Origin of the sequence: Streptomyces sp. NPDC004266 (assembly GCF_042874095.1) — a bacterium.
Lineage (GTDB): Bacteria > Actinomycetota > Actinomycetes > Streptomycetales > Streptomycetaceae > Streptomyces.
On sequence record NZ_JBIAMM010000011.1, the window covers coordinates 165,435 to 221,245 of the forward strand.

A 55,811-nucleotide genomic window follows, 5' to 3' on the forward strand; every position below is an offset into this window, starting at 1 on the left:
CACCGTCCGATCCCAGCCGGTCCTCCCGCTCCTGGCGCTCCAGGCGGATCAGCATGAGGCGGTCCTGCAGATCCTGCTTCGCCTGGCGTCGACGAGCACACCCGTAGGTGTAAAGCACGTTCGGCCAGAGGGTGTAGCCCTCCAGCACGCGGTAGAGAGGGTTCTGCAGGGCGCAGAGCGCCAGCCCGAGGAGCACCGAGACACCCAGCACTCCGGCAGACAGATGTGCGACACCCTCCGACCACAACTTCACGGTTCCCTCGCCGCGTCGCAAGCTCGGCCAGACCGCCAAAGCAAAGAGGCTCACGTTCAGAGCCGTCGGCAAGAGCCATCCCACCAGCACCGTCCACGCGCCGCCGAGAGCGCTCCTGGCGATGTCACCCACGCGTCACCACTCGTCGTCATCGTCACCGAAGGGCGGTCCCGGTGGGGTGCTCCCAGCTGCATCGCCAGGCGCGGGTGGGGATGGCGGGGAGGCCGTAGGCACCTCTGGTCGCTCTGCCGCTCGCATCCTTGACGGCGCTCCGACTCCGCTGGAGGCGGCAGTGCGCAAATGGGCCACGAATTCCTGGCATGAGGAGTAACGGTCTTCAGGAGCCTTGGCTAGTGCCTTTGCCATGACGGCATCGGCGGCACGTGCGATCTCGGGACGTGCTTGGGAAAGAGCGGGTGGCGGATCGTACTGGTGCACCCACCCCAGCTCGAGGGCGCTATTGCCCTCGAACGGCGGTCTCCCGGCAAGGGCTTCGTAGACGACGCAGGCCAGGCTGTACTGATCGCTCCGGCCGTCTACGGAGCGCGCGGAGATCTGCTCAGGGGCCATGTAATCGAGCGTGCCGACGATTGTGCCGGCGGTGGTGAACCCGCTGAGCGCCAGCGACGTCTCCGAGATCCCGAAGTTCGTGAGGTAGACGTGCTCGGAATGGTCGCTGTCGGTTCCCGCGGCGACCAGGATGTTGCTGGGCTCGACGCCCCGGTGCACCAGGTCGTGCTCATGGGCGGCGTCGAGCCCTGAGGCCACCTGGGCGGCGATACGCAGGGCAGTCGGTACCGGGAGAGAGCCTTCCCGGTCCAGCAACGCCCGCAAATCGAGGCCGGGGACGTACTGCATAGCGAGGTACAAGACACCGTCGGTCTCGTCCACTTCGAAGATCGGCACGATGTGCGGATGATCGATCGCAGTCGCCGTACGTGAGTCATGGGCGAGACGCCGGCGAAAGCCCTCATTCTGCGTCAAAGCGGGCGCGAACAACTTCAGGGCGACAACACGGCCCTGTCGTAGATCCTTCGCGCGGTAGACGACGGACATCTCTCCACGGCCGATTTCGCGCTCCACCCGATAATGCGCGACCCTTGCCCCGATCAATCAGCCACCACCCTTGCACCGGAGGCCGCTTCAGGATCGCCTCGGAAGTCGTCGTCACCGCAGCACCGAAACGCTAGCTCAGGGGAGGCGGCCGGCCCAGTGAGACACTCCTCAACGCCTGAATCCAGTCAAATGGCCTTACATCTTGTTGCTTGAGCATGGGAGGCGTGCAGAGCTTCGGCTAGGAGCTGTCCGGCCGATCATGTGACTGCCGCCTGAGCGGAAGACGCTCTACGAGCGGCATCCGCTCTGGTCGGCGGACGGCCACCGGGGTGCGACGGGGAGCGGTACAAGAAACGCGACACCGTCGAGAGGGCCGTGAACAGGCTGAAGGACTTCCGTGCCGTCGCGACCCGTCACGACCAGCGCGGCTACGTCTTCCCCCGCACTGTCACCGCGCCAGCTGTCCTCGTGGGGCTCCGCTCATGACCGGGCACTCGTGTTCAAATCGAGTGCGGCAGCCTGACCGACCGCGGCAAACAGGATGAGCGGCAGCTCCTTGTCTGCCTGGCCGATCGCCAGCGCGAGCCAACGACCGCTGTCGGGGAGCGGCCACACCTGCATGCTCACGGCCTGTTGGCTGAGGTAGTCGAGAGGCTCGGGCACCGCCTCTCCCTCGCAGCAGGCACTGAGAGACGGCCCGAGGTCCACGACGAACGCGTCGCCCCACCGATTCGTCAGACGTGCTGCCAGGTCGTCGAGGCAGGCCTGCAGTTCGGCTTCGGCCTCGACCCAGGCCTGCCCGTCCTCGTCATCCCAGAAGTCCCGGCTGACCTGCAGTTCGCGCACATGATGCTCTGGTCCCCCTCCCCCGGAGGCATCGGCATAGGTCGCCTCCGGGAACGGCTGCACGGCCAACGACTCAATCGTCGAGAGGTACTTCTCGGTGGTCATGGGCGCAGGTTAGGGGACCGCGCAGACAACCACCGCCGACCATGCGCACCGACCAATGATCGTCCGGACAGGTTCTAGGCGGCACTCGGGCGGCACTCCGTGCGGTCCGGTGCGTCCCGGCCGGTCCGTGCGGGTGGGTCGGCCGGTGGGGAGGGGGTGCCGCTCCCCCGGCCGGGCCGGCCGAGCAGCGCGGTGAGGAGGACCGCCGTCAGGGTGCCCGCGACGACACCGCTGCCGAGGATCGTGCGGGCCCAGCCGGGGAACCCCGCGTACAGGTCGGGGCTGAGCAGCGGCAGCAGTCCCGCGGCGAGCGCGAGCGCGGCCGTCAGCGAGCCCGTCCCCGTCCCGGACAGGTCGGCCCGGCGGAGCATCTCGACGCCCATGACGGCGATCACCGCGTAGACGACGAGGGCGGAGCCGCCCACGACGGCCTCGGGGATGCCGGCCAGCGCCCGGGAGACGGGCGCGGCCAGGCCGAGGACGACCAGGAGCGCTCCGGCTCCCGCGGTCACGAAGCGGCTGCGGACCCCGGTGAGCCGGCCGATGCCGATGTTCTCGGCGCTGGTGACCATGAGGGAGGTGCCGAAGAGCGCGCCGGCCAGGGACACCAGGGCGTCGGCGCGGGCGACGCGGGGGACGTCGCGCCCGGGAGCCGGCTTCCGGCCGACGGTCTCGCTGTTGAGCACGGTCTGCCCGGTGATCTCGGCGAGCGTGGTGAGGCTGAAGACGAGCAGCGGAAGCGCGGCGACCAGGTCGAACCTCGGTGTGCCGAAGGGCAGGAACACGGGCAGCGCGAAGCCGCTGCCGGCCGCGGGGGCGAAGGAGCCGAGGCCCGTCCCCACGCCGAGGAGGGTCCCCGCCGCCATGCCGATGAGGACGGACGTCTGTCGCCAGACGCCGCGCAGGAAGACGTACGCGGCGACGGTCGCCGCCACGGTGAGGGCGGCGAGGAGCACCGCGCGCGGCTCCCCCGTGCCGTCCGGACCGGTGACGAGCCGGGCGGCGACCCGGATCATCGCGATGCCGATGAGCAGCACGGTCACGCCCATGACCAGTGGGGGGAAGAGCCGTACGACACGGGCGTACACGGGAAGCACGGCGAGCAGCAGGGCGGCCGCGAGGAGGACGGCCCCGGTGGCGGTGGCCGGCCCGTGCTCCTGGGCGATCTGGAGGAACAGCGCGGTCGCGGCGCCGCCGGGCAGCATGACGAACGGCAGGCGGCCGCCGATCCGCCACACCCCGAGGGACTGGAGCAGGGCGCCGGCGCCGCACAGCAGCAGGACGGTGCTGAGCAGCGAGGCCGTCGCGCCGGGCGGCATCCTCAGGGTGCCGGCGACGAGGAAGACGGTGGAGACGGGGGCGGCGATCATCGCGAGGACGTGCTGGGCCGCGAGGGGTGCGAGGCGCCGCAACGGGACGCGCGCGTCGACGGGTTCCACCGCGTGGACGGAGGCGGGCGCGGTCGTCATGCCGTCGCCTCCAGCCACGGGATCTCCGCCGCGGTGTAGCGGTAGGCGCGGAAGACGGCGTTCGGCTGCGACGGGAAGAGGCTGCGGACGTCGCTCTCGTCGTAGCCGGCGAAGTACGGGACGACGTACTCCCAGCACAGGTAGCCGTCCTTCGTCACCTCGAACAGGCGGCCCGACGGGGAGTCGGTGACGAGCGTGTTGCCGTTCGGCAGGCGCTGCGCGGAGCCCATGAAGGGGGCGAAGAAGAACTCGCGGGCGGGGTCGTGGTACTCCCACGCGATGTCGCCGGACTCCCGGTCGATCTCGATGACGCGGGAGTGGGGGACGTCGTGGCCGGGCCGGAAGACGCCGTTGTCGAAGACGAGGAACCGGCCGTCGTCGAGTTCGGTGGGGGCGTGCTGCTGGCTGACGGTGCCGGGGCGGCTCCGCCAGAGGATCTCGCCGGTGTCGCGGCTGATGACGACGACGGCCGAGACGCTGCGCAGGCTGGCCAGGATGTTGCCGTCCCGCAGGGGCGTGACGCTGTTGATCAGCGGCCAGTGTTCGCGGGCGTAGGCCTCGTGCAGCGGGTAGGCGTCGCGGTCGAGGTGGTCGGCGGCGCGCCAGGACCACAGGAGTTCGCCGTCCGGGCCGACCTCCTTGATGGTGTCGGCCCAGACGAGGCCGCCTTCGGCTTCGGAGCCGGGCACTCCGCCCTGCACCGCGGCGGCGTCGGCCCCGGCGAGGGGTTCGAGGGCGGTGTAGAGGATGCGGCCGTCGTCGAGGTGGTGGGCGTCGTGGTGCTGGAGGGGGTCGCGGTGCTCCCGCAGCACGGTCCCGTCGGGTGCCGCGTGGAGCATGACGCCGCCCCGGTACTTGTGCCACATCGGGAAGAGGGCCCGCTCTCCCGGGAGTACGCCGTTGTACGCGAGGGTTCCGTCGGTGAGGAGCCGGGCGTGGCGGCCGGGGCGGTGGGGGAGGTCCCAGCGGTGGACGGTGCGGCCCCGGAGGTCGACGAGGTACACCTCCCCGGTGCCGGTGAGCGGCGCGTAGAGGGTGTAGCCCTCGGACGCGGCCGTCTCGTCGAGGGCGATGAGGCCGGTGGGACGTCGGCGGCGTGAGTTCTGGTCGACCGTGGGCATGTCGGAGCTCCTTGCTTCAAACTTTCTTTGATCAGAACAACCGACTTTGACGTTAGGCGCGTTGTGTGACGGGCGTGTGTCGGGAGTACGAAACCGTCTCCGGGGTTCGGCCTACCTGCGCGTAGGGTGCGGTCATGCGCCGTGGAAGAGGGCGGACGGCGGCGCGGGGCGGGAAAGGACGGGACCACCGATGGAGACCGCGAACACACCGCGGGTGGGCGCCGCCGTGCGCCGCCGGCGACGGGCGCTCGACCTGACGCTCGCCGACGTGGCGCGGAGCAGCGGGCTCTCCTCGCCGTTCCTCAGCCAGATCGAGAACGACCGGGCGCGCCCCAGCATGCGGTCGCTGCAGCGGATCGCCGACGCCCTCGGGACCACGGCGGTGCAGCTGCTCGCGGCCTCCGACGAGACCCGGACGGTCGACGTGGTGCGGGCGGACGACGACAGCGGCCTCGACCGGGAGGCGCGCGTCCGGCCGGTGGTGCGCGGCCGCCACCAGCTGCACGCGCTCGAGTTCGTCGGCGCGCACGAGGCGGACCGCGAGTTCCGGCACCGGAACGACGAGCTGCTGTACGTGGCGGACGGCTCGGTGGAGGTGGAGGCCGACGGCCGCGTCCACCGGCTGGGCCGCGGGGACACGCTGCTCCTGTCCGGCGGCGTCCGGCACCGCTGGCGCACCACCGAACCCGGTTCGCGGGTCCTGGTCGTCGCGGTCGGCGACCACGTGGAGGTGCTGGAGACCTGAGGGGACGGACGGCACCACAGGTGGAGCGCTCCCGGCGACCGGCCGGGCGCGGCACGGCGGGCGAACGTCGGATGCCGGAGGGACGGCTGACGTCCGGTACGGCCGTGGGGTCGCCGTACCGGACGGGCGGTCGGCCGGGCCTCAGGCTTCGCGGGCGCCCTCGTACATCGCCTCGACGAGCTCGGCGTACTCCCGCTCCACGACGGGCCGCTTCACCTTGAGGCTCGGGGTGAGCTCGCCGTGCTCGACGTCGAGGTCGCGCGGCAGGACCGAGAACTTCTTGATCGTCTGCCATCTCTGCAGGTCGCCGTTGACGCGCTGGACGAAGCCGTCGATCAGCGCGTGCGCCTCCGGGGAGGAGACGACCTCGGCATAGGGGCGGCCGCCGAGGCCGTTCGTCGCCGCCCAGGGCATGATCGCGCTCTCGTCGAGCGCGATCAGGGCGGTGCAGTAGTTGCGGCCGTTGCCGATGACCAGGATGTTGCTGACGAACGGGCAGACGGCCTTGAAGCGGCCCTCGATCTCCGTGGGGGCCACGTACTTGCCGCCCGACGTCTTGAACAGGTCCTTCTTGCGGTCGGTGATCCGGACGAAGCCCTCCTTGTCGATCTCGCCGATGTCACCGGTGCGGAACCAGCCGTCGCTCTCCAGGACTTCGGCGGTCTTCTCCGGAAGGTTGTGGTAGCCGCGCATGATGCCGGGCCCCCTCAGGAGGATCTCCCCGTCCTCGGCGATGCGGACCTCGGTGCCGGGCAGGGGCCGGCCGACGGTGCCCACCCGGTAGTCGTCGACCGGGTTGACGGTGCAGGCCGCGCTGGTCTCCGTCAGGCCGTAGCCCTCCAGGACGGGCACGCCCGCGCCGGCGAAGAAGTAGCCGATGTCGGGGGCGAGCGCGGCACTGCCCGAGGCGCTGCCGCGGAGCTCTCCCCCGAACGCCGCCCGGATCTTGCCGTAGACCAGCTTGTCGGCGAGGGCGTGCTGGACGCCGAGCCAGAGGGGCACCTTGCGGCTTCCCGTCGCCACCAGGCTCTCCTGGCCGGTCCTGGCGTGGTCGCGGGCGACCTTCGCCGCCCACCGGAAGATCCTGTACGTGGCTCCGCCCTCGGCCCGCGCCTTCGCGGCGATGCCGTTGTAGACCTTCTCGAAGACCCTCGGCGCGGAGGCCATGACGGTGGGACGGACGACGGGCAGGTTGGTGACGATGCGGTCGACGCGGCCGTCGATCGCGATCACGTGTCCGGTCTGCACCTGACCGGAGATCAGGGCCTTGCCGAAGACGTGGGAGAGCGGCAGCCAGAGGAACTGCACGTCGTCGGGGCGCAGCAGGCCGCTGGCCTCCTGTGCGGCGCCCTGGTAGGACCAGCAGTCGTGCACCAGGCGCACGCCCTTCGGGCGGCCGGTCGTCCCGGAGGTGTAGATCAGGGTGGCGAGCTGGTCGCGCTCGATGGCCCCCACCGCCGTGTCGATCGCGTCCGGGTGCTTCTGGAGGTACGCCCTGCCGCGCTCCTCCAGCTCGGCGAGGCTCAGTACGTCCAGCCCCTCGACCCGGGGGAGGTCCGCCTCCGGGTCGAAGAGGATCGCGTGGCCGAGGCCGGGCAGGCGGTCCACGTGCTCGGCGACCTTGGCCAGTTGGGCGGCGTCCTCGACGAAGACGGCCCGGCTGCCGGAGTCGGCGAGGATGTACGCCGTCTCGTCGGCGTCGGTGCTCGGGTAGACGGCGGTCGCGGCGGCGCCCGCGCACATCACGCCCAGGTCGGCGAAGATCCACTCCACCCGGGTCGAGGAGGAGATGGCCACGCGCTCCTCGGTCCGCAGCCCGAGGGCGAGCAGACCGGCGGCGATCGCCGTCACGCGCTCGGCGGCCTGGGCCCAGGTCAGCGAGTGCCACTCCTCGGCGCCGGGGGTGCCCTGTCCGGCCGGCGCGGGGTAACGGTAGGCCTCCCGGTCGGGTGTGGCCTCGACCCGTGAGAGGAAGAGGTGCGCCACCGAGTGCGGCCGGTTCTCGAGCAGGTCCTGTGCGGAACTCATGGCGACCTCCGAGGCCTGTGCGCCCGTCAACGTTGTTGACCGGCAGGTAACTTGCGAGCAGTGGTGTGAGGCTAAGGGGAAACCCACCGCCGCGTAAGGGGGAGCCGGGGAGGAAAGCGTCCGGTGGCCACCACGTCCGGCGCCCACCACGTCCGGCACCCGCCACGATCGGCGCGCCACGTCCGGCACCCGCCACGATCGGCACCCGCCGCGTCCGGCGCCCGCCTCGGCACGCAGCGAGGCGCCCGGTGGTGACGTACCTGGGGTACGCCGTCCACCGGGCGCCGGCCGGGCCTGCCGCCCGCGCCCTACGGCGTGTGCCCCCAGGGGCCCGGGCCCCGGTCGTCGAGCAGGGCGCAGACGAACCGCTCCTCGGTCGCGCGCAGTCGGGCCAGCAGGGCCGGGTCCGTCGTGACCTGGCTGGTGACGGAGACCGTCACCGTGCGTCGGCCGTCCCGCGTGGCGGCGGCGAACTGCGTGTAGCCGGGGGTGTTGCCGGTGTGGCCGAGGACCGTGCCGCAGCGGGTGGTGTACCGGAAGAGGCCCAGGCCCGCCGCGTTGGCGCCGGGGCCGGCCGGTTCGGAGGCGCCCCCGGGGAGGAAGTCCTGCTGGGCGTGGCGGGTCATGGGGGTCAGCAGCTCCGGTCCGGCGTAGCCGCCGATGAACCTGCTCAGGTCCGCCGGGGTGGAGACGATGCCGCCCGACGCCCAGGCGCCGGAGGCGCTGACCGCCTCGCTCACGTCCTCGGGCGGCTCGCCGGGGGCGGTGAGGTAGCCGTGCAGGAAGGGGCGGGGCAGCAGGTAGCCCTGCGGGAGGCTGGTCTCCGTCAGGTCGAGCGGGCGGTACACGAGCTGTCGCAGCAGCGACTCGTACGGGCGGCCGGTGGCCCGCTCGGCCATCAGGGCGACCGCGATGTTGTCCGAGTTGGAGTAGGCGTAGCGGCTGCCCGGCGGGAAGCCCAGGGGCAGGTCGGCCACGAAGTCGAGAAGGCGGCGGGAGTCGAAGTGGTGGCGGGGGTCCGCGCGGACGATGTTCTGGAACGCCTCGCTCTTGCTGTAGTCCGGAAGTCCGCTGGTGTGCTGGAGCAGTTGACGGAGCGTCACCGCGTGCCAGGCCTCGGGGAGGTGGGGCAGGAGCCTGCCGATCGTGTCGTCCAGGCGCAGGGCCTGCCGGTCCACGAGGCTCAGCGCGACCGCCCCGCTGAAGGCCTTGGCCACGCTGGCGATGCGCATGTGGTCGTCGGGCCGGGGTGGTCGCCGCGTGCCCACCTCGGCCGTGCCGACCCGGTAGACCTGCCGTACGCCGTCCCGGGTCAGGATCGCGATGGCCCCGGGCGGGCCGCCGGGCGCCGCCACCAGGTCGGCGAGGGCCCGCTGGAGCGCCGGGTCGCCGTGACCGGGTCCGTGCGGCGCCGTCGCCGTCGGGGCGGCCGCGACCGGTGCGGTCGCGGCGCCGCCCAGGACGGCGGCCGCCACCACAGCCCCGACGGCGGCCGCCCCGAATCCGCGCCTCGGGCGGGGTCCGGTACGGGCACGGGCGGAGCTCGTGGAATTCCGGCCGTCGTACGCGGCGGGGACACGTCGGGGCATGCGCTACCTCCTCGGCTACGGGACCGGGAAGGGCGGACGGTGCCCACGGCCCGGTGCCGGTCGGGCGATCGCCCGTCCGGGCCCCGGCCGGCCGCCGGACCGCCCTGTCCCAGGATCAGGCCACCGTCTCGCGGACCGGGCTCCCCCGCGCGCCGTCTGCGCCATCCGGCCCACACGCGCGCACGGGACGTCCCGGCGGTCGGTCTCAGCGGTTCGGCGCGGTCCCGGCGTCGGGTCGCCGCCCGGACGCGGTCCGGTATCCGAGGGTGACCAGGCCCGTGGCCACCAGGACGACCGCGCCCACCGTGCGCAGCGCCGGGCTCATCGCGTCGGCGAAGGACGCCGTGCCGGCGCCGGAGCCGTGTGCGGCGAGCACGGTGCCGGTGACGGCCACGCCGAGGGCGGCGCCGATCTCCCGGGCCGAGGTGCCGAGGCCGGAGCCGAGGCCGGCCTGGTGGGCGGGGAGGGAGGAGACGACGCCGACGGTCAGGGCCGGCATGCACAGGCCGGTTCCCGCCGAGATGACGAGCAGCCAGCAGGCGTACAGCGCGTACGGCGTGGCCGCGTCGGCGGTGGAGGCCCCGAGGAGTCCGGCGCCGATCAGGAACAGGCCGGTGGCGACGGCGGGGCGCGGACCGGAGGCGGCCTGCCAGCGGGTGGCGACCTTGGGGAAGAGGGCCATGCCGATCGTGAGCGGGACGATGGCGAGCCCGGTGACGGCGGGGCCGTACCCCTTCACGTACTGCAGGTACTGGGAGTTGGCGTAGAACAGCGAGAAGAGACCGAAGAAGCCGGTGGCCGTGCCCAGGACGGCGGCGCGCAGCCGCCGGGAGCGGAAGACCCTCGGGTCGAGCAGCGCGGCCGGCGAGCGGAGCGCGTACCAGGTGAACAGGCCGGTCAGCGCCGCGCCCACCGCGAAGAGGACGAGGATGCGGGGCGAGGTCCAGCCGTGTGCCGGGCCTTCGATGATGCCCGCGAGGAGGGCGACCAGGGCCGCCACGAGCACCGGGGTGCCGCGCGGGTCGGGGCGCCCGTGCGGGGAGCGGTCGGTGCGCGGGACGGTGACCGCGACGGTCCAGGCGAGCAGCGCGGCCAGCGGGACCATCAGCCAGAACAGGGCGCGCCAGGAGAGGAACTGGCCCGTCGCTCCCCCGCCGACGTTGCCCGCGAGCCCGCCCAGGCCGACGGAGAGGGTCCAGGAGGCCAGGGCCCTGGCCCGGCCTTCGGGTCCGGCGAGCTGTACGAGGATCGACATGGTCGCGGGCATGACGCAGGCGGCCCCGGCGCCGGACACCCCGCGGCCGGCGATCAGCAGCGCGGGCGACGTGGCCAGGGCGCTCAGCGCCGCCCCCGCGGCGAACAGCGCGAGACCGGCGAGCAGCACGCCCTTGCGGCCCCGGCGGTCGCCCAGCGCTCCGGCGGGGATGAGCAGTCCGGCGAAGACGATGACGTACGCGTCCACCGTCCACAGCAGCTCGGTGGAGGACGGGTGGAGCGAGGAGGCGGCCAGTTGGGGGATGAGGAGGTTGATGGCGGCGACCATGCTCTGCGCCACCAGGACGCAGGCGCACAGGGCGAGCAGGGCGGACCTCCTGAGCGGGCTCGGCGCGGTGCCGGCCGGGGCGGAGGGGGGCGGTGAGAGGGCAGCGGAAGACATGGCTCCTCCGGGGAGCGTCGTGGTGAGGGGGTGTGCGTTCACCGTAGGCTCGGCCCGTGGATTACTTCCAGTGCATCTTTTGCAAGGGGTGAGTGCGTGTGACGCAATCCGGGGACGCCACCGGTCTCGACCTCAATCTCCTCCTGGCCCTCGACGTCCTCCTGGAGGAGCAGAGCGTGCGGGGAGCGGCCCGGCGGCTGCATCTGTCCGAGCCGGCCACCAGCCGCACCCTGGGCCGGATCCGCAAGGCGCTCGGCGACCCGATCCTGGTGCGCGCCGGGCGCGCGATGGTGCCGACGCCGTACGCGCTGTCCGTGCGGGCGGAGGTCGGCGCGGTCGTGGAGCGGGCCAGGGCGCTGTTCGCGGCCTCGGGCCCCACCGATCTCCGCGCCGTCGCGCGCACGTTCACGGTGCTCGGCCAGGACTCCCATCCCGCCCTGCTCGGCCCCGACCTGCTCGCGCGTGCCGCCCGCGAGGCCCCGCGGGTGCGGCTGCGGTTCCTGAACGAGAGCCACGTCGACGCGCCGACGCTGCGGGAGGGGGTCGCCGACCTGGAGATCGGCGTCATCGACACCGTCCATCCCGAGGTGCACACCGAGCACGTCCTCGACGACCGCATGCTCGCGGTCGTCCGCGCGGGACACCCGCTCCTCCAGGGGCGCCTGACCCGGCGGAGGTTCGCGACGGAGGCGGACCACCTGATCGTCTCGCGCCGGGGACGGCTGCAGGGCCCCGTCGACACCGCGCTGGCCGAGCACGGTCTGCGGCGGCGGGTCGTCGCGAGCGTCGGCACGTACCCGGCGTCGCTGTTCGTCCTGCGCGACACCGACCTGGTCGGCCTGATCAGCGCGCGGAGCCGCTCGCTGGCCGCGGCCCTCGGCCTGGTCGCCTTCGACGTCCCCCTCGACCTGCCGCCGCTTCCGGTCGGCCTCGCCTGGCATCCGCGCCACGACGCCGACCCGGCGCACGCCTGGCTGCGCGGCTGCGTACGGGACCTGCTGCTCGGCCGGTCCGGCTGATGCCGTCCGCCCGCCCCCCCCGTCACGGCGGGCGGACGGCGCTATGCGGGGTCGGCGGCCACCCGGAAGCCGATGTTCCCGGTCGAGCTGTCGGGTGTGTTGGAGCTGCGGGCGGCCACCCGGTACCGGTTGCAGTAGGAGTCGTGGCACAGGTACGAGCCGCCGCGCATCGCGCGCGCGGTCTCCTCGCCGGGGGCGAACCGGTCCGCGCACCACTCCCAGACGTTGCCGACCGTGTTGTAGAGGCCGAAGCCGTTGGGCCGGAAGGACTTCGCGGGGGCCGTGCCCGCGTGGCCGCCGCCGACGGGGAGGTCCGGGAAGTCGCCCCGCCAGATGTTGCACAGGGGACGGCCGTCCGACGTGAGCTCGTCGCCCCACGGGTAGCGGCGCTGCTCCAGACCGCCGCGGGCCGCGTACTCCCACTCGGCCTCGGTGGGCAGGCGGGTGCCGGACCAGGCGCAGTAGGCCTGGGCGTCGTGCCAGGACACGTGGACGACGGGGTGGTTCTGCCGGTCGGTGACGTGGGAGCCGGGGCCTTCGGGCCGGCGCCACGAGGCGCCGTCCACCGTCCGCCACCACGGGACGCCCGGCACGGGCGGGGACACGGCCGCGGCTTCCTCCCCCAGGAAGGCCCCGAAGGTGAAGGAGAAGCCGAAGCGCTCGGCGTCGGTGACGTGTCCGGTGGCTTTGACGAAGGTGGCGAACTGCGCGTTCGTCACCGTCGTGGCCGCGATGCGGAAGGGCTCCACGGTCACCTCGCGGACCGGGCCCTCGGCGTCGGCGGGGAAGCCCTCCGGGTCGTCGGTGCCCATGAGGAAGCGCCCTCCGGGCAGGGAGAGCAGCTGCCGGGCGACCCGGGAGGGGCGGGCCGGCGGGCGGGGCGGGGCGAGGGTCAGGACGGGGAGCGGGGTGTGACCCGGGGTGCAGCACGAGGACATGACGACTCCGGCGGAATCGGAAGGGTGGGCGGCCGGCCCCGCGCGTCGCGGCGCGGGGCCGGCCGGCAGTGCGGTGGCGCGGGTCAGGCCACGCGGTCGGCGGCGAGCCGCGCGGCCAGGGCGGGGATGCCGAGGGCCTGCTCCTGGGCCGGTGTGGCCTGGTAGAGCTTGTTGGTCAGCTGGTAGGGGTCGTTCACCAGGTCGTAGTACTCGCGGAACTTCACCTGTCCGGTGCCGGACACCGTGCCGTTCCCGTCGGTCGTCAGGTCGTAGTACTCCGTGTACTGCTCGTCCTTGGCCACGTACGAGGACCAGGTGGGCGCGCCTCCGGCGGCGGTGCCCTGCTTCCACCATTCCACCAGGAGGTGGTCGCGGCTGTGAGCGGAGAGCAGGGAACGGCCGTCCTGCGGGGCGCTCGGGGTGATGCCGGCGGCGTCGAGGATGGTCGGGGCGATGTCGATGTTGGCGACGATGCGGTTGTCCTGGGTCCCCGCGCCGAGCCCGCCGGCCGGCCAGGAGAGGTAGAACGGCACCTCGTGCGCGGGGCGGTAGGGCACCGACTTCGCGGTCCAGCCGTGGTCGCCCCAGCTGAAGCCGTTGTCGCCGATGTAGATGACGAGGGTGTTGTCGAGCTGGCCCAGGGCCTGGAGCTTGTCCTTGAACGCCTGTACGGCGTCGTCGACGGAGAGCAGGGTGCGCAGCTGCTCGGCGCGGATGGTCCGGCCGTCGGCGAGGGTGCCGGTGGCGTTCTTGATGTAGCCGGGCTTGTCGCTGCGGTCGTTCTCGGGGACCGAGGGACGGCCGTTCCAGTCGGGCACGGGGGTGTCGGCGTACTTCGCCTCGGGGGTGCGCGGGCCGTGGGAGGCGTAGGGCGTGACGTACGCGAACCAGGGCCTGGTGTCGGTGGCGGCCTTGTCGAGGAATTTCAGGGTGCGGTTCTTGACGATGGTGGTGGTGTAGCCGTTGATCGTCTGGACGGTGCCGTCGACGTTCCACTGGGCGTCGACGTACCCGGGCTGGAGGAGGGCGAACTCCTCGAAGTGCGGCGGATTGTCCGCCAGGGTCCAGGAGTTGAGGTACTTGCCGAACAGGCCGGTGCGGTAGCCCGCCTGCTTGAGGTACTTCTGCACGGTGGTGCTCTGGTCGAGCGCGTACGAGGCCTTGTTGTTGCGGACGCCGTGGTTGTGGGCGTGGCGGCCGGAGAACACGCTGGAACGCGAGGGCGCGCACAGCGGGGTGGTGACGTGGCCGTCGGTGAACCTCACGCCCTGGTCGGCGAGCCAGGCGACGGTCTTGGGCAGGGCCCATTCGGTGTGCTTGGGCTGGTCGTCGGTGACGATCAGCAGGATGTTCGGCCGGCCGGCGGCAGCGGCGGGGCCGGCCGCGGCGACCTGCGCGAGGGCGGGCACGGCGGTCGCGGCCGCGACGGCGGCGGCGCCGCCGAGGAAGCCTCGTCGGCTCACCTGCGGGCGTCGGTTCTCGCTCATGATGTCCATTCCTCCGGGTGCGACTGCACGAGGGACACGGCGGACGGAGGCACGGGGAGACGTGCCGTCGGGCCGCGGTGGGGAAGGGGAAGAGACGGGAGTCAGGCGGGGGCGCCAGGTGGGGATCCCGTGGGGGGAGGGGCGCTTTCAGCGCGCCGGGGCGACCGTACACAGGGCGCTCGCCAGGTGCCCTTGGTCGACGTGGCGGCGCGCAGTGAGGATTCCTGCTGCCATGGCCACGACAGTATGCGGAGTGGAACCGCGGTTCCATGTACGGCGGATGAAATGGCGGCCGCCGTGCTCACCCGCGACCGCCGTGCTTACCTGCGCCCACCGTGCTCACCCACCACCGCCGTGCTCACCCGCGACCGCCGTGCTCACCCCGCCTCCGCGCCCACCCCGTCTCCCTGCCGGTCTCCCCGGTCTGGCCGCCGGGCCACGGCCACGTGAGAATGCCCCCATGACCGATGCATCAGCGACACCGGCGGAAGAGGACGCCGTCCGCGTCGAGCGCGACGGACCCGTGACCACGGTGGTCCTGTCCCGGCCCGCCGCGCGCAACGCCGTGGACGGGCCGACGGCGCGGCGACTGGCCGACGCCTTCCGGGCGTTCGAGGCCGACGAGGAGGCCTCGGTCGCGGTGCTGTGGGGCGAGGGCGGCACGTTCTGCGCGGGCGCCGACCTCAAGGCCGTCGGCACCGAGCGCGGGAACCGGGTGGCACCCGACGGCGACGGCCCGATGGGGCCGACCCGGCTGCGCCTGACGAAGCCGGTCATCGCGGCCGTCAGCGGCCACGCGGTGGCCGGCGGGCTCGAACTGGCCCTCTGGTGCGATCTGCGCGTGGTCGAGGAGGACGCGGTCCTCGGGGTGTTCTGCCGCCGGTGGGGAGTGCCCCTGATCGACGGCGGCACGGTCCGGCTGCCCCGACTGATCGGCGAGAGCCGCGCCATGGACCTGATCCTGACCGGCCGGCCGGTCCCGGCCGCCGAGGCGTACGGGATCGGGCTCGCGAACCGTCTCGTGCCGCCGGGCCGGGCCCGGGCCGCGGCGGAGGAACTCGCCCGGGAGATCGCCGCGTTCCCCCAGCTGTGCCTGCGTCACGACCGCCTGTCCGTCCGGGAGCAGCACGGCCTGCCCGAACCCGAGGCGCTGGCGGTCGAACTCCGGCACGGCATGGTGCCCCTGTCGGCCGGCGAGACCCTCGACGGCGCCGCGCGCTTCGCGGCCGGGGCGGGCCGGCACGGCTCGTTCACCGGTTGAGCCGTCCGGGCCGCGGCGAGGGCGCCGGGCTCGCCGTGAGCCGGTGTCACCCGCTTGTCCGGTAGAGCCTGATGTCCCGGTTGACGAAGAGGTGGACGTAGCCGCACGACCAGCAGATCAGGCCGGTCGCCGACTCGTTCGCCCAGGCCATGTTGAAGAACTCCATCCCCGTGCTGTTCAGCTTCACCTCCCGCTCGCGGAAGGTGTCGTTGTCGCACACCTGGCAGCGGATGGGCTTCTGTCCGATCGCCGCGTGCACCGGCTTGGCCATGCCGTCCCTCTCATCCTCCGCCGGTTCCGGCGGTGTTCCGGGGTGGGTGGGGCGCGTCCGTCACGCGGGTGATCGCCGTCTCGACGGCCGTGACGCGGTCGGCGAGCAGGCCGAGGGCGGCGACCGCGCGGGCCAGGCGGTCGTCCCCGGAGCCCCCGGGCGCGCGGGTGCGGGCGGCGTTCAGTTCCGTGCGGCGCGCGGACTGCGCCGGGGTGAGGGTGCCGCGCAGGGCGGCGAGTTCGAGGAGGTTGGCCTCGGCTTCGCTGGTCAGGGTCTGGGCCTCGGCGGTGTAGTGGTCGTCGATCAGGGCGGCGAGTTCGGCGTCGTCCATGACGGGCGAGAGGCGGGCCGTGATCTTGTTCATCGTACGGTACGACCCCTGGAGCCGGAACGGCGGTCCGGTGCGGGCCTCGTCGGCGGTGGCGGCGGAGGCGATGTACGCCTCGTTGACGGCGAGGACGGTCTCCCGGACGGTGAGGAGACGGCGGAGGACGGCGAGGACCCGGTCGAGTTCGGCCGGGGCGTAGGGGTGGGCGAGCCGGTCGCGGCGCGCCGCCGGGTCTCCGGCGGCCAGCCGGGTGAGGAGCTCCAGGTCGGCGCGGTCGCGGCCGGCGAGCGGGGCGAGGAGGGGGTGGGAGGTGAGGGCGTTCTCGACGAAGCTGAACGCGAAGGCCTCCTCCTTGCCGGTCAGGACGTCGCCGAGGTTCCACACGTCGGCCCGGCTGGCGAGCATGTCCGGCACGCGGAAGGCCCGGCCGGACTCGGTGTACGGGTTTCCGGCCATGCAGACGGCGAAGCGCTTTCCGCGCAGGTCGTGGCCGTTCAGGGTCCGGGTGGCGTCGCAGAGGGGGATGAACTTCTGCAGGAACTCCGGGGAGGTGTGCTGGATGTCGTCCACGTACAGCAGGACGTTGTGGGCGGCGGCCAGGGCGAAGGCGATCTTCTCCAGCTCCCGGCGGGCGGCGGCGTCGGGTGCCGCGGCGGGGTCGAGGGAGGTCGTCCGCCGGCCGAGGGCGGGGCCGTCGACCTTGACGAGCAGCAGGCCGAGGCGTTCGGCGACGTACTCGATGAGGGTGGTCTTGCCGTAACCGGGCGGGGAGAGGAGCAGCAGCAGTCCGTGGGAGGCGCCGCGCCCGTCGGATCCGGCGGCGCCGAGCTGCTTGGCGAGGTTGTCGCCGAGGAGCGGGAGGTAGACGTCGTCGACGAGCCGGTTGCGGACGAAGGACGACATGACGCGGGGGCGGTACGCGTCCAGGCGGAGGCGGGCGCGCTCGGCGGTGAGGAGTTCCGTCCGCCGCCGCTGGTGGGCGCGGAAGGCCGGCACGTCGACGGCGGCGAAGCGGCGTGTCCTGGCGAGGAACTCGTCGAGCCGCAGCTCCAGCGAGCGTGCCCGCACCCGGGGGTGGTCGCCGAGGAGCCCGGTGACCGTGGCCGTGGTCGGGGCGTCGACCTCGTAGCGGTCGAGCCCCGGGCAGAGCTCGACGGCGACGGCCTCGGCGAGCGCGCCCGGGTCGTGCGGCTCCCCGGACGCCGAGGCGTACGAGGTGAGCCAGGCCTCGACGAGCCGGCGTCGTGCGTCCGGCTCGGTGAGGGCGGCGAGGGCCTCGTCGTAGGCGGAGGAGCCGACGGTGCGGCGGAAGGCGGCGAGGAGGGCGCGCGCCGCGCCGGAGACGGCGAAGCCCGCCGGGCCGGAGGCGAGTTCGTCCGTCAGGTACGCGGCCGCCGCCGGGTCCCCGGTCGCTCCGGTGAGCTCCGCCCTCAGCCCGTCCAGGGCCGAGTCGGTGCCGAAGAGGTCACGGGCCCGGGTCAGCGCGACCGCCTGACGGATCCACTGCTCGCGGACCTCGGCGCTGGTGGACGCCCAGAAGAGCTGGGCGGTCGCGCGTGCCGCCCCGGTGTGGCGCAGCGGTCCGGCCCCTTCGTCCAGTTTCAGCACCGCTTCCAGGATCAGCGCCGCGTCGTGGTCGTGGACGCCGCGCTCGTGGCCCTCGTCGTAGGCGGTCTCGGCCGCCTGCCGGGCGAGTGCGCCGAGGTCCGCTCCGGCGAGGCCGTCCGTGCCGTGCTCGGCCAGGAGGCGTGCGGCCAGGTGCTCGGCCCGGTAGACCTCGGGCGACTCGGAGGGCAGGGTCCGGTCCCAGAGGTGACGGGTGGCGGCGAAGGCGGGGTCGGTGACGGGTTCGCGGTAGTCGGTTCCCGTCAGGGCGAGGACGAGGGTGCCCGCGCCTGTGCCCCCGCCCGCGTCCTCGTGCGGTACGAGGGTCAGCTCGGGGGCCTGCCGGGTGACGGCGAAGCGGTGCCGGCCGAGGCGGATCGTGTCGCCGCCGTCGGAGAACAGCTCGACGCGGTCCCGCAGCGCCCGTCCGGCCTCCTGGCGGGCGGCTCCGAGGCGGCTCTCCAGCTCCTCCGCCCGTGCCCGGTCGCCGAGCTCCCGCAGTTCGTCGCCGATGCGCCGGACCCGGGCGACCATGGGGTCGGAGGCGAAGTGGGCGTGCACCTCGTCCGGGTCGGTCAGGCTCGCCGCCCGCCGGGCGATGGTCTCCAGGACCCGGCCGGCCGAGTCGGCGAGGCGCGCGGCGCGGCGGGCACGGGCGTCCTGGAGGGCCTGTCCGCGTGCGGTGAAGGCCTCGTGGATCGCGGTGCGCCGCTCGGCGACGGCGGCGAGGAAGCCGTCGTGTCCGGTGAAGCGGGATTCCAGGTTCTCCAGCTGGAGCAGGAGCCGGCCGAGCTGTTCGTCGCAGCGGTCGGGGGTGTCGGCGGCGGCCAGGGCACCGGTGACGGCCTGGCCGAGCAGGGCGAGCTCGGCGGCGAACTCGGCCCGGCCCTCCTGCTCCAGGAGCTCGGTGCGGCGGGCGGCGAGGTGGGCCCGGGCGCGGTTGAGCGCGCCCAGGACGTCGGCGACGCGTGCCAGGATCGAGGCGCGGACGGTGGCGTCGCCGACGTCGAGGCCGGCGACGACCTCGCCGAGGGTGCGCAGTTCGTGGGTGCGGGCCTCGATCCGTTCGCCGGCCGGGCCGGTCTCGGCGACGGTGGCGAGTGCCCCGGCCTCGGTGGCGAGGCGTTCGGCCTCGGTGTGGTGGGCGGTGAAGGCGTCCTCGCCCCGGAGGAACGCGACGGCCCGCCCGGCGGCGGAGACGATGTCGGCCTCGACGTCCGCGGCGAGGGCGTCGATGCCCTCCGTGTCGGCGTACCGCATGTCCTTGAGGGTCGCCACGTGCCCTTGTGCCGTGCGGAGTTCGGTGATGCGGGAGATCCACTCCCCGGCCGTGGCGGGCTCCTCGTCCCGGATGCGCCGGACGAGGCGGCTGATCTCCCGGGCGGTGTCGGCGAGGGCCTCGGCCGCCTGCCGGGTGAGCGCCGTGACGGTGCCGAACTCGTCGAGGACCTGCTCGGCGGTGGCCCGCAGTTCGGTCAGGGGCGTGCGCAGGTCGCCGGTGTCCGGGTCGCCCAGCCAGTGGTGGGCGTCGCCCGCGCGCACGCAGGCGGCGACGAGCGCCTCGTACCCCTCGGTGGTGGGCGTGGGCCCGGTGGCCTGCCGGGCGATCGACAGGCAGTCGGCGATCCCCCGGACGAGGTCGGCGTTGCCGATGCGGGCCAGGGGGCCGGTCCCCGCGGGGCGCCGGTGGGTGTCGGAGACGTACGGCGTGCGCCAGATCTGCACCGGGTGGGCCCGGCCCGGCTCGCCGGACCCGCCGCGGAGCACGGCCATCGTCCCGTCGTCGAGCAGGGCGTATCCGCGGCAGAGGAGCGGGTTCGCGATCTCCTTGCCGATGGGGTCGTACGGGAGGAGCAGGGTCCGGCCCTCCGTGGGATCGCGGAAGACGAAGAGGAGGTGCTCCCCGTCGGGCGAGCGGACCGTCCGGTCGAAGGTCTGTCCCGCCGTGTCGGTGTCGAAGGTCCGCACGGCTCCGGAGGCGAGGCAGTAGCCGCCGGGGAACACGATCCCCTCGTCCCCGGGCAGCCGCAGGCACGCCTGCCCGATGGCGTCGAGCCTGACGACGGCGCCGGTCAGGGTGTTGAGGACGAGGTGGCGGCGGACGTCCTCCTTGTAGGGGCGGACGCGCACCAGGATCAGCGCGCCCACGACGGCGTAGGCCACCTCGGCGTCGGCGAGGGACTGCAGCGGCTCGTCGACCGGCTCCGTGTGGACGCCCCCGGCGGTGTCGGTGTCGTCGTCGGTCCTGATCGTCAGCGTCCCGCCGACCGTGGAGACGAACAGGCGGCCGCCGAGCGAGATGTGCGGGTGCCGGCCGGGGACGTGGTCGTCGCGGGTCGTCTCCACCCATGCGAGGTCGTCGGGGGGAGGGAGGACGTGGTCGCGTTCGCCCCGGGCGTCGAGGAACCGGATCTCCCCCGCCGGGCCGACGGACCAGCGCAGGACCCGCAGGTCGTCGTTCTGCTCCCCCGTCCGGAAGACGGCGAGGAGCCGGCCCTCCGTGCGTCGCAGCCGGATCAGGCGCGCGCCCCGGTAGTAGCGGTGCAGCGCGGAGAACTCCCGCACGAAGTCCGGGTCGTCGAGGAGTCCGGGCACCGCCTGTGCGGGCAGCGCGTTCAGGTCGCGGTCGTGGAGGGTGAGGACGTCGGCGACGGAGACCTCGGAGAGCCCCGGGCCGGAGGGCTGGAAGCCGAGGAGCAGGAGGTCGTCGCCGACGGCGACGACGTCCTGGGGCGCGCAGGCGCGGGCGGTGTCGACGCGGCGGGTGCCGGTGAGCGCGAGCTCGCCGGAGCCGAAGGCCGCGGTCCGCTCCTCGTCGAGGGCTCCGGCGCGCCCGGCCAGCTCGGCGGCCCGCGCCGCGAGCCGGTCGCGCAAGACCGTGTACGTGTCCTCGTCGATTCCGGCACCCATCTCGTCCCGCTCCTTGTACGGTGGTGAGTACGGGTCCGGTGCCGCCAACTCCCCCGTTTGCCGGCGCCGGACCCTTTGTGACCGCTCCTCGTGCGGTCATTTCCCGGCGGCGCCGTTCAGCGCGGTCGTCTCCGCCGCGGGCGCCGCGGCCGGTCCGGCGCCCCGCGCGTCGAGCACCCCGTCGAGCACCCCGGAGTTCATGGCCTTCGCGAGGAACGCGGAGACGCCGAGGTTCTGCACGTCGGTCGTGGACAGCGAGCCCAGCACCTTGGTCAGGTCCTCCGTGAAGGAACCGGAGCCGTCCAGCCAGGGGCCGGCGAGCGCCTGCGCGGTCCGGGAGTGGTCCATGAACCCGTCGACCGACCTGCCGAGCGCGACCGCCTCCACCAGCCGGTCGAGGAAGACCGACTCCCCGCCGACGATGTTGATGTCGGCGTGCTCCAGACCGGTCGCGAGGACGGTGGCCTGCGCCTCGGCGACCTGCCGCTGGACGTCGAGCCCGGCGAGCCGGATCTCCTTCTCGGCGGCCAGGCGCAGCCGGTACTCCTCGTGGGTGCGCGAGGCCTCGTCCAGCGCGGCCATCGCGACCGCCTTCTCGGTCAGGCCGGCCGCCTCGGCCTTCAGCTTCTCGCCGATCGCCGTGGCCTCGGCCAGCGCCTTCTCGCGCGTGCCGGCCGCCTCGGCCAGCGCCTTCTCGCGGACACCGGCCGCCTCGGCGCGCAGCCGTGCCTCGGTGGCCTCCGCCTCGGCGCGGCCGGCCTTCTCGATGACGTCGGCCTCCATGTCCCGCACCCGCACGGCCGCGAGGCCCTCGGCGGCGGCCTCGGCCTGGACGCCCTCGGCGAGGCGGATCTTGGCGCGGGCGTCCATGTCGGCCGCCTTGTTGCGGGCCTCCGCCAGGGTGAGCTCCTCGGCGGCCCGGTGGACGGCGGCCTGCTCGGCCGCCTCCGCCGCCTTGATGTCCTTGACCAGCCTCTCCTGCGCCTCCGCCTCGGCCGCGATGACGACGGCCTGCCGGGTGCGCTCGGCCTCCTCGACCACGCGCAGCCGCTTGATGGACTCCTCCTGCTCGGCGACCGTGCGGTCCACCACGACCCGCTCCCGGATCACCTCGGCGATCTCCCGGCGCTCGGCCTCGACCTCCTTGTCGGCGGCGATGCGGGTCAGCTGGGTCTCCCGGTCGCGGGCGATGACCTCCAGGAGGCGGTCCTTCTCGATCCGCTCGTTCTCGACGGCGATGACCCGCTCGCGGTTCTTCTGCGCGACGGCCACCTCGCGGGCCTGGTTCTCGCGCTGGACGCCGAGCTGCTCCTCGGTCCTGAGGAAGGCGCTCTGCGCCCGCAGCCGCTCCTCCTCCACCACGCGCGCGGTCTCGGCCTCCTCGCGGGCCCGCGCGGTGTCGATCTCCCGCCGCTGCTTGATCTCCGCGTCGGCCTGACGCCGCTCCAGCTCCAGGATGGCCTCGCGGGCGTCGACGTTCTGCCGGGTGATCTCCTTCTGCTCGTTCTGCCGGTACTCGTTCGTCCGGATGTTCTCCACGGCCGTCAGTTCGGTGATCTTGCGGATGCCCTGGGCGTCGAGGATGTTGCCGGGGTCGAGCTGGCTCAGCGGCGTCTGCTCGACGTGGTCGATGGCGGCGTCCTCCAGGTGGTAGCCGTTGAGGTCGATGCCGATGAGCTCGATGATCCGGAAGCGCAGTTCCTCGCGCTTGGTGTAGAGGTCGGTGAAGTCGAGCTGCTTGCCGACGGTCTTGACGGCCTCGGAGAACTTGGCGTGGAACAGCTCCTCCAGGGTCTCCTTGTGGCTGGCCCGTGCCGTTCCGATGGCCTGCGCGACCTTGACGACGTCCTCCACCGTCTTGTTGACCCGGATGAAGAACGAGATCCGGATGTCGGCACGGATGTTGTCCCGGCAGATCAGCCCGTCCCGGCCCATCCGGGAGATCTCGAAGGTCTTCACCGAGATGTCCATGACCTCGGCCTTGTGCAGGACGGGGAGGACGATCCGTCCCGTGAAGGTGACGTCGACGCTGCGCGTCCTGGAGACGATCAGCGCCTTGCCCTGCTCCACCTTGCGGAACAGCCGGCCGGCCACGAGGAGCAGAGCGACGGCGACGAGCAGGACGACGGCGATCAGCGCGCCGGCGCCTCCGGTGATGGCATCCATGAGAAACCCCGTCCGCTTTCTGTCTCCCGGCATCGGGCCGACGCCCATGCCCTCGGGTGGGGCCATCCTGAGGCAGGGTCATCCGTCCGGCATTGCCGTGATCCGGCAGTCTTCGACGTCTCCTCGATGCCGGTCGCACACCCCGGCGGACGGCGTGTCACTCTTGATCGCCGCGCGTCGAGAACGCGACAGGGGCGGGTCCGGAGACGGGGGAGGAACCATGGCGGAGAGGGAGCCGGCCGAGGAGTACCTGGAGGGATACGTCGAGATCCTGGCGGCGGTGTGCGCGACCCGCCGCAGGCTCACCCGGGAGGAGCGCGAGGCCCTGGGCGCGCTCGGGGAACGGGCCGCGGAGGCCGGCATCGGACTGCGGGCCCTCGTCCGGGCCCATCTCTCCGCCGCCCAGCGAGTGCGCCCCGGTCTGCCGCGGGACGCCGCCGAGCACCTCCTGAGCGCCGTCGAGCAGGCCGTGGACGCCTTCGCCGAGGGACACGAGCGGGCCCAGTACCTGGCGGTTCGTCAGGAGGAGGCGGCACGACGTGAGTTCATCGACGACCTGCTCCAGGGCCGGAGCGGTCTGGGCCGGCTGGCGGAGCGGGCCGAACGCTTCGGGCTGCTCCTCTCCCACGCCCACGCCGTCGCCGTCGCCCAGGGCCCGGAGCCGTACAGCGACGGCTACGCGGTCACCCGTACCGTCGAGTCCTCGCTCGTCGCCCGCTTCGGCAACCGCCGCATCCTGCTCACCACCAAGGACGGACGGCTGATCTGCGTCGCCCCGGCCGACGAGCCCGAAGTGCTCGCCCACTTCGCCAAGCAGGCGTACGCGGCGACCGACGGCGGACAGGTGGCGATCGGCCGTGCGCATCCGGGCGCGGGCGGTGTCGTCCACTCCTACGAGGAGGCGCTCAACGCCCTCGCCCTCGCGGCCCGCATGGACCTCAGCGATCCGGTCCTGCACGCCGCCGACCTCCTCGTCTATCCCGTGCTCACCCGCGACCGGCAGGCCATGGCCGAGCTCGTGGGCACCGTCCTCGGCCCGCTCCGCCAGGCCCGGGGCGGCGCCGAGCCCCTGCTCGACACGCTCACGGCGTACTTCGACAGCGGCTGCGTCACCGCCCAGGCGGCCCGCAGCCTCAGTCTCAGCGTGCGGGCCATGACGTACCGTCTCGACCGCATCCACCGTCTGACCGGCGCGGATCCCGGCGATCCCGTCCAGCGCTACACCCTCCAGACGGCCGTCATCGGCGCCCGGCTCCTGGACTGGCCCCACCAGCCGCTGTGACGCGTCGGGCGCCGGTCGCCGGCAGGTCCGTTCTGTTTCGCGAGTGAACCCGAACTGATCGCCGATCTCGTTTAGTTGAACGGTTTCCGGTCGTCTCTGGTGGGCAGGTTTGCAGAGCCGTGGACCGGGCAGCGTCCGGCCTCGCGGCACAGCGATGCGGGCCGGAGTGAGAAGGAGGTCGGTCCCATGACCGTGCGTGCCGTCGAGCTGCCGCAGTTGTGGATGCCCTACGCGCTGCGGGTGAATCCGTATCTCCCGGCCCTGCACGAGGAGAGCGAGTCCTGGGCGCGCGGCATGGGGATGCTGGACGACGGCCGTTGGCCCTCGGCGCGTACCGCGATCTGGACGCGGTCGAAGTTCCACGCCATGACCGTCGACCAGCTGACCGCCTGGACCCTCCCCGACGCCTCGCTCGATGCCTTACGGCTCAACCACCGGTTCAACATCTGGGCCCTCGCCTGGGACGACTACTTCGCCTCCGCCTTCAAGCAGACCGGCGACCTTCCCGCGGCCCGGCGGTTCACCGCCCGGCTGCACGCCTTCCTGCGGCCCGAGCGCGGCGCCCGGCTGCCCGAGCCGGCGAACGCCGTCGAGCGGGGGATCGCCGATCTGCAGCAGCAGCTCTTCCCCCCGAGGCTGGCGCACTGGCGGGGGGAGTTCAACCGGGCCCTGGCGCGGTACGTCGACGCGGGGGTCGAGGAACTGGCCAACAGCCGCAGCGGCCGCATTCCCCACCTGATCGATTACGCCCCGTTCCGCCGGGAGAGCTTCGCCGCCTACACCGCCCCCTACTCCGTCGAGCTGGCCACCGGCGCGCGCATACCCGAACAGATACGGCACACCCGGACCGTCCGCGCCCTGCTCGACGCCTTCATGGACTTCATGGGACTGGCGAACGACATCGCGTCCTACGAAAGGGAGGTGCACGAGGAGAACGACGTCAACAACCTGGTTCTGGTCGTCGGGACGTCCCTGGGCATCTCCCTCCACGACGCCGTGCCCGCCGCCCTGAACCTGGTCAACGCCCGGCTGCGGGACTTCGACCACCTCCGGCGGAGCGAACTTCCGCTGCTCGTACGGCACTTCGGCCTCGACCGCGACGAGCGGACCGAGCTGGAGACCTGGGTCGAGGGGGCCTGCGGCTTCCTCTCCGGCCTCCACGCCTGGTACACCGGGGCACCCCGCTACGCCTCCGGGGACGTTCCGTTCCCGGGGTGAGGGCAGCGGGGCGGTCCCGGCGCGGGCCTACCCCCTGCGCAGAAGGCGCCTGACGCGCGTCAGCCAGGAGGCACGGGGCTCGGGCCCTCGTGCCGCCGTGGGAACGGGCACCGGCCGCGGGGGCGGCACGGGCCCGCCGTCGCTCCGGGGCGGCGGGGCCGGGAGCGGGTCCGGGAGGTCGTCGGACCGGGGCGGGCGCGGGGCGAAGGTCACGGGCAGGGCCGTGAGGTGCCGGGCCCAGGTGGAGGAGCGCCAGCTGAGGCTCTCCTCGGGGACGGCCAGCGCGATGTCGGGCAGCCGGGTGAGCAGGATGTCGATGCCCGCGTCGGCGATGATGCGGCCGATGTCCTGGCCCGGGCACTCGTGCGTGCCCGCGCTGAAGGACAGGTGCGCGCGGTTGTGGTGCACGGGGGTCTCGGAGTCCGGGCGGATCGCCTGGTCGACGTTGCCCGCGGCCAGACCGAGCAGGAGCATGTCCCCCGCCTTGATCTCCTGTCCCCCGAGGGTGGTGTCGGCGTTGGCCCAGCGGCCCGGGCACACCATGAGCGGCGGCTCGTCCCAGAGGACCTGCTCCACCGCCTCGGGCAGGGTCATCTGGCCGCCCGCCAGCGAACCGCGGAACCGGGGGTCGGTGACGACCATGCGCATGACGTTCGACATGAGGTTCGCGGTCGTCTCGTAGCCGGCGAGCAGGATGAGCCGCAGGTGGTGCTGGACCTCCTCGTCGTTGAGCCCGGCGGGATGGGCGAGCAGCGCGGAGGCGATGTCGTGGCCCGGCCGGGCGTGCTTCTCGGCGACGAGCTGTTCGAGGCACTCGAGCACGTAGGCGTTGCTGGCGAGCGAGGTCTCGGTGGCCTTGAAGAGGTCACGGGCGGCGTGCACGAGCTTGGGGGCGGACTCGTCGGACATCCCGAGCAGATGGCTGAGCGTGAGCATGGGCACGGCCTCGGTGAACTGCTCCACCAGCTCCGCCTCGCCGTTCTCGCAGAAGGTGTCGATCACCTGGTGGGCGAAGCGGGTGATGTGGCGCCGGACGCCCCGGTGGTCGAACTGGCTGAGGCCGGCAGTGACCGCGCCGCGCAGCCGCTGGTGCTCCTCGCCGTCCGCGCACACGCAGTCGGGGCGCCAGCCGATCATCGGGATGAGCGGGGAGGTGGCGGGGTCGATCTCCCCGCTGCGCCAGCCGTGCCAGACGCGGGGGTCGCGGGAGAACTGGGTGGGGCGGCTGGCCACGTCGCGGTTCTCCAGGTACCCCAGGACGAGCCAGGCGCGTACGTCTCCGTCGAGCAGGACGGGCGCCACGGGCCCGTGGGCGGCGCGCAGCTTCTCGTACAGGCCCATGGGGTCCGTCTCCGCGGCGGGACCGTAGAGCCGGGTGGCTCCGCCGGGGCCGTCGGCGATGTGGGCCGGGCAGCCCGGGGGCGGGACGGCTCCGGGCTGTGCGGTGGCGTGTTCGGTGGGCGGGACGGTCATGCAGTCTCCTGGGCGGCGGCGAGGGTGCACAGGTAGCCCATCAGCGAGAGCAGGGTGTCGCGGCAGGACGCCCGGTCCCGTGCGTCACAGGTGACGATGGGCACGGTCTCACTGAGGGCCAGAGCGGTGCGGAGGTCGGCGATGGGGTACTTCGGGGCCTCCGGGAAGGCGTTGACGGCCACGACGAACGGGACGCGGCGGTCCTCCAGCCGGGTGATGACCTCGAAGGAGACTTCGATCCTGCGGGTGTCGACGAGGACCACCGCGCCGAGCGCGCCTTCGAAGATGCCGTTCCACAGGAACCAGAAGCGCTCCTGTCCGGGGGTGCCGAACAGGTAGAGGATCAGCTCCTCGTTGATGCTGATCCGTCCGAAGTCCATCGCGACGGTCGTGGTCTTCTTGTCCTTGGCGCCGGGGTTGTCGTCGATCCCGACGCCCGCCTGCGTCATGGTCTCCTCGGTGGTCAGGGGCGGGATCTCGCTCACCGCCCCGACCATCGTGGTCTTGCCGACTCCGAAGCCGCCGACGACGACGACCTTCACCCCCCTGGCGCCGTGGGGCAGCAGCAGGTCGGCGTCGCGCCGGCCGGCGTCGAGCACGTCAGAGCTTGCGTAGTCCATGGATCACCGCCTCCAGTAGGCCGCGTTCGGGGTAGGCCGCCACGGGGACGGGCGCGATGGCCTCGACCCGCTCCTCTTCCACGAGTTTGGAGAGCAGCACGGTGACGACGCTGAAGGGAAGGCTGAGGTATGCGGAGACCTCGGCCACCGAGAGCGGGTACGAGCACAGGGTGAGGATGGCCGCGTGCTCGGGCTGCATGGCGGGGTCGGGCTCGGCCCTCGTCGCGATGAGGGTGACCAGGTTGAAGCTCTTGGCCGCGGAGTCCGGGCCACCGGTAATGACGTAGAGCGGGACGGGTGTGCCTTCATTCCAGGGGTCCTGGTTCTCCGACGTCACATCGCCTGCCCGACGTCCTCACGGGGAGGGCTGGTCATGTGCTGGCCGATCCGGATCACCAGCGTCCGCATGCGGTCGCCGAGGAGTCCGGCGTCCACCTCCTGGTCGGCGAGGACCGCGAGATAGGCCCCGGGGCCGGCCGCCATCAGGGAGAAGTAGCCGCCGTCGGCCTCGATCCCGACCATCCGCGTCGATCCGTCCCCCTGCGGGAACATCTGGGAGATGGCCCGCGCCAGGCTCTGGATGCCGGAGCAGGCGGCGGCGATCGCGTCGGCGGTGTCGGGGGCCGTGTTCGCCTGCCCGATGCACAGGCCGTCCGACGACAGGACGACCACGTGGCGCACGTACGGGACGCTGCTCACGAGCTCCGTGAGCATCCAGTCCATGTTCGGCAGTGGCTGCATGTTACTCGTCCTCATCTGACGGCTCGCTGGGGGAAGGGGAGGGTTCGGCGACCGCTCTCTTGTCGCCTCGCTTGTCGCCGTTGAACGCCTCCCACATCAGACCCGGCTGGCGGGTGCTGCCGGAGGTGCTCCGGGAGGCCGCCGGATCGGCGGGGGCGGGCCCCGTCTGGACGACCGGGGTGGGGACGGGCGACTCGCGTCGTCGCTGCGGGAGCACGGGGGACTCCCGTCGTCGTTGCGGGAGTCCGTTGGCGGTCTTCCTGACCTCCCCGGAGCCCGTGGCGGCGTCGGGTGCCGGTGTCGGCCGGGGCAGGACGGGGCCGCCGCCGGCACGCCTCCGAGCGGCGTCCGGGATCCGCAGGGCGGACTGCGGGACCGTGGTGATCAGACGGCGGGGGACGAGGATCACCGCCCGTACGCCTCCGTAGGCGGAGGTGCGCAGGTCGACCTCGCAGCCGTGCTCGCGCGCCAGCCGGCTGACGACCGGGAGACCGAGCTGAGTGAGCTCGCCGAGGCCCGACAGGTTGATTCCGGTCTGCGACTGCGCCATGACGCGCTCGACGCGCTGCCGGACCTCTTCGGTGAGTCCCACGCCGCGGTCCTCGATCTCGATGGCGATGCCGGAGGGCACCTCGCTCGCGGTCACCTCCACCGGGGTGTGCGGCGGCGAGAACGTCGTGGCGTTGTCGAGGAGTTCGGCGAGCAGGTGCATCAGCGGCTCCGCGCCGGGGCCGATCACCGCCACCTCCGTCACCGACTGCAGCTTCACCCGGGGGTAGTCCACGATGCGTGACATGGCCCCGCGCAGGACGTCGTAGAGCGGGATCGCCTTCGACCACTGACGGCCGGGCCGGGCGTCGCCGAGGACCGCGATGCTGGCCGCGAGGCGGCCGATCAGGGCGTTCCGGTGGTCGACGTTCTGCAGGCCGCGGGAGACCACGAGGTCCGTGCCGTGCAGGATCTGCATGGCGTGGAGGTCCTTGGCGAGCTGGTGCACGATCGCCTGGACCCGGCGCGCGACCGCCACCAGGGCCCGCTGGGAGGCGTCCCGGGTGTGCTCCTCGGCCTCCACGGCCTCCAGGAACGTCCGCAGGGCCCCCTTGAGCGCCTCGGTGTAGTCGGGGTCGAGGTGCTTCCCGAAGGTGACGGCGTTGAGGATCTCCGAGGAGGGGTCGCCCTTCTGCAGACGGGCGACGGTCGCAGGCAGGAGCTCTTCGGCGAGCCAGACGACGGTGGCCCGCTGATCGGCCAGGCGTCCGAGCAGCTCGGCCTCGCGCTGGGCGTGCCGCTCCGCCGCCTCGGTGCTCGCCCGTCTGTGGCGGTCCGCTTCCACCGCGCGGGTTCGGCGCGCGGCGGCGGCGGAGGTGAGGGCCGTCAGGAGGACCGCGGCGAGTCCGCACCAGGCGACCGGTGTCCGTATCGGGGCGGGACAGAGCAGCAGCGCTATGGCGGAGGCCGCGGCCAGGACTCCGGGAGGGAGGAGCCACACCCGGGCGACGGCGGTCGGCCGGGGTCTGGAAATTGAACCTGCACGAACCATCAAGGGGTCCCTAAACCGTCTGAAATGAACGGACTGAGGTGCTGCGATGCGCCGACGGGTCGCTTCGAGATCGCGTCGATGGCCGCTTTCCGCAGCCGCGCTCCGTCCGTGCGCCCGCAGCGTTCATGACTCGCTGTGAGCGCTCCGCAACACATCGGGGAGCATAGTCAGTTCGGGTTCGCCATGTGACCTTGCTGGAAGGACAGCCTCCACCGGTCATTCCATGCAGATAAAAACGACCAACCACCGCATTGAAAATGCAATAAACCGATCAGGTTCTGGCTTCTGCGATACAAGGGAGTGGCCGCCACCCGGACGTCCGGGTGGCGGCCACTCCCCGCCGAGGACAGCGCCTCGACGGTCAGGCGGAGGTACGGGCTCCCCTCTCGCGTCGGCGCAGCCGGACCGCCCCGGCCGCCACGGCACCGGCCAGCAGGACGCCGCCCAGGACGAGCGGGGTGCGCGTGGAGTCCGTCGCGGCCTTCCCGGCGGGGGCCGCCACGGTCTTTCCGGCAGGGGCCGCCGCCACGGCCTTCTCGACAGGGGTTGCCACGGCCTTCTCGACAGGGGTCGCCACGGCCTTCCCGGCACGGCCCGCCGCGCCGGCCGCCCAGCCGAAGCCGGCGTCGACGCCGCCGTGGGGCCGGCCGGAGATGTGGTACGTGACGGTCTGCTTGATCCGCGGCGGACACTTCAGGGTGACCGTGTCCGTTCCGGAGGCGGCGCCCTCCGGGACGACGAACTCGCCCACCAGGACGCCCGACCGGTCGCCCGGCAGGAGGTGGAACCGGCCGCCCGCCTCCGACTCCCCCTTGCCGTAGGTCTCCTTGCCGCACGCGGTGGTGGAGACGGTGACGGTGGTACCGGGCGAGGCGTTCAGGGGGGTGATGCGGACGTCGGACCCCCCGGGCGCGGCGAGTGCCGTGGGGGCGGACAGGACGACGACGCCGACGATCAGGCCGACCTGCAGACCGGTACGTGCGCGACGCATGCTTCTCTCCTTCGGTGGAGCTTTCCGGCCGGCTCCTTCGCGCGGCACCCGTGCTGTGCTCCGTGCACGAGGCAAAGGCCGGTGCGCGGCCCCCGCAACACGGGGAGCGCGTTCGGCCGTCCTCCGGTCGGGCTCACAACCGCCGGCGGCCGCGCCCGTCGCAGCAGGTCACCGCGGTGGGCGTACCGCCCCACGGGTGATCTCGCCCCGCACGCGAACGGCCCAGCGCCGGTACGCCCCGCCGCCGGGGCCCTCCGGCGGCCCCGTCCCGGCCGGGGGATCAGCGGTGGCGGGTCGGAACACCCGCTCATAACTTCACGATATGACGAAACGACAGATCGCCCTCCTGGCGTGCACCGCGGCCCTCACGGCCTCGGGGCTCGGCGCCGCCGCGCCGTCGGCCGCCAAAGGATCGGTGCACCGGGTGAAGCCCGGCGAATCGATCCAGAAGGCCGTGGACTCCGCGCGCCCCGGCGACACGATCCTCCTCGCCCCCGGCACGTACCGCGAGAGCGTCCGCATCACCACCCCGCACCTGACGCTCCGCGGTTCGAGCGTCTTCCCCACCGTCCTCGTGCCCGCGAGCACCCTTGGCGCCGACGCGTGCGCCCAGGCGGGCAACGGCATCTGTGTCACCGGCACCGAGGCCCGCCCCGTCGAGGGCGTGACCGTGCGCTCGCTGACCCTCCGGGGCTTCGCCAAGAACGGCCTGTGGGCCAAGTGGACCGACCGCCTGCGCGTCCAGGGGGTCACCGCCGAGTCCAACGGCACCTGGGGCATCGCCCAGGAGCGCTCCGTCCGCGGCGTGCTGCGGCACAACCTCGCCCGGAACAACGGGGACGCCGGGCTCTTCCTGGCCAACACCGTCACCGAGGAGGGAGGGGCCACCGACACCCACGGCACCGTCGTCAGCGGCAACCGCGTGTCCGGCAACCGGATCGGCATCACCGTGCGGCGCCTGCGGAACCTGACCGTCGACCACAACGAGGCGACCGGCAACTGCGCCGCCGTCTTCGTCGTCGGCGACGAGTCCACGCCGCGCGCCGGGGCGATGAGCGTGCGCCGGAACGACATCCACGGGAACAACAAGCTGTGCCCGAAGACGCCGCGCCTGCCCGCCCTGCAGGGCTCGGGCATCGTGATCACCGGCGCCGAGGACACCGTCGTCGCGCACAACAGGGTCGAGGACAACGTGGGCAGCTCGCCGCTGTCGGGCGGCATCGTGCTGTTCAAGAGCTTCGTGGGCGTCCCCAACGAGCGGATCGAGATCCGCGACAACGTGGCGCTGCGCAACGGCACCGCCGACCTCGCCGACCGCGACGTCTCCAAGACCAACACCTTCCGCGGCAACACCTGCGGCGTCTCCGAGCCCGCGGGCATGTGCTGACCCCCCGCCCCCTCCCCCACCCGTACGGCACGACAGCAAAGGCAAGGCGAAACAGATGACGACCGTCGATTCCGCTCCCCCGCCGCCCATGCGGCTGAGAGAACTCGTCTTCGGCGCGGCATGCGCCGCCGCCGTGCGCGCGGCCGCCCGTCTGGGTGTGGCCGACGCGCTGGGCGACACGCCCATGACCGCCGAGGACCTCGCGGCCGCGGTGAAGACCGAACCGCGGACCCTGCGGCGGCTGTTGCGCGCCCTGTCCTGCCAGGGCGTCTTCACCGAGCAGCCCGACGGCGCCTTCGCGCACACGGAGATGTCCCGTCTGCTGCGCGAGGACGACCCGCACAGCCTGCGCTACATCGCGCTGTGGTGCACCGAGCCCTGGACCTGGGACGTCTGGCCCAAGCTCGACGAGGCGGTGCGCTCCGGCCGGAACGTCTTCGAGGACGTGTACGAGAGGGAGTTCTTCTCGTACCTCAACGAGGAGGCGCCCGAGTCGGCGTACGTGTTCAACCGGGCCATGACGACGTCGAGCAGGCAGTCGGCCGAGGACGTCGCCGCGCTGCTCGACCTGGGCGGGGCCTCCTCCGTCGTGGACATCGGCGGCGGCCAGGGCCACGTCCTGGCGAGCCTCCTGGAGAAGCACCCCTCGCTGCACGGCACGCTGCTCGACCTGCCCGCGGTGGTCGGCAACGCCGATCCCCGGCTGCGGGAGGGCGGCTCGCTCGCCTCCCGGGTCCGGATCGAGCCCGGTGACTGCCGGGAGGACATCCCGGTCCGGGCCGACGTCTACATCATCAAGAACATCCTGGAGTGGGACGACGACAGCACCCGCAGGACGCTGGCGAACGTCCGGAAGGCGGCGCGGCCCGGGGCCCGCGTCGTCGTCATCGAGAACCTCGTGGACGACACCCCGTCGATGAGGTTCACGACGGCCATGGACCTGCTCCTGCTGCTCAACGTCGGCGGCGCGAAGCACACCCGGCAGAGCATGGTGGAGCGGCTCTCGGACGCCGGACTCGTCATCGGCGAGATCCGTCCGGTCAACGCGTACCTCCACGCCTTCGAGTGCACCGTGCCCGCCTGACCGGGCCGGGAGAACCCGAGGCCGCCCGCTCCGCGTCTGACGCGGGGCGGGCGGCCTCGGGTTTCACCGGGTTCCCGGCTCAGGAGCCGGCGTCCCGCTCCCAGCGGTAGAAGCAGTGCGCCATGGCGTCCTTGGGGCTGCGCCAGGTCGCCGGGTCGTACGCGCTGACGTACGCCGACAGGCGCTCGCTGACGCCGCGGAACTCGGGGTGTCCGGCCAGCCTGGCGACGTTCGGCGCCGGGTCCTGCTCGGACTCGATGAGGTGCAGGTAGACGTCGCCGAACTGGAACAGGCTGCGACGGGCGACCCCCACCAGGTGCGGCAGCTCGCCGCGGTCGGAGTCGGCGAACACGTCCGCGATCGCGGGCGCCGAGCCGGGCGCCATGCGGGCGACGATCAGTGCGTGGTGCATCGGTTTCCTTCCTCGGATGGTCCTGGCCCGCGTCCGTCAGGCGGGCGTGACCGGCGCGCTCCGCCGCTCGCGCGCGGCCTGCACGATGCGGTCCCGGATGAGGGCCATCTGGGTGCGGGAGTTGCGGTTGATGTTGTCGGTCATCCACGCGTCGTCGACGGGGGCGTCGGGCTTCATCGCGAAGTCCTGGACCCACCGCATCTGGACTCCGCCGGGCAGCTCCTCGTACTCCCAGGCGATGTCCATGTGCGCGAACGGTCCGGTCTCGACGCGGCGGGCCCGGACCCTGCGGTTCGCGCGGTCCGTGGTGCGCTCCGACACCCAGCTCCAGATCTTGCCGTTCTCGTCCGGGTGCATGGTCAGGCGGAAGGTGGTGGTGTCGCCCTCCCGCTTCAGCACCTCGACGGAGGCATACTCGCTGAAGAGCCGGGGCCAGTTCTCGATGTCGTTGGTGATGTCCCAGACGAGGTCGAGGGGGGCGTCGATGGTGATGCTGTTGTCGGTGTGTCCGGACACGTCAGACTCCTGCGAGGGTGTTGTTGACGAGGGTGACGAACTCCGCCGGCGTCTTGCAGCGCTCGGCGTCGGTGGGCAGTGCCACGCCGTGCCGGTTCTCCAGCTCGCCGACGATGCCGAGGAGGCCGAGCGAGTCGACGCCGAGGCCGCTGAACGGGGTCTCGGGGGCCTCTTCGAGCTGTGCGGGGTCGACGGTGACGCCGGCCGACTGCTTCATCAGCGCGGCCAGTTCGCCGAAGGTGAGTCCGGTGGTGATCATGTGCGTTTCTCCTTCCCCGCCCGGTCCTACCGGGCGAGTCCGCCACCGCGGCGCACGACGAGCGCCGCGTTGGATCCCATGAGTCCCCTGCTGAGGACGAGGGCCGTGCGCAGCTCGGCGGGCCGAGCGCGGGACATCACCACGTCGAGGTCGCAGTCGATGTCGTACACGTTGGGGGTGGGGGGCACGAGGCCGTGTTCCATGGCGAGCACGGCGGCCGCGGTGTCCAGTACGGGTGCCCCGCAGTAGGCCCGGCCGTAGCCGGTCTTGGGCGCCGTCACCGGGACGCGCGTGGCGTGCGCGCCCAGCACGTCGGCGAGCGCCAGGGCCTCGGCGCGGTCCGCCTCCGGTACGCCGAGGGCGTCGAGGAAGACGACGTCGATCTCCTCCGGGGCGCAGCCCGCCTCGTCGAGGGCGACCCGGACGGCGTGGGCGAGCCCCTCCCGGGACTCCTTCCAGCGGGAGGCGCCGGTGAAGGTGGCGCCGTGGCCGGCGACCGTGGCCCGTGCGGTCGCGCCCCGGTCGAGGGCGCGGGCCTCGTCCTCGACGAGGAGCATGGCGCCGCCCTCGGCGGGGACGAAGCCGCAGGCCTTGGCCGTGAAGGGGCGGTAGGCGCGGTCCGGGTCGTCGACGGTGCTCAGCTCCGGGTAACCGAGCTGGCACACCATCGAGTACGGGGCGAGGGGGGCCTCCGCGGCGCCGACGACCATCGCGCCGGTCCCCCGCCGGACGGCTCGGGCGGCGTGGGCGAGGGAGTCGAGGCCGCCGGCCTCGTCGCTCGCGACCACCCCGCACGGGCCCTTGAAGCCGTGCCGGATGGAGATCTGGCCGGTGCTCGCGGCGTAGAACCAGGCGATGGACTGGTAGGGGCCGACGAACTTGGAGCCCTGGCCCCACAGCTTCTGCAGCTCGCGCTGGCCGAACTCGCCGCCGCCCGATCCGGCGGCGGTGACGACGCCGACGGAGAAGGGGTCCTCGATGCCGTCCTCGTGGGCCAGGCCGGCGTCGTCGAGGGCGAGGGCCGCGGCCGCCATGGCGTAGTGGGTGAACCGGTCGGTCTGGACGAGGAAGCGCTCGTCGATGAGGGCCGAGGCGTCGAAGCCCTCGACCTGGCCCGCGACCTTGAGGGGCAGGTGCTCGCAGCCCTCGCGGGTGATCCGGCCGAGAACGCCGAGGCCCTCCCGGACGGACTTCCAGTACGCGTCGGTGCGCAGTCCGTTGGGGGCGATCACACCGATTCCGGTGACGACCGCCCGCCGTGGCCGCTGTGTGCTCATCGTTTCCTCCCGCCCGGCCCGGTCAGGAGCACGGCGGACTGGAACCCGCCGAAGCCGCTGCCGACGGAGAGCACGTTCCTCAGCTTCCGGGGGCGGGCGGTGCGCGGCACGTAGTCCAGGTCGCACTCGGGGTCGGGGATCTCGTAGTTGGCGGTCGGGGGCACCACCTGGTGCTTCAGGGCGAGCACGCAGGCGGCGACCTCTATCGCGCCGATCGCCCCGAGCGAGTGGCCCACCATGGATTTGATGGAGCTCATGGGCGTGTCGTACGCGTGGGAGCCCAGGGAGCGCTTGACGGCGGCGGTCTCGTGCCGGTCGTTCTGGCGGGTGCCCGAGCCGTGCGCGTTGACGTAGTCGATCGCCGTGGGGTCGAGCCTGGCCTGGTCGAGCGCGGTGTCGATCGCCCGGGCCATCTCCAGTCCCTCGCCGGTCAGTCCGGTCATGTGGTAGGCGTTGCCGTAGGTGGCGTAGCCGCTGATCTCGCAGTAGATGTGCGCGTCGCGGGCCCTGGCGTGCTCGTACTCCTCCAGGACGAGGACCGCCGCGCCCTCGCCCATGACGAAGCCGTTGCGGCGGTCGTCGAAGGGCTTGGAGGCGTGCTCGGGGTCGTCGTTGTCGGGCGACGTGGCCTTGATGGCGTCGAAGCAGGCCATGGTGATCGGGGAGATCGGCGAGTCAGACGCCCCGGCTATGACGACGTCCGCCCTGCCTTCCTCGATGGTGTGGAAGGCGTAGCCGACGGCGTCGAGGCCGGAGGTGCAGCCGGTGGAGACGGTCTGCACCGGGCCGTGGGCCCCGAACTGTTCGGCGACCACCGCGGCGAGCGTGCTGGGCGCGAACGCCAGGTGCAGCTTCGGGTCGGCGGCGCGGTGGTCCACGTCCCACCGCCGCCCGCCCTCGCTGACCAGGACGTAGTCGTGCTCCAGCCGGGTGGTGCCGCCGACGGCGCTGCCGAGGCTGACGCCGACGCGCCAGGGGTTCTCGGCGGCGGTGTCGAGCCCGGAGTCGCGGACGGCTTCTTCCGCGGCGACGGCGGCGAACTGGACGTACCGGTCGTTGTGCTCGCTCAGTTCGGGAGGCAGACCGTGGGCGTAGGGGTCGAAGTCGCACTCGGCGGCGATGCGGGAGCGCAGGCCGACGGGGTCGAACAGGGTGATGCCCCGGGTCGCCGTCCGCCCCTGCGAGAGGAGGTCCCAGAACGCCGCCGTGCCGGCGCCGCCCGGTGCGACCACGCCGATGCCGGTGACGGCCACGCGCCGGGTCACTCGAGGGCCCCCTCCCGCTCGAGCGCCCGTCCATGGTCGCCGTCGCAGGAGTGCGGTTCCGTCGCGGCCGTCTCCTCTGTGTCGACGTGGCCGAGGCTCGGGTGCGGGGCGAGGGGGCCCAGGTGGAAGACCATGCGGGCCTCCACGTCGCCGACGTTGCGGAACCGGTGCCGGACGTCGATGGGGATCAGCAGCCCCTGGTCCGGCAGGAGCGTGTGCGTCTCGCCGTCCAGGTCCACTTCGAGCAGGCCCTGGACGACGTACACGAACTCCTCGGAGTACGGGTGGTAGTGCTCGCCGATGCGGTCGCCCGGCTGGATGATGGCCAGCCCCATGAAGCCGCTGGTGGAGCCCACGGTGGCGGGCGTGAGCATGGCCCGCAGGTCACCTCCGCGTCTGCGGTTGGGTTCCGTGTCGCTCAGGTTCACGATGCGCGGACGCTGCTGGAGCATGGTTGATACCTCCGGGTGTGGCGATGACGTGTGACGCACGGTCGGGCGCGGGCCCACCGTGGGTGCCAGGGGCGAGGCCCACGGTGGGGGGCCGGGGAGCCTGGACCGTTTCCTCAGGAGTCGGCCGCGCGACGGTCGGTGACGGGCAGCATGTCGGCGTGCGACAGGAGCCGGTTGAGGTTGCGCTCGGTGTCCAGTGACCCCTCGACGCCGATCGCGGCACCGTCGAGGAGACGTTCGAGGACCTTGGCCTTCCGCTCGCCCTTGACGCCGAGGGCGGCGACGGGGTCGAGGTCGAGTTCGCCCTCGACGTCGACGAGGCGCACCACGACGTCGTCGCGCTGGAAGACGGTGCTGCCGTACACGGGGCTGTCGGGGTCGACCGCCGCCTCCGCGTCCTGCTGGGCGAGCAGCCGCGCCAGGTCCGAACCGCGACCCTCCTTCGCCGGGTAGTACAGGGCGTGGCGCCGCAGGTCGGTCGGTTCGGGGCGGGCGGAGACCACGTGGTGCACGGCCGGGAGGGCCGCCCGGGTGAAGAAGAGGCGGGCCGACTCGGGGTCGGTGAGGTCCCGGTCCTGCTCCAGGTAGGGGTTGATGGCCTCCTCGACGGCCCGGACGCCGGGCTGCCGGGCGACGTGCCGCAGCGCGGACAGGAGGTCGCCCTCCACCTCGACGGCCCGCACGACGCGGTTGCCGTGCATGAACAGCGAGGTGCGGCGCAGCCGCGTGTTCTCGTCGACCTGGGCCTCGGGCGACTCGTAGCCGGCCAGGAGCTCCGCGACCTTCGACTCGGAGCCGGGCTTGACGGTGAAGGTGAGCGCGTGACGGGTCACCCCGTCGCCCACGCGGGCCGCCACCTGCTCGCCCGAGGCGGCCTGGGGCGAGAGCGGCCGCTGCGCGCCGGTCTCCCGGAGGATGCTGTAGCGCATGGACCGGGTGTCCCGGACGCAGCTGTGCATCGGCTTGACCACCTCGACGTGATCCTCGCTGTTCACCCAGGCGAGGAAGGGCGGGGCGCTCTCCCACTCACTGGTGATCAGCCACTGCGAGGGGTTCTCGATGGACTGGCACAGCTGGTCGCTGATGTGGCCCGGGACGGCGGCCACCTGCTTGCGCATGACCTCGTACGCCTCCAGGAACTGCTGCTGGGCTCCGTCGTACAGGTCGAGCAGCAGGATCACCCGCAGCCTGGACCCGTCGAACACCGACTGCGATATGCGTGGCGTGGTGGTCATCCGGCGCACCTCTTTCTCCTCATGAGAGCGGGAAGGGACCGCCGGGCCGGGAAGGCCGGGGTCGTCATGTACCGAACCTTCACGCGACCCCGACATCCACGCGAGCCCCACGGAGCGGATGAGTGAACCGCGCGTCATTCGGGTGGCCCTCGCGCACGGTCCCGGGCTCGGCAGGGCAGGCATGTGCATCCCATCCCCGACCCGCGTCACCGGTGACGCTGGAGGCCATCGATGAACCGAACCGAAGCGACCGGTGAGATCGGACACCGCACGCCCGTCCTCATCGTGGGCGGCTCCCTGGTGGGCCTGTCCACCTCGCTCTTCCTGGGACGCCTCGGGGTGCCGCACACGCTCGTCGAGCGTCATGCGGGCACCTCGATCCACCCGCGCGGACGCGGGAACAACGTGCGCACCATGGAGGTCTTCCGGGGCGCCGGTGTCCGCGGGCGCATCCACGAGGCCGCGAAGACCCTGTCGGCGAACAACGGGATCCTGCAGACGCCGACCCTGGTGGGCGATGCCGGCGAGTGGCTGTTCCGGCACATCGACCCGGGTGGCGGCCTGGCCCGGTTCAGCCCCGCCGAATGGTGCCTGTGCAGCCAGAACGACCTCGAACCGGTGCTCCTGGAGAGCGCGCGGGAGCTGGGCGGGGACCTGCGGTACTCGACCGAGCTGATGTCGTTCGAGCAGGACGACGAGGGGGTGACGGCCCGGGTCAAGAGCCGGGAGACGGGCGAGCACACCACGGTCCGGGCGGACTACCTCGTCGCGGCGGACGGCCCGCGCAGCCCGATCCGCGAGCAGCTCGGCATCGGGCAGACCGGCCCGGGCGACCTGTTCCACAACGTGAGCGTCACCTTCGAGTCGCGCGACCTCGCGGCCGTCGTCGGCGACCGCCGCTTCATCGTCTGCTACCTCACGAACCCGGAGGGGGACGGGGCGCTCCTGCCGGTGGACAACGCCGAGCGGTGGGTCTTCCACGCCCCCTGGCACCCCGAACTCGGGGAGACGCTCGAGGAGTTCACCGACGAGCGGTGCAGGGAACACATCCGGCGCGCCGTGGGCGTGCCGGACCTGCACGTGGAGATCACGGGCAGGGCGCCCTGGCACGCGGCCGAGCGGATCGCCGAGCGGTACGCGGACGGGCGGGTGTTCCTGGCCGGCGACTCGGCCCACGAGATGCCGCCCACGGGGGCCTTCGGCTCCAACACCGGCATCCAGGACGCGCACAACCTCGCCTGGAAGCTCGCCGCCGTACTGGACGGCTGGGCCGGTCCCGGTCTGCTCGCGTCCTACGACGCGGAGCGCCGGCCGGTCGCGGAGGCGACCAGCGCCCGCGCCTCGTCCCGCTCGGTCGAGCACAGCCACCCGGGGTACTCCCCCGAGCCGGGGTCGGGCGGCCCGGGCGGGAAGCAGGGCGGCATCCTCAACGTGGCGCTGGGCTACCGCTATCCGCACGGCGCGGTCCTGGGCGCGGACCCGGCGGTGCCGGTCGTCCCGGACGGCCTGCGGCTGACGGGCGAGCCCGGCAGCCGCGCGCCGCACCTGTGGCTGGACCGCGCGGGTGACCGGATCTCCACCCTGGACCTGTACGAGCGGTCCTTCGTGCTGCTGAGTTCGGCGGGGGCCATCGGCGGCTGGCACACGGCGGCGGCGCGCGTCGCCGAGCGGCTGGCGGTGCCCCTCGACTCGTACCGGATCGGCGACGGGCCCGACGCGGAGCTCTCGGTCCCGGGCGGCGAGGACTGGGCGGAGGCCCACGGCGTCACCGTGAACGGTGCGGTGCTGGTCCGCCCGGACGGATTCGTCGCCTGGCGGTCCGAAGGGACGTCGGAGGACCCGGAATCGGCCGTACGGGCGGCCCTCACGGCGGTGCTCGCCCTGGACTGACGGGCCGGTCCGCACGGCGGCGACGCCCACCGGACGGGCGGGGCGTTCCGCGTTCCCACGGGAGCGGACCGCCCCGCCCGTCGGCGTCGGTGGCGGTCCGGGGGCCGCGGGCCGATCGTCCCGCGGCCGACGCGGCCCCGGCAGACCTGCGTCGACCCCCACCGACCTGGGACGTTCCGAGGCCGCGCGTTAGGGTGTGGGGTGCTTCCGCGAACCCTTCTCACCGGCCCGTCGCTCGCCGACGCCGCGCTCCTCTCCCACGGGGAAGGGGGCCAGGAGTGGCCGCTCCTCGTGTGGGCCCCGGGTCCGGGCGTCCGCATGGTGTCGAGCGCCGTCCTCGGCGGAGGCATCGGCGAGCGCCGGTGGGTCGTCAACGCCCAGGTCCCGCCCGGCTACACCCGGCTCGACCCCGTCGCCCACCTCCGTGACCTGGCCTCCGGGGCCGGCCTCGAAGGCGCGGGCGTAGGGCTCATGACCGCGGCGTCGGTCGCGGACCGGCGGCACGCCGTGGACGGCGGCGCGCAGGCCCTGGTCACCGCCGGGATCGGGGTACGGGGGTGGGCCGCCTCCCCCGGAGCCGGCGGCGTGGCGGCGCCGAGGCCCGGCACGATCAACATCATCGTGTCCCTGCCGGTGCCGCTCACGGACGCCGCCCTCGTGAACGCGGTCGCCACCGCCACCGAGGCCAAGGTGCAGGCCCTGGTGGAACTGGGCGCCGACGCCTCCGGCACGCCGACGGACGCGGTCTGCGTGGCCGCGCCCTCGCCGGCCGCCGGCGCCGGGAGCTGCGTCGAGTCGTTCGCCGGACCGCGGTCGCTGTGGGGCGCGCGGCTCGCCCGCGCCGTGCACGCGGCGACGCGGGCGGCCTGCGCGGAGCTGCCGGCCTCCCCGTCCGGCACCTGCTGACCCGGGCGCCCGCGCCCCCGTCCGTTCCCCTCTCCCTGTCCGTTCCCCTCCCCTTGACCGTTCCCCTCCCCTGTCCGTTCTCAGCCGTGCGAGAGCAGCGCCGCGGTGAGTTCGGCCGCCCGTCGGTGCCAGAGGTCCGCGCCCCGGAGCATGGCGTGCCCGCCGGTCGGCATGGGAATGCCCGCCGCGTCGGCGCCCGCCTCCCGGGCCCGGCGGACGAACTCCCAGGACTGGCGGGCCGAGGTGACCCGGTCGGTCTCGTCGTGGAGCAGGTAGAGGCGCCGGCCGCCGAGGTGGTCCACGGGCTCGTCCGCGGGGCACCAGGGCGCCAGCGCGACGACCCCGCGCACGGCGGGATCGCCCGCCGCGCGGAGGGCGGCCCGGCCGCCCATGGAGTGGCCGAGGAGCACGACGGGCACGGGCCCGGCCTGCTCCCGGAGCCGTCCGAGGGCGGCCTCGGCGTCCCGGGCCGCGTCGGCCCGGGCGCCGTTCCAGCCGCGGTGGCGGTAGCGCACCTCGGCGATCAGCACGCCCCGGCCCCGGACGGCCCGGGTCACGGCGGCGGCGAAGGGGCGCATGCGCAGGGCCGGCAGGTTGAGCGCGGGCGGCGGCTCGGGGCCGTCGGCGCGGCCGCCGTGGAGCAGCAGCACGGCGGCGGTGGGCACGGCGGGCGCGCTGCGGACGACGAGCGCGGTCGGATCGGCGCGCCGGGTCGGGCACAGGTTCATCGCGTCGCCGTCCCGCTCGGGCGCCGGCGTGATGGCCGGGGGACGTACCCGCTCGCGCGGGCCGTGCGGGCCGTGTGACCGGGCCGCTGCGCCATGGGCTGCCTCCAGGAGTCGCTTGCCGTCTGAGGCCCGAAGTCTGCCAGGCCTCACCGGTCGTCAGATACACCGCGGTCCTGCCGACGGATCGTCCGTCCCGGGCGGGCCGCCCCCGGAACCCGGCTCGGCTCGCACCCGCGAATCGAACGCACGCACCCGCAAGGATGAGCGCCGTCGGTCCTCCGGCTCCGCTTGCGCGGCCGGGGGCGCGGGACGCCGGAGAGTGATCGTCCAGGGGCCGGTCGGAGACGGGCCCCGGTCGTCGTCCCGTTCGAGCAGGGAGCCAGATGGGCAGCCGCCTGATCCGCCGTTGCCGCGACGCCCTCGTCGTCGCGGTGCTCGCCGTCGTGACCGCCGCCGCGCCCGGCCTGCCGGCTCCGCCGGGCGGCGCCGCATCCTCCGCCGCAGCCCCCTTCGACCCCGGCCCGGCCCGGGCGGGGCTGGAGCGCCTGCTGCCGTCCCGGGCCGCGCAGTTCACCCTGGTCCCCGTGGAGGAACCGGGCTCCGGGGACTACTTCTCCCTCTCCGGCGGGGCGGGGGCGATCGAGGTGCGGGGCACCTCGCCGGCCACGCTGCTGACCGGGGTGGGCTGGTATCTGGAGCGGGTCGCGGGGGTCGACATCGGGTGGCCTGGCGACAGCGTCGGCCGGCTGCCGGTCACGCTTCCCGCGGTGCCCGGGACGGTCACCCGATCGGCGAACGTGCCGCACCGCTACGCCCTGAACGACACCGACGAGGGCTACTCCGGCGCGTACCGCGACTTCGCCTCGTACCGGCGCGACATCGACCTGATGGCGCTGCACGGCGTGAACGAGGTCTTCGTGCCCACCGGGGCCGAGTATCCGTACTACCGGGCCCTCCAGGGGTTCGGCTACGAGGCGGCGGAGCTGCGCGCCTGGATCCCCGGCCCCGCGCACCAGGCCTGGTGGCTGCTGCAGAACATGTCGGGCTTCGGCGGACCGGTGTCGGAGCGGCTGATCGAGGCCCGGGCGGCGCTGGGGGGCCGGATCGCGCAGCACCTGCGCTCGTTGGGGATGACGCCCGTCCTGCCGGGCTTCTTCGGCACGGTGCCGCCGGACTTCGCCGCCCGGAACCCGGGCGCGGTCACCGTCCCGCAGGGCAGGTGGGTCGGGTTCGCCCGGCCCGACTGGCTGGATCCGACCGGACCCGTCTTCGCCGAACTGGCCGCCGCCTACTACCGGGCGCAGCGGCACCGGTTCGGTGACAGCGACATGTTCAAGATGGACCCGCTGCACGAGGGCGGCACCCCCGGACCGGTCGACGTCGCGCGGGCGGCCCAGGCCGTGCAGCGGGCCCTGGACACCGCGCGTCCCGGGGCCACCTGGGTCATGCTCGGCTGGCAGAACAACCCCTCCGCGGCGCTCCTGAGCGGGGTGGACCGGAGCCGGGTGCTGATCGTCGACGGCCTGTCCGACCGTTACGAGGGGCTCGACCGCGAGACGCAGTGGGGCGGGGCGCCCTACGCGTTCGGTTCGATCGCCAACTTCGGCGGGCACACCAGCCTGGGCGCCAACACCGGCGTGTGGACGGACCGTTTCCACGCGTGGCTGAGCCGGTCGGACAGCGCGCTGCGCGGCATCGCCTACCTCCCGGAGGGCACCGGCGGGAACCCCGCCGCGTTCGACCTGCTCACCGAACTCGCCTGGGAGCCGGGCCCGGTCGACCAGCGCGCCTGGTTCGCCGCGTACGCCGCCCGGCGCTACGGCGGCGCCGACCCGCACGCGGCCGCCGCCTGGGAGCAGCTGCGCCTCGGCCCGTACAGCGGCGCCTCCGGTACGTGGAGCGAGCCGCAGGACAGCCTCTTCACCGCGCGGCCGAGCCTGACGGCGGTCAAGGCGGCACGCTGGAGCCCGACCGCCATGCGGTACGACGCCGGCACGGTGGAGCGCGCCCTGTCGGAGCTGCTGAAGGTGGCCCCGGCGCTGCGGGGCTCGGACGCGTACCGCTTCGACCTGGTGGACGTGGCGCGCCAGGCGCTCACCAACCGCGGGCGGCTCCTGCTGCCGCGGATCAGGGCCGCGTACGAGGCGAAGGACCCGGAGGGGTTCCGGGCGCTGGTGCGCGAGTGGAACGCCGCGGAGGAGCTGCTCGGACGGCTCGTCGCCTCCGACCGCCGCTTCCTGCTGGGCCCGTGGCTCGCCGACGCCCGCTCCTGGGGGGCCGACGCGGAGGAGAGCGACCGGCTGGAGTACGACGCCCGCTCGATCCTCACCACCTGGGCCGACCGGGGACCGAGCGAGAGCGGCGGCCTGCACGACTACGCCAACCGCGAGTGGGACGGTCTCGTCCAGGACGTGTACGGGCCGCGCTGGGCGGACTACTTCGCGGGCCTCGACACGGCGCTCGTCCGGGGCGCGGCGCCGGTCGCCGTCGACTGGTTCGCCAGGGACGACGCCTGGGCCCACGGGCGGCAGGCCTATCCGACGTCTCCGTCCGGTGATCCGGTCGCCCTGGCGGGCGAGGTCGCCGCGGCCCTGGCCGTGGCGACCGCCGCCGGACGGTGACGGGGTGCGCGGCCCGACGGTGACGGGGTGCGCGGCCGGGCCCGCCGTGAGGCGGGCCCGGCCGCCGGTGCCCCGGCGGTCAGTCCCGGCCGCGTGAGAACCAGTTCTTCCGCGGGGCGGGCCCGTCCTGCCTGCCCGGCCAGGCCGGCTCGCCGGGGGCGGCGAACGGGACGGGTGCCGCCGCGCCCGGCGGGGCCGGGGGCAGGGGCCGGGTCGGCGGCTGCAGACGCTTCAGTCTCGCCCGCCACGGGCCGTCCGCCATCTCGAAGTGGACGATGAGCGGCCCCTCGGGAAGCGGAACGGTCTCGCGTCGCCTGCCGATCTCGTTCACCGCGTTGTCGTACGGGGGCAGGGCCGTGTGGTCGTCGTGTCCCGCGAGTTCGTAGACGTGGACGATGAGGTTGTCGTCGCCGCGGTAGTGGATGGCCAGGTCGGCCACGCCTCCCGTGTGCAGCAGGACGTCGGGGCCGCGGAACTCCGCTTCCTCCTCCGTCAGGCGACGGGCCGCCGCCAACGGCGACACCTGGACCTGCCAGGGCCCCTCGGCCTGCAGCTTCAGCCGCAGGGTCCCGTTCTCGGGGACCGTGGCGAGCAGACGGCCCTGGAAGTCCTCCTCCGTGCTGTTGACGAGGTTGTCCTCCTCCTTGTTGCGCCGGTTGAGCACCCAGAGGCCCGTGTATCCGTCACCCCGGACATCGAGCTGGACGACGACCGGCCCCGGCGGAAGCCCGGCCACGGTGATGACGTCGTTGTCCCGGCCCGTCTCGGTGTACGGCTCGAAGACGGGCCCGTACGTCCAGCGGCCGGCGCCGCCGGGAGGGACGGGGGTGAGGGGCGGGACCGCCGTGGGAGGGACGGCGGCGGGAGGGACAGCCACCGGGGCGACCGCCATGGGCGGAGGCGCGAAACCGGGCGCGGGAGCCCGCCCCGCCGGCGGAGCCGCGAAGCCCGGTCCAGGTGCCGGAGCCGCGACGGCGGGCGGAGGCGCGAAGCCCGGCGCGGGCACGGGAGCCGTCCCGGCGGGCGGAGGCGCGAAGCCCGGCGCGGGCGCGGGAGGAGCCACGGCCCGCCCCGGTACGCCACCGCCGGGCGGCGCTCCGTTCCCTCCCTCGTCGGCCACGTCCACGCCGTGGTCCGTGGCCAGACCCGCGAGACCGCTCACCCATCCCTGGCCCACGGCGCGGAACTTCCATCCGCCCGCGCGCCGGTAGAGCTCGGCCAGCACCATCGCCGTCTCCCCGGCGGCGTCCGTGACGTCGTACCGCGCGACCGAGGTGCCGTCGGGCGCGAAGGCCTCCACCGACAGTCCGGCGGCGTCCCGCATCGCACCGCGCTCCGTCGAACCGACCACGAGGACGCGGGTGATCTGCTCCTCCACCGCGGTGAGGCCGACCTCCAGCCACGCCGTACCGGGCTGCGCCGACCCCGGCGTCGCCTCCGTCAGGCGGACGGCCCCGGAGGGGTGCGCCGGAGCGCCGTGGAAGACGACGTCCGTGTCGCCCCTGACCTTTCCGGTCTCGCCGAGCAGCAGCGCCATGGCGTCCACGCCACCGCGCACGGCGATCCTCAACGGCACGGACGGAACGAATCCGTTGCCTCCCTTGGTCATCTCCCCCACGGCGCCCCGCCCTTTCCCTCTCCGCTCCCACCCGAGTCCCTCACGAAGAGGATCTTGCAACCGTCGGCGCTCCCGGACAAGGTCCCGGCCGTGCGCCGCCTCCGGTGCTCCGGGACCGCGCAGGCCGGTCCGGCGTAGGCTTCCCCCGACACGGACCAGGCAGAGGGGGGCGCATGACGGTCGGTACGGCGCGCAGGTGGGGGTCGAGCCTCGACTCGGTCGTCGTGTACGCGCGGGGCGCGCTCTGCCGGCGCCTGGCCCGGGGGATCGTGCCCCCGGACGGCCGGGTGCGGGTGACGGGGCTGCCGCGCGCGCTGGACCCGGCTTCGCTGCGGGCCCGGGTCCTGGGCGCCTCCGGGGCGCGTGTCACCGAGGCGCGGGTGGAGGTCGAGGCGGAGCCGGCCGCCGACGGCGTTCCCGACGGCCTGCGGCACGAGGTCGACCGGCTGAGCGAGGCGCACGCGGCGGCGGCGGCGCGCCGTGACCGGCACCGGGCCCTGATCGAGGAGGTCGGCGGTCTGCGCCCGGTCCCGCCCGGCCGCAAGCGCGAGGACCCGCACCGCCGCACGCCGGTCGACGCGTGGCTGGAGCTGGCCGACTTCGTCGACGAGCGGCTGGCGGGGCTCCACGCCCGGCTCGTCGAGCTGGACGAGGCGGTCCGGATCGCCGAACACGAGCTCGACGTGGCCCACGACCGGCTCGACCGTGCCTCCACCGCCGCGTCGTCGGGACGGGTCGAGACCTCCGTCTGCGCCGTGCTGGCCCTCCACGGCGCCGAGGAGGCGCAGGAGGTGGAGCTGGAGCTGGAGTACGGCGTGCCGGGTGCCGTCTGGGTGCCGACGTACCGCCTCACCCACCGCCAGGGCGACGGCAGCGGGCGGCTGGTGCTGCGCGCCTCGGTCGCGCAGCGCACCGGCGAGGACTGGACCGGGGTGCGCCTCGCCCTGGCCACGGCCGACCTGGGGCGCCGCACCGACCTGCCGGCGCTCCGCTCGATCCGGATCGGACGCCGCCAGTCCGCGCCCGCGCCGTCCGGCTGGCGCGAGCCCCCGGCGGGGCTCGCGGGCCTGTTCTCCGGGTACGAGGCGGCGGGCCCGGCGCCTGTCCGCCGCGGTTCCACGGCGGGCTGGGCGCCGGGCGCCGCGGCCGGTTCCGAGCCCGTTCCCGTGGCGGCGCCCGCAGCCGTACCGGCACCGGTTCCGGTCCCGCCTCCGGCGTTCACCGGTCCGCCGCAGCACGGTGGGGCGTACGGCTCCGCTCCGGAGGCCTTCGCCGTCGCACCGCCGGCGGCCCCGCGGCCGCCGGGCGGCCGGCAGCGCGCCGGTGGCAGAGCCGGCTTCGGATCCCGCCCCGCCCAGGCCCCCGCGGCCCCGGGCGCGGCGGCGCCGCCACCGCCACCGCCGGTGGGTCCGCCGCAGCCGAGCGGCGCCGAACTCGACTACGCCTCCCTGGTGCTGTCCGGCCCCGAGGAGCCGGGCGGTCGCCGCGGCCGGCTGTTCCCCGGCCCCTCCTCCGACGCGGTGGCGGCCGAGTACCGCCGCCGCGCCGAGGCGGTCGCCGCGCTGCCGCTGCCCGAGCACGCCGTGCGTCCCCGGGAGTCGGCGGGCTCGTTCGACCACCGCTTCGACGCGGCCGCCCGCGCCGACGTCCCCTCGGACGGCACCTGGCACACCGTCACCGTCGGCGAGATCCCGGTCGGTCTGCGCACCGAGCACCTGTGCGTGCCGTCCGTGGAGCAGACGGTGTACGCGACGCTCGCGGTCTCGAACGCCACCGACCAGGCGCTGCTCGCCGGTCCGGTGGAGGTCACCGTCGACGACGACTTCCTGCTGACCGCCGCTCTGCCCACGCTCGCGCCCGGCGGTGTCCGCCGGCTGGGCCTCGGTCCCGCCGAGGGCGTCCGCGTCACCCGCCGCACCCATCTGAAGGAGTCGACGGCGGGCCTGCGCAACAACGTGACCGTGCTCGACCACCGCGTCCACGTGGAGCTGGCCAACCGCCTCGCGGGTCCGGTCACCGTGGAGGTCCACGAGAGGGTGCCGGTCTCCTCCGAGCCGGACGTCCGCATCGAGGAACGCGCCGACTGGACGGCGCCCGAGGACGGCGCCGCGCCGGAGCGCCATGCCCCGGGCACCCGCGTCTGGCGGGTGGAGCTGCCCGCCGGCGGCACCGCCGTGCTCGACGGCGGCTACGAGATCCGCATACCGGCCGGCAAAGCCCTGGTCGACGGCAACCGCAGGAGCTGACACACGCCATGTCCACGGAAACCGAGCCGATCGCCCTCCCCGTCACCGCCGTCACCTGTCTGGAGGACCGCGCGCACATCGAGCGGACCGCCGTGCTCGACCTGGAGGCCGGCGTCCAGCGCCTGCGCCTCGGGCCGGTCAGCGCGCTCGCCGTCGACCGCACCCTGCACGCCGAGTTGGCCTCCGGCCATCCGGCCACCGTCCTCGACGTGCGGCTCGTCCGCGACTGGACGCCGCGCGGACCGGTGCCGCCCGCAGAGGGCGACTCCGCGCTCCGCCACCGGGCCCACGCCCTCGAAGAGGAGCGCCGCTCCGTGGAGCAGCGCCGCGACCGGCTGCGGGCCCGCCTCGACCTGCTGGGCCGGCTCGCCGCCGACCTGCTGCGGGAGATCGGCGAGGGCGCCGGTTCCGGGGAGTCCGAAGGGCCCCGCTGGAGCCGCGAACTGGACCGGGTGGACGCCGAGCGCGACACGTACGGCGAGGAGCTCCGCGCCGCCGAGGCGCGCCTGACCGCCCTCCGCGCCGAACTCTCCGAGGTCCGCCGGGCCATGGAGCTCGCCGAGGAGGAGCCGGCGGAGCTCGTCGCCCATGTCGAGCTGACCGTGGAGGCCGCGGCCCCGGGGCCCGCGCGGCTGCGGCTGACCCACCTCACCCCGTGCGCGCTGTGGCGGCCGGCCTACCGGGCCGTGCTCGACGGGGAGTCCCTGACGCTGGAGACCGACGCGGTGGTCTGGCAGCGCACCGGCGAGGACTGGTCGGACGTGCGGCTGACGCTGTCGACCGCGCGGTCGGCCCTGGCCGGCGATCCGCCGCGGCTGGTCGAGGACCGGCTGACGCTCAAGGACCGGACGACGGCGGAGCGCCGCACGATCGACGTCGAGGTGCGCGAGGAGGAGATCTCGACGCTCGGACCGGCGCCGGTGCTGGGCCTGCCGGGCGTGGACGACGGCGGCGAGGCGCGGGTGCTGCACTCCCCCGCGCCCGTCTCCGTGCCGGGTGACGGCCGCGCCCACCGGGTGCCGCTCTCGGCGTTCACGACGGCCGTCGGCAGCGAGTACGCCTGCTCGCCGGAGCTTTCCCCGCTGGTCACGCAGGTGGTGCGGTTCGACAACCTGTCGGGCCACGCGCTGCTCGCCGGCCCCGTGGACCTCGTCCGGGGCAGCGGGTTCACCGGCCGCGGCACGCTGGCCTTCACGGCTCCCGGCGCCGCCGTCGAGCTCGCCTTCGGCAGCCGTGACGACTACCGGGTGGTCCGGCACGCCGAGGAGTCCCGCGACACCGCGGGACTCGCCCAGCGGACCGTGATCACCCGCACGGTCCGGCTGCACCTGTCCCGGTTCTCGCCGCCCGGGGAGCGGGGCGACCGGGTGGTCGTCCTCCGCGAGCGGATCCCCGTCTCCGAGGTCTCGGCGGTGGAGGTGCGCCTGCGCGAGGAGGCCTGCTCCCCCGCCCCGGACGCGGTGGACGCCGAGGGCGTCGTGCGCTGGGACGTCACCCTGCCGCCCGGCGGCCGGCGGACGGTCACGCTGGTGTACGAGCTCTCGGCGACGGCCAGGGTCGGGGGGATCTGAGCCGGTCACCACCGGCCCGCCCGGCGTCGGGCCGACGGCCGTCCCCGGGAGCTCGGCGCCGGGCACCCTATCAGCCCGGCGCCCTTCCCATCCCGAACTCCCCTCACTCTCCACAACCGCGCGGACGCGTGCGGTAGTCATGGGGGCAGGAGGGAACACCTTGGTCTTCAGTCTGGGTCGCCGCCGCAAGGCCGCCGCCGTCAGCACCTGTCCGTTCACGTCCGCGTCCGCGCCCCCGTCCGACGCGCCGCAGCACCCACGGCACCCGTCCGTACCGCAGGTGACGGACCGCCGGGAGGCGGAGGGTTTCGTCCGGCAGTTCCACCACGAGCAGCCCGACGCCGGGGACGTGGAGCGCCGGGTCCGCGAGGTGCTGGCCGAGATCGACCGGACCGGCACGTACGAGCACACTCCGGCCGAGCTCTCCTTCGGCGCCCGGGTGGCGTGGCGCAACGCGGCCCGCTGCATCGGCAGGCTCTACTGGCGCAGCCTCGTGGTGCGCGACCTCCGGCACGTCACCTCGGCCGACGGCATCGCCGCCGCCTGCTTCGAGCACCTGCGGGCCGCCGGGAACGGCGGCCGGATCCGCCCGGTGATCTCGGTGTTCGCCCCCGACCGGCCGGGGCGTCCCGCGCCGCGGATCGTCAACGACCAACTGGTGCGCTACGCCGGGCACAGCACCCCCGAGGGCCGCTGGATCGGCGATCCGCGCGGCGCCTCGCCGACCGCCCGCGCCCGCGAGCTGGGGTGGAAGCGCGACGAAGAGGCCTTCCAGGTGCTTCCGCTGATGGTGGAGGAGCGGCCGGGCGCGCGACCGGAGTGGTACGAACTGCCGGAGGACTCCGTCCTGGAGGTGCCGCTCCGTCATCCGGACCACGCGTGGCTGGCGGAGCTGGGGCTGCGCTGGTACGCGGTGCCGGCGATCAGCGACATGACGCTGGAGGTCGGCGGGGTGCGCTATCCGGCGGCGCCGTTCAACGGCTGGTACATGGGGACGGAGATAGGCGCCCGCAACCTCGCCGACGCCGAGCGCTACGACCTCCTGCCGGTGGTCGCCGACCGGCTCGGCCTCGACCGCTCCTCGGAACGCACGCTGTGGCGGGACCGGGCGCTCGTGGAGCTCAACGTGGCGGTGCTGCACTCCTTCCAGGAGGCCGGGGTGACGATGGCGGACCATCACACCGAGTCCGAGCGGTTCCTGCGGCACATCGCGCGGGAGAGCCGGTACGGCAGGCCCACGCCCGCCGACTGGAGCTGGATCGTCCCGCCCGTGTCCGGGTCCACGACCCCGGTCTTCCACCGCTACTACGACCCGGTGGACGCGTCCCTGCGCCCCGCCTTCCTCGCCCGGGAGCGGTGAGGGCGGTCCCGCGCCGGGCGGCGGGGGCGGGGCGCGCGAGGGGCGGGGCCGGGGTGGAGCGGCTCCGCCTCAGGCGGCCGGGCCGGGCGGCAGGTGGACCGTCATGATCAGGTGGCAGGCCGTCTCGCCCGCTCCGCGGTAGGTGTGGGGGGCGTCGCCGTCGAAGGCGGCGGTCTGCCCGGCTTCGACGGCGTGCTCCACGCCGTCGACGACCAGGGTCATCCGGCCGGCGGTGACGCTGACGGTCTCCACGACCCCGGCCTGGTGGGGGTGGCTGGGGTACTCCTCGCCCGGTTCCAGGATCCAGCGCCAGACCTCGACCGGTGCCGGACCCGAGGTCGTGAGCATGAGCCGGGCCTCGCCGCCCAGCCTTCCGGTCCAGAGCGGCGCGACGGCGTCGGCGGTCACGACCCGGACGCGGCCCTCGGCCGGACCTTCGAGCAGTGCGGAGACGGAGACGCCGAGGGTGTCGGCGAGCCGGACGAGGGTGGCGAAGTTCGGGTTGCCCTGGGCCTTCTCCAGGCCCACCAGGGCGCCCTTGCTGACCTGGGCGCGTCTGCCGAGTTCGTCCAGGGACAGGCCGGCGCGGTGGCGGGCCGTCCTCACGTTGCGGGCGAGGGTCCGCAGGGCTGCCTCTGTCTCGGCCATCCGATCACCGTTCTCGCGGGGGGCAGGGGGTGTGGAGCAATGAGGGTGGATCAGTGGAATGCACCATTCGGTCGTTCGGTTGACACAGGTCGGTCGTTCCGTTGTACGGTCTGGTCGTTCCATTGACATCGTAAGGGATGTACCGTGATCGCTCTGCTGCTGGCCCTGGGCAGCTCCCTCGCCTACGGATGCGCCGACTTCCTCGGCGGCCTCGGCGCCCGCAAGGCCCATGTGCTGCGGACCGTGCTGATCGCCGCCCCGGCCTCCCTCGCGGTGGAGCTGCTGCTCTGGCCCTTCCTCGGCGCCTCCTTCGACGCCGGCGCCCTGGGCTGGGGCGCCGCGTCCGGCGTCGCCTCCGCCGTGGCCTTCGCGCTGCTCTACCGGACCCTGGCGATCGGGCCGATGAACGTCCTCTCGCCCGTGACCGCGCTCGTCTCCGCCATGCTGCCCGTCGGCGTGGGCCTGCTCCAGGGCGAGCGCCTCGGCGCGACCGGTCTGGTCGGGCTGCCGCTCGCCCTGGTGGCGGTGGTCCTGGTCAGCGCCGGACACGGCTCCGGCACGGCGCGCCCGTCCCGTACGGCGCTGCTGCTGGCCCTGGGCGCGGGCGCCGCGATCGCCCTCCAGCTGGTCTTCCTGCACCAGGCGCCCTCGGACAGCGGGGTGGCGCCGCTGATCGTGGGTCGTGCGGTCTCCTCGGCCGTGACCCTCGCGGCGGCGGCGGTGCTGTACCGCAGGCTGGGCTCCGAGCGGCCCGCGTACGCCGTGTCCGCGGCGGCGGGCGTGCTGGACTCGGTGGCGAACCTGCTCTTCCTGCTCGCCGCCCGCGGCGGGGACCTCGCCGTCGTCGCCGTGATCACCGCCCTCTACCCGGCGGGCACGGTCCTGCTCGCCCGTGGCGTGCTCGCCGAGCGCGTCCACCGCGGTCAGCTCCTCGGCCTGGGGACGGCGGCGGTGGCCGTCAGCCTCCTGGCACTGACCTGACCGGACCCACCCCGTCCGCCCTCACGAACGGAGCTCCCATGACCACCTTCCGCATCGCCCCCGCCGTCGCGGAGGCCTTCCCCGACACCCTCGTCGCCCTGGTCACCGCCACCGGCCTGCGGGGCCGCGAGCCCTGGCCCCGCACCGCGGCCGCCCTGGCCGAACTGGAGCGGCGGCTCGCCGACGGCACCTGGCTCCCCGCCGACGAGACCGACCCCCGCGTCGGGGACTGGCACACCGCCTACCGGTCCTTCGGCACCAACCCGCGCCGCGTCCGCCCCAGCGTCGACGCGCTCGGCCGCCGCCTCGCGAAGAGGGGCGTCCTGCCGCGCGTCAACCCCGCCGTCGACTCGTACAACGTCGTCTCCGTGCGCCACGGCCTGCCCGCCGGCGCCTTCGACCTGGACCGCGTCACCGGCGAGGTCTCGATCCGTCCCGCCGACGGCACCGAGACCTTCACCCCGCTCGGCGAACCGGACACCGTCGAGAACCCCGGGCCCGGCGAGATCGTCTACGCCGACGACACGGGCGTCCTGACCCGCCACTGGAACCACCGCGACGCGCACCGCACCCGCGTCACCGAGGACTCCACCCACGTCACCTTCGTCCTGGAGACCCTCAGCGCCGGGCGGGACGGCCACCTCCTGAAGACCGCCGCGGCAGAACTCCAGGAGCTCCTGGTCCCGCACGCCGACGGAACGACCGTGCGGTACCTGGGCCCGAGCTGACCGCCGCCCCTGCCGAGTGGTCCCCGCGGAGGGGAAGGGGGACGCTGGTACTGAGCGCGTCCGGGGGCCCGGGCGCCCGCAGTGAGCGCCCGCCCGGTCGGGAAAGGCCGCGTCATGCGCATGCTGCTGAAGGTTCAGATGGACACCGCGGCCTCGAACGAGGCCATCAAGCAGGGCAAGCTGCTCAAGGTCATGGAGGGCGCTCTCGAGGAACTCCACCCCGAAGCCGCGTACTTCACCGTCGAGGACGGCTGTCGGACGGGGTACCTCTTCTTCGAGCTGAGCGACCCCGCCCGGATGCCGAAGATCTCGGAGCCGTTCTTCATGGAGATGGGCGCCAAGGTCCACTACTCGCCGGTCATGAACCCGGAGGAGCTCCACAAGGGCATCTCGGCGATCATGCCCTCGTGAGCGGCTTCTCCCAGGCCAGGGAGTACCGGCGGAGCAGGTGCCGGCGGTAGCGCACGCCGGGGAGCAGCCGTCGTGCCTCGGCACGCACCTGCCCGTAGCTCATCTCCGGCTCGGCGACCGGCATCCCCTCCGGGTCGCGTGCGCCGCGCAGCAGCTTGGTGATCCGGACGATCGGTGCGGCCCCGATCCCGACCGCCCACTCCGTGACGCTCGCGTCCCGGGCGAGGCCGACGACCACCAACGTCCCGCCGGGCCGGAGCAGTTCACGCATGCGGGTGAGGGCGGCCCGGAAGTCCACGTGGTGGACGGTGGTCACCGAGCAGATGAAGTCGTAGCCCGTGGCGGGCAGGTCCGCGGTCAGGAAGTCGCCCTGCACGAAGGCGAGTCCGGGGTGCCCTCCGGCGTCCCGGCGGGCTCGGTCGATCATGTGCGGGGACAGGTCGATGCCGGTGACGCGCCGCGCTCGCCCGGCGAGCTTCCGTGCGAGCAGTCCGTCGCCGCAGCCGACGTCGAGGGCCTCCCCGCAGCCCCCGGGAACGGCTCGCAGGACGCCGGCGTGCCGGGCGACGTTGGTGTTCCAGTACGGCTCCGGGGAAGGCTCGCGCATCGGGCCATCGTAGGCCCGGATCCGCCGGTCCCTCAGGCGGCCTTCTCGCGGCCGACATAGCGGATGACCTCGCACTCGTCGAGGACCACCAGGCCCTCGTCGACCAGCTCGTCGAGCTGGGGCAGGAAGGCGCGGATCTTCTCCTCGGTGTCGACGACGACCACGGCGACGGGGAGGTCCTCGCTCAGTGAGAGCAGCCGCTGGGTGTGGATCAGCGAGGAGGCGCCGAAGCCCTCGATGCCGCGGAAGACGCTCGCGCCCGCGAGGCCCGCCTCGCGGGCCCGGCCGACGATCTGGGTGTAGAGCGGCTTGTGGTGCCACAGGTCGGCCTCCCCCACGAAGACCGTCACCCGCAGGGCCCTGCCCGTCAGCCTGGTCATGTTCCGAGTCTACGGTCGTGCCTCCGGGAGGGGCGGGACCGGCCGGGGCACCGGCGAGGCGGCGGACGAGGAGGCCGGCCCCGGTCTGCGGCGGGCGCTCGCGGGGCTGCTCGCGGAGGGCGCGAAGGACGAGGTGATCGCCCGGCGCACAGGGGTGTCACTGCGCACCTGTCGCCGTCACATCGGCCGCTCCGCTGGAGGAGTTGGGGGCGGAGAGCCGCTTCCAGGGCGGTGCGCTCGCGGAGCGTGCCGGGCTCACGGGAGCGGAGGTCACGACGGACGCGGCCGAGGACGCGCCCCACCGGTAGGGTGCCCTCCGGAAAACGGTGTTCTGCGTGGGGAGACATGGGCTTCATGGGCGGTCAGCAAGCGGACCGGGGCGGCTCCGAAGTGTTCAAGCCGCTGGCGGCGGACGATCCGACGACGGTCGCCGGGTACCGGCTCGCCGCCCGGCTCGGTGCCGGCGGCATGGGCAAGGTGTACCTGTCGTACACGCCCGGCGGCCGGCCG

The 55,811-nt window shown here is 73.7% G+C and carries 48 protein-coding genes and 1 pseudogene (2 of these 49 cut by a window edge); 18 read left to right on the forward strand and 31 right to left on the reverse strand.

Annotated elements, in window-relative coordinates; genetic code table 11:
- On the reverse strand, positions 1-385 hold the 5' portion of the coding sequence (locus tag ACFYUZ_RS25650; protein WP_389312939.1) for a hypothetical protein. Its footprint begins 692 nt before the window's first position; the window shows 385 of its 1,077 coding nt (coding positions 1-385); its start codon is at positions 383-385; its stop codon lies beyond the left edge, outside the window.
- Between the two features lie 3 nt (positions 386-388).
- A complete protein-coding gene (locus tag ACFYUZ_RS25655) occupies positions 389-1,309 on the reverse strand; it encodes a serine/threonine-protein kinase (RefSeq protein ID WP_389312941.1) in 921 nt (306 codons plus the stop codon).
- Between the two features lie 312 nt (positions 1,310-1,621).
- On the opposite strand from ACFYUZ_RS25655, the pseudogene ACFYUZ_RS25660 reads away from it, so the two are divergent.
- Positions 1,622-1,795: pseudogene (locus ACFYUZ_RS25660) on the forward strand (IS5/IS1182 family transposase); the annotation flags it as partial.
- Here ACFYUZ_RS25660 and ACFYUZ_RS25665 read toward each other — a convergent pair.
- From ACFYUZ_RS25665 to ACFYUZ_RS25675, 3 genes are all read right to left on the reverse strand, one after another.
- On the reverse strand, positions 1,790-2,260 hold the full coding sequence (locus ACFYUZ_RS25665) for a hypothetical protein (RefSeq protein WP_389312942.1): 471 nt from the start codon (positions 2,258-2,260) through the stop codon (positions 1,790-1,792). The pseudogene ACFYUZ_RS25660 and the gene ACFYUZ_RS25665 overlap by 6 nt on opposite strands.
- A gap of 74 nt (positions 2,261-2,334) precedes the next feature.
- Complete coding sequence (locus ACFYUZ_RS25670) at positions 2,335-3,729, reverse strand: uracil-xanthine permease family protein (RefSeq protein ID WP_389312944.1); 1,395 nt, start codon at positions 3,727-3,729, stop codon at positions 2,335-2,337.
- Complete coding sequence (locus ACFYUZ_RS25675; RefSeq protein ID WP_389312946.1) at positions 3,726-4,850, reverse strand: arylsulfotransferase family protein; 1,125 nt, start codon at positions 4,848-4,850, stop codon at positions 3,726-3,728. Before ACFYUZ_RS25675 ends, ACFYUZ_RS25670 begins: the two co-directional genes overlap by 4 nt.
- A 190-nt stretch (positions 4,851-5,040) precedes the next feature.
- Here ACFYUZ_RS25675 and ACFYUZ_RS25680 point away from each other — a divergent pair, with 190 nt between their 5' ends.
- Positions 5,041-5,595, forward strand: coding sequence for a helix-turn-helix domain-containing protein (locus ACFYUZ_RS25680; RefSeq protein WP_389312948.1), 555 nt, complete (start codon positions 5,041-5,043; stop codon positions 5,593-5,595).
- Positions 5,596-5,736: 141 nt separating this feature from the next.
- Here the strand turns inward: ACFYUZ_RS25680 and ACFYUZ_RS25685 are convergent, their stop codons facing one another.
- From ACFYUZ_RS25685 to ACFYUZ_RS25695, 3 genes are all read right to left on the reverse strand, one after another.
- A complete protein-coding gene (locus ACFYUZ_RS25685; RefSeq protein ID WP_389312950.1) occupies positions 5,737-7,623 on the reverse strand; it encodes an AMP-dependent synthetase/ligase in 1,887 nt (628 codons plus the stop codon).
- Positions 7,624-7,931: 308 nt separating this feature from the next.
- Positions 7,932-9,212, reverse strand: a complete 1,281-nt coding sequence (locus ACFYUZ_RS25690; protein WP_389312952.1) for a serine hydrolase domain-containing protein — start codon at positions 9,210-9,212, stop codon at positions 7,932-7,934.
- A gap of 205 nt (positions 9,213-9,417) precedes the next feature.
- A complete protein-coding gene (locus ACFYUZ_RS25695; RefSeq protein ID WP_389312954.1) occupies positions 9,418-10,869 on the reverse strand; it encodes an MFS transporter in 1,452 nt (483 codons plus the stop codon).
- Positions 10,870-10,961: 92 nt separating this feature from the next.
- Here ACFYUZ_RS25695 and ACFYUZ_RS25700 point away from each other — a divergent pair, with 92 nt between their 5' ends.
- Entirely contained in the window at positions 10,962-11,888 is a 927-nt protein-coding gene (locus ACFYUZ_RS25700; protein ID WP_389312956.1) for a LysR family transcriptional regulator, read from the forward strand.
- A gap of 41 nt (positions 11,889-11,929) precedes the next feature.
- Here ACFYUZ_RS25700 and ACFYUZ_RS25705 read toward each other — a convergent pair whose 3' ends face one another.
- Entirely contained in the window at positions 11,930-12,826 is an 897-nt protein-coding gene (locus ACFYUZ_RS25705; RefSeq protein WP_389312957.1) for a formylglycine-generating enzyme family protein, read from the reverse strand.
- Positions 12,827-12,909: 83 nt separating this feature from the next.
- A complete protein-coding gene (locus tag ACFYUZ_RS25710; protein WP_389312959.1) occupies positions 12,910-14,313 on the reverse strand; it encodes a sulfatase in 1,404 nt (467 codons plus the stop codon).
- 460 nt (positions 14,314-14,773) lie between these two features.
- On the opposite strand from ACFYUZ_RS25710, the gene ACFYUZ_RS25715 reads away from it, so the two are divergent.
- On the forward strand, positions 14,774-15,574 hold the full coding sequence (locus tag ACFYUZ_RS25715) for a crotonase/enoyl-CoA hydratase family protein (protein WP_389312961.1): 801 nt from the start codon (positions 14,774-14,776) through the stop codon (positions 15,572-15,574).
- 46 nt (positions 15,575-15,620) lie between these two features.
- Here ACFYUZ_RS25715 and ACFYUZ_RS25720 read toward each other — a convergent pair whose 3' ends face one another.
- The 3 genes from ACFYUZ_RS25720 to ACFYUZ_RS25730 all read right to left on the reverse strand — a co-directional run bounded on the left by ACFYUZ_RS25720 (position 15,621) and on the right by ACFYUZ_RS25730 (position 22,854).
- A complete protein-coding gene (locus ACFYUZ_RS25720) occupies positions 15,621-15,845 on the reverse strand; it encodes a hypothetical protein (protein WP_389312963.1) in 225 nt (74 codons plus the stop codon).
- A gap of 10 nt (positions 15,846-15,855) precedes the next feature.
- Positions 15,856-20,688 carry a DNA repair ATPase gene (locus ACFYUZ_RS25725; protein ID WP_389312965.1) on the reverse strand — a complete coding sequence of 1,611 codons (4,833 nt, stop codon included), beginning with the start codon at positions 20,686-20,688 and terminating at the stop codon, positions 15,856-15,858.
- 96 nt (positions 20,689-20,784) lie between these two features.
- A complete protein-coding gene (locus ACFYUZ_RS25730; protein WP_389312967.1) occupies positions 20,785-22,854 on the reverse strand; it encodes a flotillin family protein in 2,070 nt (689 codons plus the stop codon).
- A 220-nt stretch (positions 22,855-23,074) separates the two neighbouring features.
- On the opposite strand from ACFYUZ_RS25730, the gene ACFYUZ_RS25735 reads away from it, so the two are divergent.
- Positions 23,075-24,136, forward strand: coding sequence for a PucR family transcriptional regulator (locus tag ACFYUZ_RS25735; RefSeq protein WP_389312969.1), 1,062 nt, complete (start codon positions 23,075-23,077; stop codon positions 24,134-24,136).
- A gap of 186 nt (positions 24,137-24,322) precedes the next feature.
- Positions 24,323-25,354 (forward strand): hypothetical protein, encoded by a 1,032-nt coding sequence (locus ACFYUZ_RS25740; RefSeq protein WP_389312971.1) that lies wholly within the window; start codon positions 24,323-24,325, stop codon positions 25,352-25,354.
- A gap of 27 nt (positions 25,355-25,381) precedes the next feature.
- Here the strand turns inward: ACFYUZ_RS25740 and ACFYUZ_RS25745 are convergent, their stop codons facing one another.
- From ACFYUZ_RS25745 to ACFYUZ_RS25770, 6 genes are all read right to left on the reverse strand, one after another.
- Positions 25,382-26,827: a cytochrome P450 gene (locus ACFYUZ_RS25745; protein WP_389312972.1), complete on the reverse strand. Its 1,446-nt coding sequence runs from the start codon at positions 26,825-26,827 to the stop codon at positions 25,382-25,384.
- On the reverse strand, positions 26,824-27,447 hold the full coding sequence (locus ACFYUZ_RS25750; protein WP_389312974.1) for an ATP/GTP-binding protein: 624 nt from the start codon (positions 27,445-27,447) through the stop codon (positions 26,824-26,826). Before ACFYUZ_RS25750 ends, ACFYUZ_RS25745 begins: the two co-directional genes overlap by 4 nt.
- Positions 27,428-27,784 (reverse strand): DUF742 domain-containing protein, encoded by a 357-nt coding sequence (locus tag ACFYUZ_RS25755; RefSeq protein WP_093872449.1) that lies wholly within the window; start codon positions 27,782-27,784, stop codon positions 27,428-27,430. Before ACFYUZ_RS25755 ends, ACFYUZ_RS25750 begins: the two co-directional genes overlap by 20 nt.
- Positions 27,781-28,188, reverse strand: a complete 408-nt coding sequence (locus ACFYUZ_RS25760; protein ID WP_229860368.1) for a roadblock/LC7 domain-containing protein — start codon at positions 28,186-28,188, stop codon at positions 27,781-27,783. The genes ACFYUZ_RS25755 and ACFYUZ_RS25760 overlap by 4 nt, the downstream gene beginning before the upstream one ends.
- A gap of 1 nt (position 28,189) precedes the next feature.
- The gene (locus ACFYUZ_RS25765; protein WP_389312975.1) at positions 28,190-29,677 is read right to left on the reverse strand and encodes a sensor histidine kinase; all 1,488 of its coding nucleotides are present in this window, start codon (positions 29,675-29,677) and stop codon (positions 28,190-28,192) included.
- A 412-nt stretch (positions 29,678-30,089) separates the two neighbouring features.
- Positions 30,090-30,719, reverse strand: a complete 630-nt coding sequence (locus ACFYUZ_RS25770; RefSeq protein WP_389312976.1) for a sortase — start codon at positions 30,717-30,719, stop codon at positions 30,090-30,092.
- Between the two features lie 322 nt (positions 30,720-31,041).
- Here ACFYUZ_RS25770 and ACFYUZ_RS25775 point away from each other — a divergent pair, with 322 nt between their 5' ends.
- Positions 31,042-32,106 (forward strand): nitrous oxide reductase family maturation protein NosD, encoded by a 1,065-nt coding sequence (locus ACFYUZ_RS25775; protein ID WP_389312978.1) that lies wholly within the window; start codon positions 31,042-31,044, stop codon positions 32,104-32,106.
- Positions 32,107-32,161: 55 nt separating this feature from the next.
- Entirely contained in the window at positions 32,162-33,190 is a 1,029-nt protein-coding gene (locus ACFYUZ_RS25780; RefSeq protein WP_389312979.1) for a methyltransferase, read from the forward strand.
- A gap of 79 nt (positions 33,191-33,269) precedes the next feature.
- Here the strand turns inward: ACFYUZ_RS25780 and ACFYUZ_RS25785 are convergent, their stop codons facing one another.
- From ACFYUZ_RS25785 to ACFYUZ_RS25815, 7 genes are all read right to left on the reverse strand, one after another.
- On the reverse strand, positions 33,270-33,602 hold the full coding sequence (locus tag ACFYUZ_RS25785; protein ID WP_389312981.1) for a TcmI family type II polyketide cyclase: 333 nt from the start codon (positions 33,600-33,602) through the stop codon (positions 33,270-33,272).
- Between the two features lie 36 nt (positions 33,603-33,638).
- Positions 33,639-34,118, reverse strand: a complete 480-nt coding sequence (locus tag ACFYUZ_RS25790) for an SRPBCC family protein (RefSeq protein ID WP_389312983.1) — start codon at positions 34,116-34,118, stop codon at positions 33,639-33,641.
- 1 nt (position 34,119) lies between these two features.
- Positions 34,120-34,377: an acyl carrier protein gene (locus tag ACFYUZ_RS25795; protein ID WP_389312985.1), complete on the reverse strand. Its 258-nt coding sequence runs from the start codon at positions 34,375-34,377 to the stop codon at positions 34,120-34,122.
- Positions 34,378-34,403: 26 nt separating this feature from the next.
- Positions 34,404-35,654: a ketosynthase chain-length factor gene (locus ACFYUZ_RS25800; protein WP_389312987.1), complete on the reverse strand. Its 1,251-nt coding sequence runs from the start codon at positions 35,652-35,654 to the stop codon at positions 34,404-34,406.
- Complete coding sequence (locus tag ACFYUZ_RS25805; protein ID WP_389312989.1) at positions 35,651-36,919, reverse strand: beta-ketoacyl-[acyl-carrier-protein] synthase family protein; 1,269 nt, start codon at positions 36,917-36,919, stop codon at positions 35,651-35,653. Before ACFYUZ_RS25805 ends, ACFYUZ_RS25800 begins: the two co-directional genes overlap by 4 nt.
- The gene (locus ACFYUZ_RS25810) at positions 36,916-37,371 is read right to left on the reverse strand and encodes a cupin domain-containing protein (RefSeq protein ID WP_030690528.1); all 456 of its coding nucleotides are present in this window, start codon (positions 37,369-37,371) and stop codon (positions 36,916-36,918) included. The genes ACFYUZ_RS25805 and ACFYUZ_RS25810 overlap by 4 nt, the downstream gene beginning before the upstream one ends.
- A gap of 113 nt (positions 37,372-37,484) precedes the next feature.
- On the reverse strand, positions 37,485-38,606 hold the full coding sequence (locus ACFYUZ_RS25815) for a SchA/CurD-like domain-containing protein (RefSeq protein WP_389312991.1): 1,122 nt from the start codon (positions 38,604-38,606) through the stop codon (positions 37,485-37,487).
- A gap of 231 nt (positions 38,607-38,837) precedes the next feature.
- On the opposite strand from ACFYUZ_RS25815, the gene ACFYUZ_RS25820 reads away from it, so the two are divergent.
- Positions 38,838-40,496 (forward strand): FAD-dependent oxidoreductase, encoded by a 1,659-nt coding sequence (locus tag ACFYUZ_RS25820; protein WP_389312992.1) that lies wholly within the window; start codon positions 38,838-38,840, stop codon positions 40,494-40,496.
- A gap of 201 nt (positions 40,497-40,697) precedes the next feature.
- Positions 40,698-41,402 (forward strand): adenosylcobinamide amidohydrolase, encoded by a 705-nt coding sequence (locus ACFYUZ_RS25825; protein ID WP_389312994.1) that lies wholly within the window; start codon positions 40,698-40,700, stop codon positions 41,400-41,402.
- A gap of 80 nt (positions 41,403-41,482) precedes the next feature.
- Here ACFYUZ_RS25825 and ACFYUZ_RS25830 read toward each other — a convergent pair whose 3' ends face one another.
- Entirely contained in the window at positions 41,483-42,130 is a 648-nt protein-coding gene (locus ACFYUZ_RS25830; RefSeq protein WP_389312996.1) for an alpha/beta fold hydrolase, read from the reverse strand.
- Positions 42,131-42,513: 383 nt separating this feature from the next.
- On the opposite strand from ACFYUZ_RS25830, the gene ACFYUZ_RS25835 reads away from it, so the two are divergent.
- A complete protein-coding gene (locus tag ACFYUZ_RS25835) occupies positions 42,514-44,751 on the forward strand; it encodes an alpha-N-acetylglucosaminidase (RefSeq protein ID WP_389312998.1) in 2,238 nt (745 codons plus the stop codon).
- 79 nt (positions 44,752-44,830) lie between these two features.
- Here ACFYUZ_RS25835 and ACFYUZ_RS25840 read toward each other — a convergent pair whose 3' ends face one another.
- The gene (locus ACFYUZ_RS25840; RefSeq protein WP_389313000.1) at positions 44,831-46,327 is read right to left on the reverse strand and encodes a TerD family protein; all 1,497 of its coding nucleotides are present in this window, start codon (positions 46,325-46,327) and stop codon (positions 44,831-44,833) included.
- 215 nt (positions 46,328-46,542) lie between these two features.
- Here ACFYUZ_RS25840 and ACFYUZ_RS25845 point away from each other — a divergent pair, with 215 nt between their 5' ends.
- The 3 genes from ACFYUZ_RS25845 to ACFYUZ_RS25855 all read left to right on the forward strand — a co-directional run bounded on the left by ACFYUZ_RS25845 (position 46,543) and on the right by ACFYUZ_RS25855 (position 51,546).
- Complete coding sequence (locus ACFYUZ_RS25845) at positions 46,543-48,615, forward strand: DUF4139 domain-containing protein (RefSeq protein WP_389313002.1); 2,073 nt, start codon at positions 46,543-46,545, stop codon at positions 48,613-48,615.
- 8 nt (positions 48,616-48,623) lie between these two features.
- On the forward strand, positions 48,624-50,186 hold the full coding sequence (locus tag ACFYUZ_RS25850) for a mucoidy inhibitor MuiA family protein (RefSeq protein ID WP_389313004.1): 1,563 nt from the start codon (positions 48,624-48,626) through the stop codon (positions 50,184-50,186).
- Positions 50,187-50,325: 139 nt separating this feature from the next.
- On the forward strand, positions 50,326-51,546 hold the full coding sequence (locus tag ACFYUZ_RS25855; RefSeq protein ID WP_389313006.1) for a nitric oxide synthase oxygenase: 1,221 nt from the start codon (positions 50,326-50,328) through the stop codon (positions 51,544-51,546).
- Positions 51,547-51,615: 69 nt separating this feature from the next.
- Here ACFYUZ_RS25855 and ACFYUZ_RS25860 read toward each other — a convergent pair whose 3' ends face one another.
- Positions 51,616-52,194 (reverse strand): helix-turn-helix domain-containing protein, encoded by a 579-nt coding sequence (locus tag ACFYUZ_RS25860; protein ID WP_389313008.1) that lies wholly within the window; start codon positions 52,192-52,194, stop codon positions 51,616-51,618.
- 144 nt (positions 52,195-52,338) lie between these two features.
- On the opposite strand from ACFYUZ_RS25860, the gene ACFYUZ_RS25865 reads away from it, so the two are divergent.
- The 3 genes from ACFYUZ_RS25865 (at position 52,339) to ACFYUZ_RS25875 (ending at position 54,314) form a co-directional block, all read left to right on the forward strand.
- Entirely contained in the window at positions 52,339-53,175 is an 837-nt protein-coding gene (locus ACFYUZ_RS25865; protein WP_389313010.1) for an EamA family transporter, read from the forward strand.
- 38 nt (positions 53,176-53,213) lie between these two features.
- On the forward strand, positions 53,214-53,903 hold the full coding sequence (locus ACFYUZ_RS25870) for a B3/4 domain-containing protein (RefSeq protein ID WP_389313012.1): 690 nt from the start codon (positions 53,214-53,216) through the stop codon (positions 53,901-53,903).
- Between the two features lie 114 nt (positions 53,904-54,017).
- A complete protein-coding gene (locus tag ACFYUZ_RS25875) occupies positions 54,018-54,314 on the forward strand; it encodes a hypothetical protein (protein ID WP_389313014.1) in 297 nt (98 codons plus the stop codon).
- On the opposite strand, the gene ACFYUZ_RS25880 is transcribed toward ACFYUZ_RS25875, so the two are convergent.
- Both ACFYUZ_RS25880 and ACFYUZ_RS25885 read right to left on the reverse strand, forming a co-directional pair.
- Positions 54,301-54,921: a class I SAM-dependent methyltransferase gene (locus ACFYUZ_RS25880; RefSeq protein ID WP_389313016.1), complete on the reverse strand. Its 621-nt coding sequence runs from the start codon at positions 54,919-54,921 to the stop codon at positions 54,301-54,303. The genes ACFYUZ_RS25875 and ACFYUZ_RS25880 overlap by 14 nt on opposite strands.
- 32 nt (positions 54,922-54,953) lie before the next feature.
- A complete protein-coding gene (locus tag ACFYUZ_RS25885; RefSeq protein WP_389313018.1) occupies positions 54,954-55,301 on the reverse strand; it encodes a DUF190 domain-containing protein in 348 nt (115 codons plus the stop codon).
- Between the two features lie 354 nt (positions 55,302-55,655).
- Between ACFYUZ_RS25885 and ACFYUZ_RS25890 the strand changes: the two genes are divergently transcribed.
- Positions 55,656-55,811, forward strand: the 5' end (the start) of a protein-coding gene (locus ACFYUZ_RS25890; RefSeq protein WP_389313020.1) for a serine/threonine-protein kinase. 1,734 nt of this gene lie beyond the right edge of the window; the window shows 156 of its 1,890 coding nt (coding positions 1-156); its start codon is at positions 55,656-55,658; its stop codon lies beyond the right edge, outside the window.

Excerpts from the sequence above, each read along its gene's own strand:
- ACFYUZ_RS25655 (WP_389312941.1), bottom strand. The coding sequence starts at position 1,309 with ATGTCCGTCGTCTACCGCGCGAAGGATCTACGACAGGGCCGTGTTGTC.
- ACFYUZ_RS25665 (WP_389312942.1), bottom strand. The coding sequence starts at position 2,260 with ATGACCACCGAGAAGTACCTCTCGACGATTGAGTCGTTGGCCGTGCAG.
- ACFYUZ_RS25670 (WP_389312944.1), bottom strand. The coding sequence starts at position 3,729 with ATGACGACCGCGCCCGCCTCCGTCCACGCGGTGGAACCCGTCGACGCG.
- ACFYUZ_RS25675 (WP_389312946.1), bottom strand. The coding sequence starts at position 4,850 with ATGCCCACGGTCGACCAGAACTCACGCCGCCGACGTCCCACCGGCCTC.
- ACFYUZ_RS25680 (WP_389312948.1), top strand. The coding sequence starts at position 5,041 with ATGGAGACCGCGAACACACCGCGGGTGGGCGCCGCCGTGCGCCGCCGG.
- ACFYUZ_RS25685 (WP_389312950.1), bottom strand. The coding sequence starts at position 7,623 with ATGAGTTCCGCACAGGACCTGCTCGAGAACCGGCCGCACTCGGTGGCG.
- ACFYUZ_RS25690 (WP_389312952.1), bottom strand. The coding sequence starts at position 9,212 with ATGCCCCGACGTGTCCCCGCCGCGTACGACGGCCGGAATTCCACGAGC.
- ACFYUZ_RS25695 (WP_389312954.1), bottom strand. The coding sequence starts at position 10,869 with ATGTCTTCCGCTGCCCTCTCACCGCCCCCCTCCGCCCCGGCCGGCACC.
- ACFYUZ_RS25705 (WP_389312957.1), bottom strand. The coding sequence starts at position 12,826 with ATGTCCTCGTGCTGCACCCCGGGTCACACCCCGCTCCCCGTCCTGACC.
- ACFYUZ_RS25710 (WP_389312959.1), bottom strand. The coding sequence starts at position 14,313 with ATGAGCGAGAACCGACGCCCGCAGGTGAGCCGACGAGGCTTCCTCGGC.
- ACFYUZ_RS25715 (WP_389312961.1), top strand. The coding sequence starts at position 14,774 with ATGACCGATGCATCAGCGACACCGGCGGAAGAGGACGCCGTCCGCGTC.
- ACFYUZ_RS25720 (WP_389312963.1), bottom strand. The coding sequence starts at position 15,845 with ATGGCCAAGCCGGTGCACGCGGCGATCGGACAGAAGCCCATCCGCTGC.
- ACFYUZ_RS25725 (WP_389312965.1), bottom strand. The coding sequence starts at position 20,688 with ATGGGTGCCGGAATCGACGAGGACACGTACACGGTCTTGCGCGACCGG.
- ACFYUZ_RS25730 (WP_389312967.1), bottom strand. The coding sequence starts at position 22,854 with ATGGATGCCATCACCGGAGGCGCCGGCGCGCTGATCGCCGTCGTCCTG.
- ACFYUZ_RS25735 (WP_389312969.1), top strand. The coding sequence starts at position 23,075 with ATGGCGGAGAGGGAGCCGGCCGAGGAGTACCTGGAGGGATACGTCGAG.
- ACFYUZ_RS25740 (WP_389312971.1), top strand. The coding sequence starts at position 24,323 with ATGACCGTGCGTGCCGTCGAGCTGCCGCAGTTGTGGATGCCCTACGCG.
- ACFYUZ_RS25745 (WP_389312972.1), bottom strand. The coding sequence starts at position 26,827 with ATGACCGTCCCGCCCACCGAACACGCCACCGCACAGCCCGGAGCCGTC.
- ACFYUZ_RS25750 (WP_389312974.1), bottom strand. The coding sequence starts at position 27,447 with ATGGACTACGCAAGCTCTGACGTGCTCGACGCCGGCCGGCGCGACGCC.
- ACFYUZ_RS25760 (WP_229860368.1), bottom strand. The coding sequence starts at position 28,188 with ATGCAGCCACTGCCGAACATGGACTGGATGCTCACGGAGCTCGTGAGC.
- ACFYUZ_RS25770 (WP_389312976.1), bottom strand. The coding sequence starts at position 30,719 with ATGCGTCGCGCACGTACCGGTCTGCAGGTCGGCCTGATCGTCGGCGTC.
- ACFYUZ_RS25775 (WP_389312978.1), top strand. The coding sequence starts at position 31,042 with ATGACGAAACGACAGATCGCCCTCCTGGCGTGCACCGCGGCCCTCACG.
- ACFYUZ_RS25780 (WP_389312979.1), top strand. The coding sequence starts at position 32,162 with ATGACGACCGTCGATTCCGCTCCCCCGCCGCCCATGCGGCTGAGAGAA.
- ACFYUZ_RS25785 (WP_389312981.1), bottom strand. The coding sequence starts at position 33,602 with ATGCACCACGCACTGATCGTCGCCCGCATGGCGCCCGGCTCGGCGCCC.
- ACFYUZ_RS25795 (WP_389312985.1), bottom strand. The coding sequence starts at position 34,377 with ATGATCACCACCGGACTCACCTTCGGCGAACTGGCCGCGCTGATGAAG.
- ACFYUZ_RS25800 (WP_389312987.1), bottom strand. The coding sequence starts at position 35,654 with ATGAGCACACAGCGGCCACGGCGGGCGGTCGTCACCGGAATCGGTGTG.
- ACFYUZ_RS25810 (WP_030690528.1), bottom strand. The coding sequence starts at position 37,371 with ATGCTCCAGCAGCGTCCGCGCATCGTGAACCTGAGCGACACGGAACCC.
- ACFYUZ_RS25815 (WP_389312991.1), bottom strand. The coding sequence starts at position 38,606 with ATGACCACCACGCCACGCATATCGCAGTCGGTGTTCGACGGGTCCAGG.
- ACFYUZ_RS25820 (WP_389312992.1), top strand. The coding sequence starts at position 38,838 with ATGAACCGAACCGAAGCGACCGGTGAGATCGGACACCGCACGCCCGTC.
- ACFYUZ_RS25830 (WP_389312996.1), bottom strand. The coding sequence starts at position 42,130 with ATGAACCTGTGCCCGACCCGGCGCGCCGATCCGACCGCGCTCGTCGTC.
- ACFYUZ_RS25835 (WP_389312998.1), top strand. The coding sequence starts at position 42,514 with ATGGGCAGCCGCCTGATCCGCCGTTGCCGCGACGCCCTCGTCGTCGCG.
- ACFYUZ_RS25845 (WP_389313002.1), top strand. The coding sequence starts at position 46,543 with ATGACGGTCGGTACGGCGCGCAGGTGGGGGTCGAGCCTCGACTCGGTC.
- ACFYUZ_RS25850 (WP_389313004.1), top strand. The coding sequence starts at position 48,624 with ATGTCCACGGAAACCGAGCCGATCGCCCTCCCCGTCACCGCCGTCACC.
- ACFYUZ_RS25855 (WP_389313006.1), top strand. The coding sequence starts at position 50,326 with ATGGGGGCAGGAGGGAACACCTTGGTCTTCAGTCTGGGTCGCCGCCGC.
- ACFYUZ_RS25860 (WP_389313008.1), bottom strand. The coding sequence starts at position 52,194 with ATGGCCGAGACAGAGGCAGCCCTGCGGACCCTCGCCCGCAACGTGAGG.
- ACFYUZ_RS25870 (WP_389313012.1), top strand. The coding sequence starts at position 53,214 with ATGACCACCTTCCGCATCGCCCCCGCCGTCGCGGAGGCCTTCCCCGAC.
- ACFYUZ_RS25875 (WP_389313014.1), top strand. The coding sequence starts at position 54,018 with ATGCGCATGCTGCTGAAGGTTCAGATGGACACCGCGGCCTCGAACGAG.
- ACFYUZ_RS25880 (WP_389313016.1), bottom strand. The coding sequence starts at position 54,921 with ATGCGCGAGCCTTCCCCGGAGCCGTACTGGAACACCAACGTCGCCCGG.
- ACFYUZ_RS25885 (WP_389313018.1), bottom strand. The coding sequence starts at position 55,301 with ATGACCAGGCTGACGGGCAGGGCCCTGCGGGTGACGGTCTTCGTGGGG.